Below are 57,671 nucleotides of genomic sequence, written 5' to 3'. Positions count from 1 at the left end.
TGATGCATGCCGGTCTTCATGACACCTCGACGCTATCGTGCCGCAACGCGAAACGCGAGCGCAGGCGAGCCGTGAGCGTGGGCCCGAGATAGATGCGCGCCACTTCGTCATCGAACACCAGTTCTTGCACGCTCCCCGACACCTTCACTTGCCCATCGAACATGATGTATGCGCGGTCCACGATGTCCAGTGTCTGCTCCACATTGTGGTCGCTGATGAGGACTCCAATGTGTCGCTGGCGTAACCCGGCAACGATCGATTGAATATCGTGCACGGCGATGGGATCGACTCCCGCGAACGGCTCATCGAGCATCATGAATTTGGGCTGCGTGACCAACGCGCGCGTGATCTCGAGGCGCCGTCGCTCACCGCCCGACAACGAATACGCCTTGTTGCCCCGCAAGCGTTTGATGCCCAGCTCGTCCAGCAACTCTTCGAGCCGGCGATGCCGCTCTTCGGGTGTCAGCTTGAGCGTCTCGAGTATGGCGAGAATGTTTTCTTCGACCGTGAGCTTGCGGAATACGGACGGCTCCTGAGAAAGGTATCCGATGCCCTGTCGCGCGCGCTTGAACATGGGCATTTCCGTGATGTCGACACCGTCGAGGAGGATGCGACCCTCTTGCGGCGCGATGAGGCCGACGATCATGTAGAACGTGGTGGTCTTCCCTGCTCCGTTCGGGCCTAGGAGACCAACGATCTCCCCCTGTTGCAAGCGTAAGGCCACGTCGTTCACAACCTTCCGGCGGCGATACGATTTGACGAGTCCGATGGCTTCGAGGACGCTCGTCGACGGCTGCGGCGCGACGGCGATGTGGGCCCCGGTGCGCCGGAGCGCGGCCTGCTCGTCGATGTGGCGAAGCATCGGTCCGACCTGCGATGCTTTGATCTCCGCCCGGAACGGCTCGAGGGCGCGCCAGTAGCGATCGACGATGCGGATCAACGCGTCGGGCGACGTGAGCCCGGCCGGCGGCAGCATGATGAGCCCTTCGTTCACCAGCCGCGGCAAGACGGTTTTCGCCAGATGGCTCCGAACCTCGTCGAGGCTCAGGCGGCCGGCTTCGTGATCCGCGTCACCGCCCGCCTCGCGGACCATCGCGAGATGGACGTCGCGATACTGAATGGCCACGTCGTTGAACGACGCTTCGCCGGTGTCGCGTGCCGCGGTGACCAGCGCTTTCATCGCGAGCGCCACCGAACGATCGCCGCGCGATTTTTCTTCGATGAACCGCTCGACCTCTTCGGGGAGATGCATCGAATCGCTCATCGGAACGCCCCTCCCCGTGCCGTGTCCGCCTTCGCCTTCGGCGCCCGGTTAGGCGACTTGACGGCGGCGGTGTCCGCGCCGCCCTTCTTCGTCGTGTCGCGCGGCGGCTTCGCCGGATCGAGGTAGACGCCGGTCGCCTGTCCCTTGATCGTGACCGTCTGTACTTCGCGATTCACGAACGCCACCTGGATCCGATCGCCGCGCACATAATTGATCGAGGGGCCGATCGCCGTCGTGTCCTTCGATGCGATCTGGTAGAACGATCGCGCATGTCCGAAGGAGATGAGCCGCTCGATTTGCGGTTGCGTCGACGTGTCCGCGAGCGCTTTGGCCGAGCTGTCGAAGTAGGCGTAGATGGTATCGCCCCGCAACCAATCGTGTTCGCTCGTGTGAATCTTCGTGGTGTCCGGAGCGCTCTGCGCGTACGCGTTGCGCAGCGCGTGGATTTCGCGCAGCCGTTGGTCCGGCATCCGCACGTCGAGCGAGTCGGCGACCATGTCGTAGGTTGGATTGAAGGCGTGCGCGCGACTCTTTCCCCACGCGTGCACGCGTTGGAGCCGGCCCTGCGCCATCGCAAAGTCGAGTGTGTCGCCGGTGAGCGTCGCATCCTTGCTCACGCTCTTGGCGTTGCCGCGCGAGACGACGCGATCGATGGCCTTGTTGCGACCGTACAGATCGATGAGGTCGCCGGTGAGGGTGAACGTCCGGTCGCCGCGGGCCTTGATCACCGGGTGCTTCATCAATCGCGCGAATTCGGTGGCGCTGTTCATTGCCGCCGAATCACCGGTGGCGATGACATCGGTGCGCGTGATGATGACGTGCATCGAGGCATACGTGAGCGTGTCGCCTTCCATGTCGACCGAATTGGCGACGACGGTCATCGGCTGCGAGGGCTTCCCGGTGGAATCGCGCTCGATGATCGTGATCGTCGGCCGGCCGGTGGCCACCATCCTCGCCTCGGAGCGGATGTTCGGCGCCACGCGATAGTAGTCGACGTGCGGGCCGTCCAGCGTCGTGCCGCTCGGCAGGACCGCGTGCACCTTGCCGTCGGCCACGAGGTGTTCGTCGGTCTGGTAATAGTCGGCGAGCTCGGAGTCTTCCGTTAGGCGGGGCTCCGTGTAGTGCACGTGGCCGATCAGGTGGAGCAGCTTCTGGTCGCCATAGTTCTCGGCGCTGTCGGAGATGAGCGTCATATTCTGGGCCGGACACCGCGCGATCACGCCGCCGCCCAGGAACGTGTTATACTGGCCGCTCGGCAACTTCGTGGCCGAGACGCGTGGCGGGCTCGCGGAATCGCGCGCCGCGTACACGAGCTGGCACTGGCCCGACGGCGCGGGCGCCTGCGACGATTGCTGCGCCGCGATCGGCGCCGCGCCGATGGCGGCCGCGACCGCGATCATCCAGCACGCACGCATCGGGCTCACGGCGATGTCCCGCTCGACGGCAGCGTGAACGTGCCGCCTCCCGTAATCACGCGCTTGACGTGCAGGTTGGTCATGTTCGGATCCGAGGTGAATCCGATGCCGCGCATGACGCCCGTCGGCTGCGTGAGGACGAAGGCGCTGTCGCTGCTGATGAGATTCGTCTGCTGATTGTAGTCGAGCAGCGACGTCTCGAGGCGCTTGTTGTCCGTCGTCACGACGACGACGTTCTTGCGCGCCTGCATGGTGCCGCGCGCCGAATTGTAGGTGCCTTCGAGCGATGTGAGCACCGCGTTTTGGACGCCCGTGGCGGTATAAAACGTCGTCTTCTCGTTGCGGGCTTCGATGCGCGTGCTGCCGTCGAAGAAGTACGCGGTGTCCGCCTGCAGCTTGGCGCGGAGCAATCCCTGGTCGGTGATCATGGTCGACACGCCGAACATCACCTGATCGGCGGAATCGGCGAGCGGATTCGCCGACGTCACCTTGGGCTCGGTGCCGTTGGAGCACGCGGCGGCCACGGCCACGATGCCTAACGCGACGGTCCAGCCGCGCCGCATCACGAGATGCCCGCGCGCATGAGATCGTGCAGGTGCACCATTCCCACCATGCGGTCGTCGCCGTCGAGGACGGGCATCGCCATGATGCCGAATTTCTCCATGCGGAACACGACCGCACTGCCCAGCTCGTCTGCGCGGGCAGTTTTCGGCTGTGCGTTCATGACGTGATCGACAAGCACGGCAAACACGTCTCCGTCGCGCTCCATGAGCCGTGTGAGGTCGCCGGCGGTCACGACGCCCAACACGCGCTGACTCTCATCGACCACCGCGACCGTGCCGCGCCGCTTGGCCAGCAGGACCACGGCCTCCCGCATGGACGACCCCGGTTTGAGCATCGGCAGTGCATCCGTCACCATCACATCGCAGACCCGGGTGAGCAAGCGCTTGCCCAGCGACCCGCCTGGATGCAGCCGCGCGAAATCCTCGCGGCGGAATCCCTTGCGTTCGAGCAGCGTCACGGCCAGCGCATCGCCCATCGTGAGCGCAGCCGTGGTGCTGGTGGTGGGCGCGAGATCGTGCGGGCATGCCTCCTCGCGAACCCAGGTGTCGAGGACCACGTCGGCCTGCCGGCCGAGCAGCGAGTCGTGCGCGCCGACGATGGCGATGATGCTTACGCCTAACCGGCGAAGTTGTTCCAGCAGCGGGAACAGCTCCTCGGTGGCGCCGCTCTTCGAGAGCAGGATGGCCACGTCGGACGGCCCGACGATGCCCAGATCCCCGTGCACGCTCTCGACCGGGTGCAGGAACATGGCGGGCGTACCCGTGGACGTGAGCGTCGCCGCGATCTTGCGTCCGATGAGTCCCGATTTGCCGACGCCGGCGACAATCACCCGTCCCGTGCACGCCGCCAGGAGCTCGATCGCCGCCTCGAACGGCGCGCCGAGGCCCTGCTCGATCTGCTCGAGCGCTTCTCGCTCCATGCGGAAGACCCGGCGTCCGCGGTCGACGATGTCCATCTCAGAGCGTCGTCTCGAGCGTGACTTCCCCGCGCGCCGCAAGGTAGAGTTCGAGCGCGCGCTCCCAGTCGCCGCGCGCGCGCAAGAGCACCTCGGCGAATTCGCGCACGGCGCCGCGTCCGCCGGCGCGCTCCAATTGCAGCGCGCACATCTCGCGAACGATCGGCACGGCATTGCCAACGGCAACGGGGAGCCCTACCTCGCGCAGGATCGGCAAATCGGGAATGTCGTCGCCCACGAAGGCGGTCTCCTGTGCCGTGACGCCGTGTCGCTCGAGCACGCGGCGCAACGCCGGAAGCTTGCGTGCTAACGCATCCTGCGCGACGTCATCCATGCGCAGCTCCTTGCCGCGCAGCCGCACGCTCTCGGAGACGCGCCCGGTGACGATCACCACCTTGAGCCCGACGTTGCGCAGCAGCTCGATGCCGAGTCCGTCCTGCACGTCGTAGCGCTTGAACTCCATGGCCGCGCCCGCCACATCGCCGAGGTAGATGCCGCCGTCGGTGAGGACGCCGTCCACGTCGAGACCGACGAGCTTGATGCGTCGGGCGAGGGCCGGGTCGATCACTGGCGGCACGTATCCCATACGGCGATGAGCTGGCGCACGAGCGCATCGAGCTCGGACAACGGCAGCATGTTCGGTCCGTCGCTCGGCGCATTGTCGGGATCGGGGTGCGTCTCGATGAACACGCCGTTGGCGCCGGCGGCCACCGCCGCGCGCGCGAGCGCGGGAATGTGTTCGCGGACGCCGCCGCTCGCGCCGCCTTCGCCTTTTCCCGGCTGCTGCACGCTGTGCGTGGCATCGAACACCACGGGCGCCGAGCAGGCGGCGGTGAGGCGGGCGAACGAACGCATGTCGACCACGAGATCGCCGTAGCCGAAGAACGTGCCGCGCTCGGTGATCGCGACCTCCGGCCGCCTAACGCCGGCCTTACGCACCTTCTCGGCGGCGCCGCGCATTCCTTCCGGGTGCATCCACTGCCCTTTCTTGATGTTCACGGGCTTGCCCGTCGACCCCGCGGCAAGGAGGAGGTCCGTCTGGCGACAGAGGAACGCCGGTATCTGGAGGACGTCCACCACCTCGGCGGCCGTCGCGCACTGGTCGGGCTCGTGGACGTCCGTTAGGACAGGCAGGCCCGTGCGGCTCTTCACGCGGTCGAGCGCGGTCAGGCCTTCGTCGAGTCCCGGTCCCCGGTGCGCCGCGCGATTCGAGCGATTGGCTTTGTCGAAGCTCGCCTTGAAGATGATGCCGCCCGGCACGCGCTCGGCCAGCGCCGCGAGGTGGTCGGCGACGCGAAAATTCAGTTCGTCGGACTCGACGACACAGGGACCGGCGATGAGGAACAGTCGATCGGACGGGAATCGTTGCGTCACGTCGTATCAGGTGGAAGTGGCGGCGCGCGCGCCGCGCGCGGCATCGCGAGACTCGCCGCGCAGGCGCTTCGCGTGCAGCGCCGCGCCGACGAATCCGGCGAACAGCGGGTGCGGGCGCGTTGGGCGCGACTTGAGCTCGGGATGGAACTGGCAACCCACGAACCATGGATGATCGGGGAGCTCGATGATCTCGACCAGCGAGCCGTCGGGCGAGAGCCCGCTGAACCGCACGCCGTGCTTCTCGAACAGGTCGCGATACGCGTTCGAGAACTCGTACCGGTGGCGGTGCCGCTCGCTGATGTCCGACGCATCGTACGTCTCGGCGACCAACGAGCCGGGTTTCAGCCGGCAGGGGTAGGCGCCTAACCGCATCGTGCCGCCCATGTCGGTGATGTGCTGCTGCGACTCCATGAGCGAGATCACGGGATCGGCGCACTCCGGCGCGAACTCGCTCGAGTGCGAGTCGTCGAGGTTGCACTTGTGCCGCGCGAACTCGATCACCGCGACCTGCATGCCGAGGCAGATGCCGAAGAACGGCATGCCGCGCTCGCGCACCCACCGGATGGCTTCGACCATGCCTTCGATGCCGCGCACGCCGAATCCGCCCGGCACCAACAGGCCGTGCACCGGGCCTAACAATTCGGCGGCACGTTCGGGGGCGGTAAACAGGTCGCTCGAGATCCAGCGGATGTCGACGCCGACATCGTTGGCGATGCCGCCATGAATCAGCGCTTCGTGCACGCTCTTGTAGCTGTCCACGAGATCCGTGTACTTGCCTACGACGGCGATGCGCACGCGTTCGCTGGGCGAGGTGATGCGACCCACCATCTCCCGCCACGCCGAGAGGTCGGGCGCCTTCCCGCCTAACCCGAGGCGCGTCACCACACGCTCGTCCATTCCCTGCTCGGCGAACGCCAGCGGAATTTCGTAAATGGTGGGCACGTCGCGGCTCTCGATGACCGAGCCGAAATCGACGTTACAGAACAACGCGATTTTGCGTTTGACGTCTTCCGACAGCGGACGCTCGGCACGGCAGACGAGGATGTCGGGCTGGATTCCGATTTCCATGAGCTCGCGCACCGAGTGCTGCGTCGGCTTCGTCTTCACTTCGCCGGCGGCGCTGATGAACGGCACCAGCGTAAGATGCACGAAGAGCGCGTTCTCGCGGCCGATCTCGTGGCGGAACTGGCGGATGGCTTCGAGGAATGGCAGCGATTCAATGTCGCCGACGGTGCCGCCGATCTCGACGATCACGACATCGTTGTCGGGCGCGATACGCTTCATCGCCGCCTTGATCTCATCGGTGATGTGCGGGATCACCTGCACTGTCGAGCCCAGGTATTCGCCGCGCCGTTCCTTGCTGATCACGTTCAGGTACACGCGACCTGTCGTGACGTTGTTGGATTGCGAGAGCGCGCGGTCGATGAATCGCTCGTAGTGGCCGAGATCGAGGTCCGTTTCCGCGCCGTCATCGGTGACGTACACCTCGCCGTGTTGGAACGGCGACATGGTGCCGGGGTCGACGTTGATGTACGGATCGAACTTCATCATCGTCACGCGCAGTCCGCGTTCCACGAGCAGTCGCCCGAGCGACGCGGCGGCGATGCCTTTGCCGAGCGACGAGACGACGCCGCCCGTCACGAAGATGTACTTCGTCGTGTGCTGCGGTGCATTCGATGGCATTACCGGTGCCTCGCGGTGAAGTCAGACCAGCGCGCATTCGCGCGTTCCAGATCGTCCTCGGTATCGATGCTCGGCTCGGGCGGCGTGCTGACGAGCGCGACGCCCATGGCCATGCCGGCCGCGAGCGGCCGGAGCTGCTCCAATCGCTCGATGCGTTCGAGCGGGTGCGGCGGCAGCGCGACCCACTGTGCGAGCGCTGCCGGCGTGTACGCGTATACGCCGAGATGGCGGCGGATCATTCCGCGCGCGAGGTGCTGCGTGCCGTCGCCATTGCCGCCCATGCGTTCGCGTGCGAATGGAATTGCCGCCCGGGAAAAGTACAGCGCGCGCCCGTCGTCGGCACACACCACTTTGACGACGCTGGGCTGGTCGAGGATTGCAGGGTCGTCCGGGATGGCGACCGTACCGAGCGGGAAGCCGCGCTCGCGGACCATTTCGACCGCGCCGGTGAGGGTTTCGGCGGTGACGAAGGGTTCATCGCCCTGCACGTTGAGGATGACGTCGAACCGTCGGGCGGCGAGCTCGGGGCGCGCGACGACTTCGGCGACCCGATCTGTGCCCGATGGGTGTGTCTGGGCGGTGAGCACGCAGTGGGCGCCGGCGTCACGTGCAGCAGCGGCGACGTCCTCGTGGTCGGTGGCGATGATGCAGTCGTCGGCGACGCCGAGATCGTACACGCGTTGCCAGACGCGGACGACGAGAGGAGAGCCGCCGAGGAGGCGGAGCGGCTTGCGGTGGAGCCGGGTGGCGCCGAGACGGGCTGGGATGACCGCGAGAGTGGTCACGGTCGCTCGATGGGAGCGGGTCGCAATGCAAGATTCACGCCATGCAATATACAGTGAACGCGCAAAAGAAACCAGGCTGAAAAGCACGCGTGCCGCTGGGGCGTTCGGAAGCCCTCCGTTAGGCGCGGCTAGAGGCGGAACCGTCCTTCCGCGACGCCACGCAGAATCGCCGTCGCGTGCTCGGCTGGAGACATGGCGTCGTCGGAGAGGATGTGGTGCGGGACCTGGTCGAAGTCGCGGTACAACTCGCTATAGAGCGAGTAATCGGCGATACTCCCGTCCGCGCGGGCCTTTGCCCGCGCCGCGCACACCTGCTCCGGCGGCCGCAACACCACGTAGTCGAGCGGTACCTCTCGCATCGCGGCGACCTTCCGCACCGTCTCGAGAAACCAGGGCGGAATCGAGAAATCGAGAATGACGTGCGATCCGCCTGTCGCATACGGAATGGCAGCCGCGATCATCGCCGACATGATCGTGCGAATTCGCTTCTGCGCCGGCCCCGGCGCGCCCTTCGCGTAGAACGACCAGAAGACATCGCCCTCGATCAGCACCACCTCGTCCGTTAGGAGGCGAACCAGCTCGCGCGCGACCGTGCTCTTGCCGGATCCGACGGGACCGGAGAGAATGAGGATCGGCTTCGGCATACGCCCGAAGTTAGCCACCGGCCTCCTGCTGTCCAGCAAGAATTCCGTTCTGATCGCACGGTGACGGCGACGCCCGCCAAAGTGTCCTTGCACTGAGGCTCATGGCATGTTCATCGAGACACGCGTCCTGGCGAAAAAACCTCGCGCGTTCGACCGCTGGTCGATTCCCGTCCCGCCGCGAACGGGTGACGGCGGCGACGACGCGCTGACGTTGCGGGCGCTCATCACGGGCGTGGTCCGCGGCGAGGTCGCGGCGTTCGACGAGCGCCAGCGACAGAGGCGCCTGATGCGCGTGCTATCAGCGTCCGACATCGCCGGTGGCGCGGCCGTCGGCAAGATCGATTCGGGCGGACGCCCCAGTGCTCCGGTTGCCGACCCCGATTCAGCGGTCGGCGCCGCGCTCCAGGGCTTCGAAGATGGACTCTACCTGGTCGTGCTCGACGGCGTCGAGCAGCGCGATCTCGATGCCCAGGTCTACCCGAACGACTCGAGTACCCTCGTCTTCGTCCGTCTCACCTTCCTGGCCGGCGCCTAACGCATGGACAACGAGCACATCCAGGCCGAGTTGGCCGCCAAGCGACAACCCGGTTCGTTGCTGGCCCGCCTAACCGGCATCAAGCAGCAGGCCGCGGCGCTCGTCGGTGCCGCCGTGCCACCCACGGTGCGCGCGATGCTCGAGCAGGCGCTCCAGACGTCGGAGTATTCGCGGCACGCCGTGATCGCCCGCAACCGCGCAGAGTTAGGCGCGCAGCTCGGTGCACTCGGCGACGACGGCTGGCGCCGCCTGGCTCAGACCCTTCTGCCGCGCGTGGAATCCAGCGTCGCGTGCGCGCTCGACGGCCTCGTTCGCCGTCCTTACACCGAGGGCCTAACGCGCCGGCCGTTCCGCGCGCCGCACTCGCGGGTGACGCTGGCGACCATTCGCGGCCGGTGGCTGGCAAGCGTTGCCCTGCTCCTCGGCGACTACGACGCGGACATCGTGTGGATCGCCGAGCACGCGGCGCATCTGGCGGGATGGTCGGGCGCGGTCGATCTGGGTTGGTTGCTCGCCGGCGCGATCGATTCGGGTGGCGCTACGGGCGACGCCGTGTTCGAAATCTTGGCTGCGACGGTGCGCGGCGACCATCCGACGTCGCAAATGGGTCGGCACGTCACCCAGGCTCTCCTGAGCTGCGCGCGCCCTGACGCCTGGCAGCTCGTCGAGCGGTTGCTGCTTGCGGCGCAGCGAGAGGAAGGACTGCGCCAGATCATTCTCGAGAGCGTCGACGAGTCGCACCCCGCGGCATTTCGCCGCCTCGTCACCGTCATCCGCGAACACAACCTGGCCCGATTCTCATCCGTCATTCGCGCCGCGGACACGTGGTTCGGTTTCCTCTGGGATGGCACGTCGCAGGTCAAGATCGATGGCCTGCTCGGCCGCGTGCTCGCGCTGCTCGATGATGACGCCGCCCAAGCCGCCGCGCTGAACGGCGACGACGCCGAATCTGCGTACCTTGCACTCTGGTGTGTCGCGTTCCACAACGTCGAGGCGGCCCTTCCGTTGGCGGCCAACCTCGCATCATCGGGCTCGGAATCGATGCGGTTCGTCGCGGCACATATCCTCGTGCAGTCCGCGTGGCCGAGCGCGTTCGATAGTTTGAGCCATCTGTTAGGCGACGCCGATTTGCGGGTTGCCGCGCGGGCGCTCGACGGATTTTTCGCGGACCGGTCGAAGCACGCGGACGTCGCACAGATGTTCGGTCGCCTGGAGCAGCTCATCGCGCGAATTCCCAAGCGCGGCCAGCACCTCGACGCGCTTGTCTGGCCGTGGTGGAAGCGTACGCTCGAGCGCTCACACGTTGCGGCGGCGATGGTCGTTCACGCTGCCCACATTCCGGGCGACCGCCTCCTGCCGCACGTTCGGGACCTCAACGCCGATGGTCGCGCCGCCTTTCTGCGCGGCGTTGCCGGCCTCGCCGCGCACCGCATGCGAGGCCAGCCCGAATCGAAGAGACGGCCGCTGTCGGCCGGCGAGCGCGCCCTCGCGATCGACTTGCTCGGCGATGCGTCCGAACCGGTGCGCTCGACGGCCTACCACGTGCTCGACGCGTTGCCGCTCGAGAGTGATGAGGTCGAACGCATCGTCACCCTTCTCGATCGAAAGGCGAGCGACCTGCGCGCGCGATCGCTGACCCGATTGCGCGCGCTGTCCGATGCGGCCCTGTTGAACGCGGCGGACCGCCTGCTCGCGGATACGAGCGAGACGCGACGGCAGGCCGGCTTGGAGTTGTTGCGCGATGCCATGGAGAAGAAACGCTCGCTGGCAGCGGTGCGCGCGCGCATGGAACGATACCGTGCGGTGCGGCAGACGCTCTCGAAGCAGGAAGAAGTGCACGTCGCGGCGGTTCTAACCGAGCCGACGGTCGCCAGTACAGAAAATGCACTCGGGCTGATCGATCCGCGCGCGATGCAAGCGTGGCCCGAGCCGAAACGCCGGAAGGTGAAGGTCGACAGCGCGGGCGCGCGCGCGTCGGTGGCGGCGCTCGCCGAGCTCATCGTGGCCAACGCCGAAACGGAGATTCGTCGGCCTAACGGAGAAGTCGTGTTGTTGCCGCAGTCGGTCGGTTGGTCGTTCGGGCCTCGCAAGCGGGAAGACATCGAGAATGGCGGCACGGGCGTCCCACTCGTCGACGTCTGGCGCACGTGGGCGCGGAGCCGGCCGGCGGCGCTCCGCGACGACGACGGGCTCGAATTGCTGCGCGCGCTCGTGCCGGACGATGACAGCGAGGTGTGGAAGAGCGCTCCTGTGCAGAAGCTGCGCGATGGGAACATGAAGCACATGCACAACGCGCTCATGCACGGACTGCTCGCGTGGAGCGTTGCCTGGGATCCGCCCGCCCACGGATTCGAGTTTCTCGTGAGCGGCCTCGAGTCGGCGGTCGCTGCGATCGACGCCGACGAGTATGCGGAGTTGGAGAATGATGCTGCGGCTTCGAACGTCTGGCACTATGGGGCGGCCGACCAGAAGCGGCCGGTGCAGCGAAAATTGAATCACGTGCAGCTGTGGCTGAATCGCGCGCGCTGGTGGCGGTCGCTCTTTCCGAAAACAGTGCAGCCGGAGGCTGCTGGATCCTTGTACGGCACCCTCCGTACGCTGGAGACGCGTTCGCGCGGGCACGTCCGGATGCGCATCGGTCTCGACGATTTCCTGAGCGTATATCGCGCGAATGCCCTTCGAGACCCGTGCGCCGAGTTGACTGATTTGCTCGTTGGGCGGTGGACGGATCAAATGACGTCGAATCTCCTGCGCGTCGTATCGACCAGACGTCCGCCCAATGCCCTTGCCGAGCACCCGGAGCTGGTGGACGTAGTGGATCGGTGCCGTCGTCGCATGGTCGAGGTCGAATGCGAACGCGGCGATCGGCCGACGGCCGTGTCGCGCCACGTGATGGAACTGCGGTGGACCGGCGGCCTCGAGACGCTCGCGCGCGCGCTGCCCGCGTTAGGCAAGACGCATTTCGCCCGCAACTTCGGCTGGTCGCGGATGGGCGAAGCGCGGCAGGAGTCGTTGAGCCATCTGGTGGTGCGGAGCTTTCCGCGGCCCGAGGACACGCCGGACGCCTTTGCGGCGTGGGCGAGATCGGCGAGGATCCCGCAGTCGCGGCTGGTCGAGCTCGCGGTGTATGCGCCGCAATGGGCCGCCCACGTCAATCACGTGCTCGAGTGGCCCGGCCTCGAGGACGGGGTATGGTGGATCGAAGCGCATACGAAGGACGGCCGTTCCTGGCAGCTGCGAGATCTCAAAGACGAATGGGCCGCTGGTGCGGGCGAGCACACGCCCCTCTCGGCCGACGAGTTGACGGAGGGCGCGGTGGACGTCGCGTGGTTCGAGCGGATTTACACGGCGTTGGGCGCGGACCGCTGGCGGGTGCTGTACGGGGCCGCGAAGTATGCGGCGAGCAGTGGCGGTCACTCCCGCGCCCAGCTCTTTGCCGACGCGATGTGCGGGGCGATCACGCGCGAGGCAATGCTCGGACGGATCGATGGCAAGCGCCACCAGGACTCGGTGCGTGCGCTCGGGTTGCTGCCGCTCGCGGCCGGCGCCGCGGGGAAACGCGATGTGCTCGAGCGCTACATCCGCCTCGAGAACTTCCGGCGCGAGTCGCGCAAGTTTGGATCGCAGCGGCAACAGAGCGAGAAGCGCGCGGTGACCATCGGGCTGGCAAACCTTGCGCGCACCGCGGGCTATCGCGATCCCCAACGGTTGACGTGGGCGATGGAACAACAAGCGGTCGCTGACCTGGTGCGCGGCCCGCTGATGGTGACGCGCGGCGACGTCACGCTTACGTTAGGCATCGACGGCGACGGCGTGCCGTCGCTCGCCATCCAGAAAAACGGCAAGACCCTCAAGGCGCTCCCCGCCTCGCTCAAGACGGATGACGATGCGCAGGAGCTCAGGGAGCGGCTGCAGGAGCTCAAACGCCAACGATCGCGCGTGCGCGCGGCGCTCGAGGAGGCGATGTGCCGCGGCGACGCGTTTACGCCTGCTGAGTTAGGCACGCTGCTCCAACATCCGATCCTCGCGCCGTCCATCGCGCGCCTCGTATTCGTGGGCGACGGCTCGGCCGGGTATCCGGCGGAGGGCGGTCGCGCGCTGCTGGACGGCGCCGGCGCGACCCACGTGTTGGGCAACGCGGAACAGGTGCGCATTGCGCATCCCCATGATCTGTTCGCGAGGGGAGACTGGTCGACCTGGCAGCGCGAGTGCTTCCGGGCCGAGCGCGTGCAGCCGTTCAAGCAGGTCTTTCGCGAACTGTATCCGATCATCGACAGCGAGCGCGGAGTGCAGCGGTCGCGCCGGTACGCCGGGCATCAGGTCAATCCGCGACAGGCGCTCGCGCTGCTCGGCGGCCGTGGCTGGCTCGTGTCGCCGGATGAAGGCGTGAGCCGGACCTTCCACGATGCGGGCCTAACGGCACGGCTGGGGTTCGACGAGGCGTTCTTTACTCCTGCGGATATCGAGGGATTGACGCTCGCCGAGGTCGCGTTCACGAAGAAAGCGGACGGAGCGCCCCTGCCTCTCGACCAGATCCCGCCGCGCGTGTTCAGCGAGACGATGCGGGATCTGGATCTCGTGGTGAGTGTGGCGCACAGCGGCGGTGTCGATCCCGAGGCAACGGCCTCGACCGTCGAGATGCGCGCTACGCTCATTGGCGAGACGTGCCAGTTGCTCGGGCTCGACAACGTCGAGCTGAAAGCGCATCACGCCATCGTACGTGGCCAGCTCGGCACGTATTCGGTGCACTTGGGCAGTGCCGGTGTGATGCTCATGCCGGCGACGGCGATCCCGATAGTGGCCGTGCATTCGCAGCATCGCGGCCGGCTCTTTCTTCCGTTCGCCGACGATGATCCGCGGACGGCGGAAGTCTTGTCGAAGGTGTTGCTGCTCGCTCGGGATGGCTCGATACACGACGCGAACATTCTCGATCGCATCCGCTCGGCGAGCGGCACGTTGCGCGATTGATCGCCGGCGGCATCGCCCTGTCTTGCGCCGACGGCGCGAGGCGGCGAAAATCCGAGCGTGCGCACCACATCTCTCGTTACCAGGCCGGTGCCGACGGACGAGCTGATCCTCGAACCGTGGCGCACGAACTGCCGCATCACGCGGCTGCTGGTGAGCGGTCTGCCGCGCGCCATCTGGGAGGCGCCGCTGCCCGGGTTGCCGCGTCGCACGGTCCGCATGGTAGCCGCGCACTTCCACAATTCGCGCAGCGGCTGGATCAACACGCTCGGCGTCCCGTTAGGCATTGAGCGGCCACCTCGCGTGAGCACCTTCAAGGCGACGCGGCGAGCGGTGCTCGCCGCCTTGCCGGGAAGCGCCAACGGTATCGAAGCCGTGTTGCGCGCCGGGTTGCGGGCGGGCGGCACGGTACCGCCCACGGCCAAGTACGTCTGGCGGAACCTCCCGCTGGATGTCGGCCACGTGCTGTCGTACTTCATCGCGCACGAAGCCCACCACCGGGGGCAGCTGGTGCTCGCCTGCCGTCAGTTAGGCGCGCGGCTCCCGCACGAGGTGGTCAACCGGATGTGGTGGTGGCAGCCGCCCAAAGCCGCCAGAAAGAACGCGCTCTAGTGCTGCCCGGGCACCCTGACCCCGAAGCTCACCGCGTCGCGGTGCGTGCGCGGATCGAAATCGTAGCCGACGAAGAAGAACGAGAAACCGAGCCGTGCGCCGAGGTTCTGCTCGAACCTCGGCAGGCCGCCGACCCCGGCCGACCCGAATGCGTCGCGCAGCACGATGGTCGGCGCGCCGAGGTACTTCACCCTGAGGCCGGTGATCGGGATCGTATAGACGCCCACGAGATACAGCAGATGGTCGCCGCCTAACGACAACACGTCCAGGGTGGGCAGCGTCCCTGCCCCGCCGAGATACGCGAACCGCTGCGGCGGCGCTGTATCGCCGGCGGTCAGCACGCCGTGCGCGTGGAAGGCAAAGTGCTGCGTCGCAAACGTCGGGAACGAGACATCGGCGTCGAACGTCGTTTGCGTGAAGCGCTCGCCTAACGGAGTGTCGAACGGGCGTTCGACGCCAACGTCGCCCGACAGCTTCACGTCGCCGAACTGGTACGCCGCCGCGGCGTTGCCCAACACCGACGAGATGCGCCCGTGCTCGATCACCGGGTTAGGCCGGAGCATCGCGTCCGCCGCCTCCGACCCGGTGATGCTCCACGGGCCGCCCGCCCGCCCCGACCAGTCGCGTTCGGTCGCGGCGCCGGCGTCCAAGGAGAACTGGCCGGAGCCGGCGGCCCACGTGTGCATGATCGTGCCGCGGAACCGGTCGGCGCGCCAATAGTTGCGATAGTCGTGGCCGATCGCCAGCACCGCAAGCGAGTTCTCCAGCCCCGGCTCGATCCACTCGTCGTTGCTCAGCGTGTAGCGCCCCGCGTCACCGGAGATCAGCCAGTCGGGGCCCAACGGCACATCGATGGCCGCCTCAGGGTCCCACATGCCGAGGTCGCTGCGGTACGTGATCGTGGGATCGACGCGGAGATGATCGCCTAACAGAGACAACCGCGGACCCCAAATCGCCGACAGGCCGTCCACGCGGTCGTAATTCGGCACGCGAAAGCCGAACAACATCGGCAGCGTGAAGATGCCGGCCAGCTCGGGCCCCGCGGGCGCCACGTAGTCGAGCGCGATGCCGTCGTTCGTGGTGTCGGCGTCGATGCGCACATCAGGATACGAGAGCTTGCCGCCCACCACCGTTGCGTCCCGCGAGTCGTACACGCGGCCGCCCACGGCAATCGCCCGGCCGTCGATGTGCGCACCCGGCCGCAGGAACACGTTGCCCTCGAGGGCGAGCACGTCGCCGTGCACCGTGCTCGCCACCGTCACATCGCTGCCGACGACGACCACCGAGGTCGCGAACACGCTGTCCTTGAACAGTCGCGTGTTCCACTTCTCGTAGCGCGTCACGTACGGATGCGCGAGCGCATCGGCAATCACCGGCCCCGATGGGATGGGCGCCGCGTGCCGGACGTACACCCGTTCGTGCGCCTGTTGGGCCGCGAGCGGCGAGCTCACGGCCAGCAGGAGCGCGACGAAGCGTCTCAGCATCCGGCGAGCGTCAGGAAGTTCTGCAGAAGTCGTTTCCCGTGTTGAGTGAGCACGGACTCGGGATGGAATTGCACACCCCATACCGGATGCGAGACGTGCCGCACGGCTTGGAGCTCGGTGTCGTCGTCGAGGGACGTGGCGAGCATGGTCAGGCAGGCCGGCAGCGTTTTGCGTTCCACGATGAGTGAGTGGTATCGCATCACCTCGAGCGGCGACGGGATGCCGCTGAACAGCCCCGTCCCGTCGTGTACGATCCGGGACATCTTGCCATGCATCACCCGCGCCGCGCGGACGACCGTTCCGCCGAACGCCTCGCCGATGGCCTGGTGTCCGAGACACACGCCAAGCAGCGGAATCGTCGGCCCCCATCGGGACACGACCGGCACCGAGATGCCCGCTTCGCGGGGCGTGCACGGACCGGGCGAGAGCACGATGGCCCGCGGCCGGAGCGCGCCCACCTCCTCGACGGACAGGGCATCGTTTCGCCTAACGAGCGGCTCGGCCCCCAACTCGCCCAGGTACTGGACCAGGTTGTAGGTGAACGAGTCGTAGTTGTCGATGACGAGAATCATGACGCGTCGGTTCGGATCAGCCCCGCGGATGATACTGCTTGTGCACCGAGCGCAGGTACTCGCGGTCCACGTGCGTGTAGATCTGCGTCGTCGCGATATCCGCGTGTCCCAGCATCTCCTGGACCGCGCGCAAGTCGGCGCCGTGCTCGAGCAAGTGCGTGGCGAACGTGTGGCGAAGGGTGTGCGGTGTGATGTGTTTGGTGATGCCGGCGCGCTCGACGTACTTGCGCAGAATCTTCCACGCCCCCATGCGCGTGAGCGGTTTCCCCTGCGCGTTGAGCAGCAGCATTCCCTTGCCTGCTCCGTGCTCCAAGCGCGGCCTCAGCTCGCGCACGTACACGGCCACGGCGCCGATCGCGCGCCGTCCGATGGGCACGAGCCGCTCCTTGCTGCCTTTTCCGAACACGCGCACCAGGCCGTTGTCGAGCATCAGGTCTTTCACGCCGAGTGTGACCCACTCGGACACGCGAAGGCCGGCGCCGTAGGCGAGCTCGAGCATGGCGCGATCTCGAAACGCGAGCGGGTCATCCAGCGTGGGCGCGGCCAGCAGGCGCTCCGTCTCGTGCACGGTGAGCACGTCGGGCAGCGTGAGCCATCGCTTGGGTGTCTCGAGGCGGTCGCTCGGATCCTGCGCGATCTCACCCTCGCCGACGAGGAAGCGAAAGTACGTTCGCACCGCAGAGATGTTGCGGCGAATCGACGTCGGGGCGAGGCCGAGGTCCTTCAAGTGATACACGAAGTCGCGGAGCAGCGCCGGTGTGACGCCGGCGGGACGGCTGGCGCCCTTCACGCGCATGAACGTGGCAAAGCGCGCGAGGTCGAGCGCGTAGGCCTCGTTCGTCGCCCGAGCGGCGCCTCGCTCCACGTGGAGAAAATCCTGGAAGCGCTCGAGCGCGAACGCGCGGGCGAGGTCATCGCCTAACGCAAGCGGAGCGTTGGCGTCCGGGTGCGCGGTCGCCCGGCGGGTCATTCGGTTTGGACCCGCTGTTCGAGGGTGGCGACGGCGATGCAGGCGACGCCTTCGCCGCGCCCGATCCAGCCCATGCCCTCGTTGGTCTTGCCCTTGACGCTCACGGCGCCGGGCTCGATGCCCAACGCGGCCGCCAGCGCCGCGCGCATCGCGTCGCGGTGCGGCGCCAGACGCGGCCGCTCGGCGATCACCGTGACATCCACGTGCGCCGGACGCCAGCCGTGCATCGCGGCGCGGGACACGGCCAGACGCAGCATGTCCATCGAGTCGCGGTTGCGGTTGGCGGGGTCGGCATCGGGAAACATCTCGCCGATGTCGCCCGCGCCCGCCGCGCCTAACACCGCGTCAGTGACGGCATGGGCGACGGCGTCGCCGTCGGAGTGGCCCGAGAGGGAGACGGTCGCGGGAATGGCGACGCCGCCCAGTTTGAGAGGTCCGCCCGGAACGAGGCGGTGCGAGTCGTAGCCGATGCCGCAGCGTGTGGCCATTCGGTCTCGCGCCATGCTCGAAAGTGGATGCATCGCACCGGCTCGGCGTCCGGCGCGCGGCAAGCGCTACGCCGCCACCGTCGCGGACTCTGGCGTCGCCGCCGGCGCGATGATCGAGTAGTCCTGTCGTCGGCGCGCGGCCGTGAACCCGGCGTCGCGGATGAGCCGCTCCATCTCGTCGGTCGTGGTGCGGAACGTCGTGTTCGCCGCCGACACCACGTTTTCCTCGATCATGAGCGATCCGAAGTCGTTGCAGCCGAACCGCAGCGCCACCTGTCCGACCTTCATGCCCATCGTGACCCAGCTGGCCTGCAAGTTAGGCACATTGTCGAGCGTGATGCGCGCGATGGCCGTCGTGCGCAGATAATCGGTGGCGTCGGTCTTGGGCTGGTGCGACATCTTGGGCGTGTTTTCGGGCTGCAGCGGCCAGCAGATGAACGCCGTGAACCCGTGCGTGCGCGCCTGGAGATCCCGCACGCGCTGCAGATGCTCCAACCGCTCGGCCAGCGTCTCGCCGATGCCGTACATCATCGTCACGCTGGTCTTCATGCCTTCCTCGTGCGCGATCTCCATGATCTCGAGCCAGCGATCCGCGCCCGCTTTCTTTTTCGCGACGATGTCGCGCACGCGCTGGACGAGGATCTCGCCGCCGCCGCCGGGAATGGAATTGAGCCCGGCCTTGATGAGCTCACGTATCACTTCACGTGCATCCATGCGGAACAGCTTCGCGAAAAAGTCGACTTCGCTCGGGCTGAATCCGTGGATATGAATCGGATGGTACCTCTTAATGTACTTGAGCAGCTCGAGATACCACTCGAAGGGGATGTATGGGTTATGTCCCCCCTGCATCAGAATCTGAACGGCGCCGAGCGCTTTGGCTTCATCGATTTTTGCGCCGATCTGTTCGTACGAGAGTGTGTAGCCCTCGCCGTGCTTTGGCCGGCGATAGAACGCGCAGAAGCCGCAATCGGCCACGCACACGTTCGTGTAATTGATGTTGCGATCCACGATGTAGGTGACGATGCCGTGCGGGTGCTTCTCCTGGCGCACGCGATCGGCCTCGAGCCCCAGCTCGAGCAACGGCGCGTTCGTGTAGAACTCGAGGAGATCACGCATAGTCGTCAGGCGGGAAGAAAGGCGAGCGATCCATCGGGGACTTCGCCGACCGCGGCAAGCCGTCTGAAAAAATCGGTGAGGCCGGCCAGGTGCGCGTACGACAGCCGATAGTCCAGTCCGGAAAGGTACTCGGCGCAGGTGTGCAATGCGACGCCGCTGGCGCGAGACGCCTGGGCAGCGAGCTGGTCGAGATGGCTCAGTCCCCAGTCGCGCGATTCGATGAGGCGCGCATGCACGTCGAGAGCTTCGCGCACCGGCGCCGAGCGCTGGGCAACCCACACGGCGAACACGAACGGCAGTCCCGTCCATCGCTTCCACTCGGCGCCCAGGTCATACGCGTACGGGTAGGGAGCGCCATGGTCTACCGCATTTGGGGCGGCGCCCAGACGCGCGGCGTTGAGGAGGAGAGCGGCGTCGCCGATCACGAGCCGTGCGTCATGGTGCTCATTGGCGAACTGCGCCACGTTCGTGAGCTCGGCGTCGCCCGCGGCGAACTCGGGCGAGGAATGCCACACGTTGGCGAAGAGGAGGCGTAGCAGCGCCACGCTGGTCATGGAGCTGCGCGAGAGCAGCACGCGCTTGCCGCCGAGCTCTGGCGCCGGCACGCGCGAGAACAACAGGACGCTGCGCACGGCGCCATCGGATGTGATGCCGAGGTCGGGGAGCAGGAGATAGCGGGCGGCATCGCGCGCGTAGGCGACGGCCGAGATGACGCTCACCTCGAGCTCGTTGGCCGCCATACGCCGGTTGAGCTCGCTTGGCACGCCGTCCACGAGCGTCGCTGCGACGGAGACGACGCCGCGGTCGATGGCGCCGTACACGGGATAGCAGTTGATGTACGGGATGCGGCCGATGCGCACGTTAGGCGGCCGCGGCGTCCGGCTCGAAGGTCCGGATCACGTTGTAGAGCGAGTCGCGTTCGACCGGGATGCGGCCGGCGCCACGGATCAACTTGAGCACGTCGTCGAGGGCGAGGCCCTGTGGCGTGTGGGCGCCGGCCTCGTGATAGATCTTTTCGCGGACCACCGTGCCCTCGAGATCGTTCACCCCGAAGTTCAGCGCGATCTGCGAGATGAACTGCGTGACCATGATCCAGTGCGTTTTGACGTGCGCGAAGTTGTCGAGGAACAACCGCGCGACGGCGAGGTTGCGCAGGTCATCGTGGCCGCTCGTCGCCGTGCCCGTGCGGCCTAACGTAACGCCGAGCTCGTTGTGGTCCGGGTGGTAGGCGAGCGGAATGTAGGTGAGGAATCCGCCGGTCTCATCCTGCAGGTCGCGGAGCATCTGCAGGTGCTCCATGCGGTCCTCGATCGTTTCCACGTGGCCATAGAGCATCGTCGCGTTGGACCGGATGCCGAGCGCGTGGGCGATGCGGTGCACGTTGATCCAGTCTTCGGCAGCGAGCTTGCGGTCGGCGATGGTCGCGCGGACGCCCTTCGAGAACACTTCGGCGCCGCCACCCGGCAGGGTGTCGAGGCCGGCGTCGCGCAACTCGGTGAGGACCTGCTTGATGGACATCTTCTCGATGCGCGCAATGTGCGCGATCTCGACCGCGGTGAGCGCCTTGATGTGGACCTGCGGATGGCGCTCCTTGAGTCCCTGGAACATCTCGCGGTAGTACTCGAGGCCGGCCTGCATGTCGAGGCCGCCGACGATATGGAACTCGCGCACGTACGGATTGGCGGCGGCTTCCGCGTACACCTGTTCCATGGTGTACCGGTAGGCGCCGCTCTCCTTGGGCAGCCGTGCGTACGAGCAGAAGACGCACGTCTTGCGCAGGATGCAGACGTTGGTCGGGTTGATGTGCTGATTGGCGGCGAAGTAGACGCGCTTGCCGTGGATCGCGCGGTTGGCGGCATCGGCGAGCAGGCCGACGCCTAACAGATCGGGCGACCGGAACAGCGTCGCGCCGTCGCCGGCCGACAGGCGTTCGCCGGCCGCGACCTTCGCGGCAATCGGGCGCAGGGCGGGATCGCCCATGCGATGGGGGTCTATCTCGGGAACCGGCGACAGCGCCATGCGTCAGTCTTCGAAGCGCTTCACAGCCAGCGTGACGTTGTGTCCGCCGAACCCGAAGCTGTTGGACAGCGCGGCGGAGACGTCGCGCTCGATCGCCGTGTTAGGCGTGTAATCCAGATCGCACTCGGGATCCGGCGTCCGGTAGTTGATGGTGGGCGGAATCCGCCCATCGCGCACCGTGAGGGCACTGGCGACGAATTCGACCGCGCCCGCGGCGCCGAGCATGTGGCCGGTGCAGGACTTGGTGGAGCTCACGTTGAGTCCCTGCACCGCTTCGTCGAACACGGCCTTGATGGCCCGTGTTTCGTTGAGATCGTTGGCCGGCGTGGATGTGCCGTGCGCGTTGACGTAGCGCACCTCCTCCGGCGTGAGCGACGCGTCGTGCAGCGCGCGGCGCATGGCGCGCTGCGCGCCTTCGCCGTTAGGCGATGGCGCCGTGAGATGGTACGCGTCCGCGGTCGCCCCGTAGCCGACGATCTCGGCGTGGATGCGGGCGCCGCGCTTCCTGGCATGCTCCAATTCTTCGAGCACCACCGCCGCCGACCCTTCGCCCATCACGAAACCGTCGCGCGTCGCGTCAAACGGGCGCGACGCGGTCTCCGGCTCATCGTTGCGTTCGGACAGCGCCTTCATGTTCGCGAAGCCGCTGATCGCCATCGGCGAGACGGTGGCCTCGGCGCCGCCGGCGATCATGAGGTCGGCGTCGCCGTATTGAATGGTGCGGAACGCTTCGCCGACCGCGTGCGCGCTCGATGCGCACGCCGACACCGTCGCGTAGTTCGGCCCGCGCGCGTTGAACTGCATGCTCACAATGCCCGCGGCGATGTCCGAGATGAACATCGGGATGAAGAACGCGGATACCTTGTCGGGACCGCGCTCGCGGAAGTTGTCGTGCTGCTCTTCGAACGTCTTGAGGCCGCCGATGCCGCTGGCAATGATCACGCCTAACCGATCGGGATCGTACTGCGCCCCGTTGTCCAACCCGGCGTCGTGCATCGCCTGCGCGGCAGCGGCTACCGCGTACTGCGTGAAGAGATCGGACCGCTTCACCTCCTTGCGATCCATGTACTGCAGCGGATCGAAATTCTTGACCTCGCACGCGAACCGCACCGCAAAGCGCTCGGGATCGAACTTGGTGATCGGTCCCGCGCCCGATTTTCCATCGAGGAGGGCGCGCCACGTCGTCGCCACGTCGTTGCCGACGGGCGTCACGGCCCCTAGGCCGGTGACGACGACCCTCCGCTTCGCCACTACTCCTTGACCTTGGTCTTGAGGTAGTTCATCGCATCGCCAACGGTCCGCAACTTCTCCGCATCTTCGTCGGGAATGTCGATGTTGAACTCCTTCTCGAACTCCATCACCAGCTCGACCGTATCCAGGCTGTCCGCCCCCAGATCCTCCATGAAGCTCGCGTCGTTGGTGAGCTTTTCGCGCTCGACGCCGAGCTCCTTGGCGATGATTTCCTTGACCTTCTCCTCGAGATCCGCCATGGACGTGGTCCTCAATTGGGTGTGGTTGAGGTGCAATTTACGCGTCGCCAAACGGTACGGAAAGCTACATGACCATGCCGCCGTCCACCACGAACACGTGTCCCGTGATGTACGACGCATGCTCCGATGCGAGGAACGCGACGAGTCCCGCGATGTCGGCCGGTGTGCCGAGCCGGCCCAGTGGAATCTGGGCGGACAACTGCTCACGCGCATCCGGCGTGAGCGCCTTCGTCATGTCGGTGTCGATGAATCCCGGTGCAATGGCGTTGGCCAGCACGTTGCGTGAGGCGAGCTCTTTGGCGACCGACTTCGTCAAACCGATGAGACCCGCCTTGCTCGCGGCGTAGTTGGCCTGCCCTTTGTTTCCGGTAATGCCGACCACGCTGGTGATGTTGATGATGCGCCCCCAGCGGCGCTTCATCATGCCGCGCGCCGCGGCGCGGGTGGCGGCGAACGCGCCGCGAAGGTTGGTGTCGATCACCGCATCCCAGTCTTCGTCTTTGAGCCGCACGAGCACGTTGTCGCGCGTGAGGCCGGCGTTGTTGACGAGGATGTCCAACGAGCCCAACGCGTGTTCTGCCTGCTCCACCAATCGTTGGGCATCGCCTGGCTGGCCGAGATCGGCGGCGAATCCATGGGTGCCGGTGCCGATCGCTGCCGCGGCCTGCGCGGCGCGATCCGCATCGCGTCCGGCGATCGCGACGGCTGCGCCCGCGCGCGCGAGCGACGTCGCGATCTCGAGGCCGATGCCGCGCGTGCCGCCGGTGACGAGTGCCGTCCGCCCGGTGAGGTCGATGCTGATCATGCGAGTCGCTCGAGGAGTGCGTTCACATCGGCGACCGTGCCGCACGGCAGCGTTTCCGCGCCAGGCACGATTCGCTTCACGAGGTTCGAGAGCACCGTGCCCGGTCCGAGCTCCAGGAACACGGCGCCGGGATGATCGGCCGCCAATCGTTGCACGAGCGCGGTCCAACGCACGGGAGACGTCAGCTGTTGCACGAGGAGCGCCTTGGCCGCCGCGGCGTCGCACACGGGGTCTGCGCTGACGTTGGATGAGACGGGAAAGGAAGGCGCGCGCATGGCGGCGCCATCGAGCGCACGCTCGAGTCCGGCGGCGGCAACTTCCATGAGCGGCGAATGGAATGCGCCGCTCACCTTGAGGCGAATGGCGCGCTTGGCTCCGGCGTCTTTCGCGAGCGCCATCGCGCGTTCTACGGCGTCGATCTCGCCGGAGATGACGAGCTGTTCGGGCGTGTTGTAGTTGGCTGGCACCACGACGCCGCCTTCGGCGCACACCGTGCTGCACACGCGTTCCACGTCGTGCTCGCCGAGTCCGAGGATTGCGGCCATGGCGCCGGGCCGCTCGACGCCGCTCTTGAACATGAGCTCGCCGCGTGTACGGACGATGCGCAGTGCGTTGGCGAGCGAGAGCGAAGCGGCGGCGTGATAGGCGGTGAATTCGCCCAACGAGTGTCCGGCGGCGGCACGGACGTGCGGCGCTGCGCGCTCCCGAATCAGCGCCCACGCTGCCGCGCCGTGCGCCAGCAGCGCCGGTTGGGCATTCTGCGTGGATGTGAGTTGATCGTCGGGTCCCTCGAAGCACAGCTTCGACAGCGGGATGCCCAACGAGCGGTCCGCCTCATCGAACACGGCGCGCGCCGCGGGGAAGGCGTCGGCGAGGTCCTTCCCCATGCCCGGCTTCTGAGATCCCTGGCCGGGGAAGAGCAGAATCAAGTCCATGTGCGTGCGGCGCCGGTTAGAACCGGATGACCATCGAACCCCACGTGAATCCGGCGCCGAACGCGACGAGCAGCACCGTCATCCCCTCGCGGATGCGTCCCGCGGTGATCGCTTCGTCGAGCGAAATCGGGATCGACGCCGACGACGTGTTGCCGTAGCGGCCGACGTTCACGAACACCTTGTCCATCGGGATGCCGGCGTGTTTGGCCGTCGCTTCGATGATCCGGACGTTGGCCTGGTGCGGCACCATGAGGTCGATGCTCGAGGCATCCAGGTGGGCGTTCTCGAGGGCGCGATCGGCTGCTTCGCACATCATGCGCACGGCGTGCTTGAACGTTTCGCGTCCCGACATCTTCACGAGGTGCGTCCGTTGGGCGAGCACCTCGGCCGACATGGGGACGCTGGCGCCGCCGTGCGGGCGGTAGAGCAGATCGGCGAGCCGGCCGTCGGAGCGCATGAACGTCGACAGGATGCCTTTGCCGTTGCGCGCCGGCCGCACGACGGCTGCGCCGGCCGCATCGCCGAAGAGCACGCAGGTGCTACGGTCGGTCCAGTCGAGAATGGCGCTCATCTTTTCCGAGGCGGCGACGAGCACGGTCTGGGCGCTGCCGGCGGAGATGAGCCCTTCGGCGACCGTTAGGCCGTAGAGGAACCCCGAACAGGCGGCGCCGATGTCGAAGGCCGCGGCCCGGTCGGCCGCGAGCTCCGCCTGCAGGTCGACGGCTGTCGCGGGCAGGAGGCGGTCGGGCGTTGCCGTCGAGAGGATGATGGTATCGAGCTCCGATGCGCCGACGCCTGCGCGCTCCATGGCCATGCGCGACGCGTTCGCCGCCATGCTCGCGGTGCTGTCGTTGGGCCCGGCGATGTGGCGCTCGCAGATGCCGGTGCGTTCGACGATCCACTCGTGGCTCGTCTCGAGTCCCATGGCGGCAAACTCGTGGTTGCGCAGAATGCGCTCGGGCGCGAAGTGCCCGATGGCGGCGATTTCGACGAGGGGCCGCGTCATGATTGGGGCACCGCGCTGGCGTCGAGCCGGCGGCCGATGTGCTCGACCATGCGGCGCTCCACGGCGCGCAGAGCGACCCCGATCGCATTCTTGATGGCGCGCGGCGAGGAGCTGCCGTGCGAGATGATGCTCACGCCCTTCACGCCTAACAGCGGCGCGCCGCCGTAGTCGGAGTAGTCGAAGCCCTTGAAGATCTTGGCCAGGACATCCTTCGGCACGCCGCCCTTGGTCATCATCGACATGATCATGCCCGGCACCGACTCGTAGAACTTGAGCACGACGTTGCCGACGAAGCCGTCGCAGACGACGACATCGATCGAGCCGCGGCTGCTGCCGCCGGTGAGAATGTCGCGGCCTTCGACGTTGCCGGCGAAGTTGAGGTCCGTCGCCTCGAGCAGCTTGTGCGCATCCTTGACGGCGGCATTGCCCTTTTCCGGCTCTTCGCCGATGCTCAGCAATCCCACCGCGGGATTGGCGCGATCGAGGATGTCTTCGGCGTACACGGCGCCTAACCGTGCGAACTGCACCAGTTCTTCGGCCGAGCAGTCGACGTTGGCGCCGGCGTCGAGGACGACGACGGGATTGCGCTGGGTCGGAAAGGTGGTGGCGATGGCCGGTCTCGTTAGGCCCGCGTGGAGCTTGAGCAGAAACACCGATGCCGCCATCTGCGCGCCGGTGTTGCCGGCGGAGACGAAGGCATCCGCCTTGCCCGTCGCGTGCAGCTTGAGGCCAACGGCCATCGAGCTGTTCGGCTTGGAACGAATGGCCGCGGTCGGCTTTTCGGACATCTCGATGACATCGGCCGCCTCGACGATCGTGATGCGATCGCGAAGTCCCGATGGCAGCGACGTCGCGGCGCCGAGCTGTTTGTTCAACTCCGCCGCGACGTCATCGGTGCGGCCGACGAGTTGAATCGAGTGTGCGCCGTCGAGCTCGGCCAGTGCGAGCAGGGCGCCGGCGATCGGCGCTTCGGGGGCGCGATCGCCGCCCATCGCATCCAACGCGATGCGTGCCAACGCTATGCTTCCCTGGCCTCGACCCGCTGCTCGCCGGCGTAGTAACCGCACTCGGGACAGACATGGTGCGGGCGCTTCATGCTCTGGCAGCGCGGACACGCCTGGAGCGCAATCGGAGCAGCTGCCTTGTGCGTGTTACGCGCGCGCTTTTTCCGCTTCGATGTACGTCGCTTGGGGACGGCCATGGGAGATCAACCGAAAGGGTAAGAGATGAGCTCAGGGCGAGGCCCGGCGGGCCGCGGCGAGCGCGGTCCAGCGTGAGTCAGTGTCCGGCGGACACGAGCACGGCGCTGCATTGAGATCGGCTCCGCACCGGGCGCACAGGCCGCGGCAATCGTCGCGGCAGAGGACGTACTCCGGCGCGGCGAGCATCCACTGCTCGCGAACCGCTGGGCGAAGGTCGATGTTCTGGGCATGCGGCGGAATGCGATACGTGTCTGGATCGTCGGCCACTTCATCGCCTGGTTCGACGAACAGGACGTGGACCTCTTCTGACACGGAGCTGGAGACATCCTTCAGACAGCGCCGGCAGGCTGTGACTGCCCGGGCTTCGATGCGACCGCTCCAGTAGTAGCGCCCAGTCCCGGCGCGGGACAAACGGCCGGTGGCGTGGGCTGGCGTAGCGGGTCGCACGTCACCCTCGGTCCAGATCGGGTCGTCCAGCTCCAAGTCCCCGTCGACGCGGACGGCTTGCCGCTCCACCTCGCGAATGTCGTAGCACAGCATAACCCATGAATGTACTTGGAGATGAGAGTCGGAGCAAGGCGGCTGAGTGTGGTGCGCGTCCTGTCAATTTGCGCGTAGCTGGCCCGGACTGAAGCGGTTGATAAGGATAGCGAAAGGGAAACCAAGGATAACGAAAGTGATCCTTCCGCCTGGCGGGCAGGCGCGTCGCCTAACGGATAAATTTCCTGTCTTTTTGTGGAAAACAAACAGCGGCCTTTCCATTGAGCTGCCGCGCTCCCACTCCGCGTAGAACGATCATTTTCGTTATCCTTAGTTTCCCTTTTGTTATCCTTATGAGCCTTTTTCAGTCCAAGCAAGCACCGCCGCGCCGAAGCGCGCGCCTAGATGCGATCCGCCTCGGCGAAAAAGAACGCCGCCTCCCGCTCCGCATTCTCGTCGGAGTCGGATGCGTGGATCGCGTTCCGCTCCTTGGACTCCGCGTAAAGCTTGCGCACGGTGCCGGCGGCCGCTTCGGCGGGATCGGTCGCACCGATCGCCGAGCGCAGCATGGCAACGGCGTCCGCGCGCTGGAGCACCATCGGCATGCACAGGCCTGACGTCATGAACCGCACGAGCGGCGCGAAAAACGGCCGCTCGCGATGGACCGCGTAGAACGCCTCGGCTTGCGCTTGCGTGAGGTGCAGCACGCGCGCCGCGCGAATCTTGAAGCCGGCTGCTTCCAGATGGGCAATGATCTTTCCCGTCTTCCCCGCGCCGAAGGCGTCAGGCTTGATGATCGTCAGCGTACGCGTCCCAGCCATGGCATCACGATCCTATGAGTTTGCGAACGATGTCGCCGCGCGTGAGGAAGCCGACCAGGCGGCCGTCCCGCACCACGGGCACGCGTTCGACGTCTTTGTTGGACATCACCGAAGCGACTTCGGCTAACGGTTGATCGGGCGACACGCAGAGCACCTGGCGCGTCATCACGTCGCGCACCGTGCGCCGCGTATGATCCGCGCCGCCGGCGTGTCGCACCGATTCGCCGTGCGCGCCGCGGCCGCCGCCGAAGAATGCGGCGTTGACCAGCATGTGCCGCATGAGCTCGCGCTCGCTCAGCATCCCGACCAGCATCCCATCGGCATCGACCACCGGCAGTCCGCCGACGCCCGCCCGCACCATTTCGCGCGCCGCGTCGCGCAGGACGACTTCCGGACGCGTGGTGTGCGGCCGGATGGTCATCACGTCGCGGACCGCGAGGTGCGGTGTGATTTCGATCTCGCCTAACGCAGCCAGGCCGGCGATCTCCGCGGGCGTCTGGGCGGCGAGCCACGCTTCGACGACGTCGGCTCGCGACAACAACCGCGAGAACGCGCCGAGCACTTGGAGATAGCGCGCGGCTTGGCGCGGCGGAGCGACGATGAGCACGATCAGCCGCGCCTGCTGCGACTCGGCGTCCTGCGCGTCGCGCGGAATCGGCGACGCAGCGACGCCGACGGCGACGACGAGCTCGAGCACGGCATCGGTACGGTAGTGCGTCAGGAACGCGCGATCCCCGAGCATCACGATGTCTTCGCCGCGCCCTTCCTCGACGCGACTGCGCAGCTTTGCCGGATCGTCGACCACGCCGGCGCCGGTGATGCGCTCGACGAGCACCAACGCCGCCGCCTCGAGCGTTGTTGCATCGAGAGGCGTCACCACACGCTCGACGCGGACGAGATCCGAAAGCTTCACAGCCGTTCTTTGAGCAGCGGAACGAAGTCCACGGGCCGTTGGGCCACGCCCATCCCCGCGGACTTGAATGCCTCCACCTTCTCCGCTGCCGTTCCTGCCGAACCGGAAATGATTGCGCCGGCGTGTCCCATGCGACGTCCCGGCGGTGCGGTCTGTCCGGCGATGAATCCGACCACCGGTTTGGACATGTGCGCACGCACGAACTCCGCCGCCTGCTGCTCATCGGTGCCGCCGATCTCACCCATCATCGCGACGGCTCTCGTGTCGGGATCCGCCTCGAACGCCTGGAGGCAGTCGATGAAGCTCGTCCCGTTGATCGGATCGCCGCCGATACCGACGCACGTGCTCTGCCCGATCCCCGCGCGCGTGAGTTGGTACACGACTTCGTAGGTGAGCGTGCCCGACCGGCTCACGACGCCGACGTGTCCCGGCGTGCAGATGCGACCGGGTATGATTCCGACCTTGCTCATGCCGGGCGTGATGAGTCCGGGACAGTTAGGCCCGATCAGTCGCGCCTTGCGATCCTGCACGTAGGGATACACCCGCGTCATGTCCAACACCGGCACGCCCTCGGTGATGCAGACGATGAGCGAGATGCCGGAATCGGCGGCTTCCATCATGGCGTCGGCGGCGAACGGCGGCGGCACGTAGATCACCGACGTATTCGCGCCCGTGGCGGCGACCGCATCGGCCACGGTGTCGAACACCGGCACGCTGTTCTCGAACGTTTGGCCGCCCTTGCCCGGCGTGACGCCGGCCACGACGCAGGTGCCGTACTCGAGCATCTGCTTTGCGTGGAATGAACCGTCGCGGCCGGTGATGCCCTGCACCACCAGCTTCGTGTTTCGATCGATGAAAATGCTCACGCCGCCTTCCCTCCCGTCGCCAACCGTACGGCTTTCTGCACGGCTTCGTCCATGTCGGTCATCGCGCTGAATCCGTGCTCCTGCAGGATCTGTACGGCGATTTCCTCGTTGGTGCCTGTTAGGCGAATCACCATCGGTACGTTGAGCGGCGCATCGCGCGTCGCGGCGACGATACCGTTCGCCACGTCGTCCGTGCGTGTGATGCCGCCGAAGATGTTGAACAGGATCGCTTTCACGTTCGGATCGCGCGTGATGATCTTGAGCGCGTTGATTACTTTCTCGGGGTTGGACGACCCGCCGATGTCGAGGAAGTTCGCGGGCTCGCCGCCGTAGTATTTGACGAGATCCATCGTCGCCATGGCGAGTCCGGCGCCGTTCACGACGCAGCCCACGTTGCCATCCAACTTGATGAACGTGAGGTTCGCGCGCCGCGCCGCGAGCTCGCTGGGATTCTCGGCGGTTTCGTCGCGCAGCGCCGCGATGTCGGGACGCCGATCGAGCTCGTTGTCGTCGATCACCATCTTCGCATCGAGCGCGAGCAAGTCGCCGCCGGTGGTCACGGCTAACGGATTGATCTCGGCCAGCGATCCCCCGCTTCCGGTGAACGCCTGCCAGAGCTGGCGCAGAATCTTCGATGCGTCGCGCGCCAGCCTCGCATTCTTGTAGAGGAAGAAACCGAGCCGCGTCGCTTCGAACGGCAGCAGTCCATAGCGAGGATCCACGGCGAGCCGCATGATCTTGTCGGGCATCGTGGCGGCAACTTCTTCGATCTCGATGCCGCCGGCGGGGCTCACCATGAACACCGCGCGCTTCGATCCGCGATCCACGATCACGCCGGCGTAGGCTTCGCTCGCGATGTCGGCGGCCGGCGTGACCAGCACCTTGGGCACGGTGAGTCCCTTGATCTGCATGCCGATGATCTGCTGCGCCGCGGCGCGTGCATCGGCGGGCGTTTTCGCGAGCTTGACGCCCCCTGCCTTGCCTCGGCCACCGGCGTGCACTTGCGCTTTCACGACGACGCCGGTGCCGTATGCGCGCGCAATACGCTCGGCCTCATCGGGTGTCGTTGCCACATCGCCGGGCGGAACGGGAATTCCGTAGCGGCGGAAAATGTCTTTGGCCTGGTATTCGTGAATGTTCACGGACTCTCCAATGTGATCGTCGTTCCTGCCTCGCCGCGTACCGCTTCGCGTCCGCGACTGAGCTCCGTAATGATAGCGCGCCCTCCGGTTCGTCGCACGAAATCCATCGCGGCGCGCACCTTGGGCGCCATGCTGCCTTCGCCGAACGCGCCGGCGCGATCGAGTGCGTCGGCTTCGGCGATCGACAGCGTTCGCAGCGCGCGCTGCGCGGGCGTGCCGAAGTCCGCATACACGGCGTCGACGTCCGTTAGGATGAGCAGCAAGCTGGCGCCGAGATCGCGCGCAAGCACGGCGGCGGCGAGATCCTTGTCGATCACCGCATCCACGCCTTCCCATCCGAGCACGCGGTCCGGATAAATGGGTGCGCCGCCGCCGCCGCACGCGACGACGATCGTGCCGGACTCGACCAGTCGGGCGATGACACCGATCTCGTGAATCGCGAGCGGCCGTGGACTGCCCACGACGCGCCGCCAGTGCCCGCGCGCATCCTGCTTGACAGCGACGCCGGCATGGGCGAGGCGGCGTGCGCGTTCCTCGTCGAGTGCGTGGCCGATGAACTTGGTGGGCGCGGTGAGCGCCGGATCGTCGGGCGCGACCTGCACCTGGGTGATGACGGTTGCCACGGCGCGGTCGGCGCCGGCGCGGCGGAGCGCGTTCTCCAGCGACTGCTGGATCATGTAGCCGATCCAGCCCGCCGTCGCGGCGACGAGGACGCCTAACGGAAGCGGGTCGATCTCCGCCCGCGCCGCTTCGTTGCGCATCAGCTCGTCGCCCACCTGCGGGCCGTTGCCGTGCACGACGCACAGCTTCCAACCGTCGAGCGCCAGATCGACGATGGCGCCGAGGCTCTCCCGCGTGTGGCGGAACTGGTCGTGGATGGTCGAGCGCTCGCCCGCCGGTGCGAGCGCGTTGCCGCCTAACGCGATGACCGCGACGCCGGGTGTAACGGCCTGTTCCGGCGTCACGGCGCGGGCTTGAGGAGGAGTTGGCCCAACGCGTCGTAGGCGCGGCCGAACGCGACCCAGTCCCCGCGCTGCAGCGCCGCGTGCATCCGGTCGTACAGCTCGTGGACGCGCGCGCGGAAATCGCCGGGCGCGATCGGCACGGTGTCCGCCGCCGCTACCGCCGCCACGCCTAACGCCTCGCCCAGGGTATGCCCCGTGGTCACCAGCGTATCGCGCGACACCGCCACGCGGGCGACCGTCGGCGGCACGTCCGCCTTCCACACGTAGGCCGGCTGCACCAGCGCCAGGCCATGCGCCAGCGGCACCACACGCACCTCGCCGAACCGGATGCGCGCATCGCGCGGAACGGTCGCCGTGCTGTCGAGCGCTCGCCGCATCTCATCGAGGACCGAATTCCAGCGCGGCCCGCGCGGGTCGAGCGGAATCCAGTACACCGATGAATTGCGTCCACCGGTGCCGAGCACCGCGCCCGCGAGCCGGTCCGTGGAATCGAGCACCGCCTGGCTGCAGCCGAGGCGGCCGCGGCCCGTGGCGAAGAGCAGCGCGCTGCCGTCCCGCAGCACGGAATCCGCGCCGCCGTTCCACGGCAGATGCCCCATCCAGCTCGAGTCGCCGCTCAAGCCGAATCGCGCCAGCAGATCGGCCTGGATGCGCACGCCATCCACGGGGGGCGGCAGCGCCGCGAGCAGCGCGGCCGACATGCGGTCGGGCGACGTGAACAGCGACGGAAATTCCCGCATCCAGGTCTGCGCGATCGGCCCAACGGCGACGTCGGCGAGGAGCGACACACGGCCGGTGTGCGCGTTCACGATCGCCGTGGCCGCGTGCCTAACGAGACCGTACTCATCGTCGCCCACTGTGACCCGCTTGCTGAGCGGATAATCCGCGCTGGCGTCGTACAGCGCCACGGTCCAGTAGAGCGAGTCGTCGGCCACAACGGGGAGCACCGATGTGCCCTGCACGAAAAACGGCGCCACCGCGTCGATCCGGTCCTGCACGCCCCGGCGGGTGAGCACCCGCACGCCCGGGCGATCGAGCGAGAGCAGCCGCAGATTCTGCTGACTCCATGCCTGCACGATGCGATCGACGCCGTTGTCCAACCGCGGTGCCGCGATGTTGCCCGTGCTGTCGAGCACGAGCGCGTAGCCGGGCACCGAGTCGTATACGAGCACCGGCGGCAGCGGTCGCGAGGCGCTCGACGCTCCGGGCGCGCCGAGCACCGGGTCGCCGTTGTCGTCGGCGAGACTCGCACGCACGCGCGTCGCGCTCCACGAAACTTCCCTGGGCGCTGCGGGCGAGCCCGCAGCATCGAGCAGCTCACCCTCCTGGCTCGGCCCGGTCACCACGACGGCCGTGAGTCCGAGCGGCGTGGCGGACCACCCCACGCCGTGGGCGATGCCCTCGACATCGTGGCCGCGCTCCAGCGACTGCTCGAGCGGCAGCGGGTCCCACACGGGTACCGTGCCGGCGACGTCGTCGGCCGACGGAAACACGAGCGAGTCCGATCGCTCGATGCGATCGAGCGCGTATGCGCGGCGCGTGTAGTCGACGCGCACCTGCCGATATGGTCGTTCGCGCAGCTCCGCATCGGCGACGGGCGCGAAATGGCGCGCGATGACGGGTGCGATCTCGCGCGCGCCGAACGCGACCACGAGCAGTACGCCTAACGTGGACACCGCGACGCGCAGTTGCCCGGTCCATCCGAAAAACAACACGACGAACGCGGCGGCGACCGTCGCGATAGACATCCACAGGCTCACCGGAATCCCCGCGCGATGATCCGTGAAGGTGAAGAGCCCGTCGGGGCCGGAGCCGGAGAACAGCACGCGATACGCCTCCAGCCGGTAGCGCCACGCCATCAGCAGCAGCAGAAGACAACACAGCACGACCAAGTGGCGCCGCACGTAGTGCGACACGTACAACGATCCGCGCTCCCAGCGCAGACTCGGCGTCAAGGCGTAGAGGAAGATCACGACCGCGGTCACGACCATCACGGCGATCAGCGCCCAGAGATAGACCGCCGACTCGAACGGCAGCCAGTAGACGTAAAAGCCGAGATCGGCCTCGAAGTAGGGATCGCTTTCGTTGAACGGAATGCCGTGGTGCGCGAGCACCCACGACATCCACGTACTCGATGGCAGCGTGAGCAGCGCGCCTAACAAGATGGCGAGAATCGCCGCGGCCGCCACGAGGTACGTGCCCGGAATCTCTTCGCCGATCTCGATGTTGGCCACGCGTCGCGGGAGCACCAGCGAGACCACGCTGTGGCGCACGCCGTAGAGGTTGGCGAACACGAAGGCCGCTGCCAAGACGCCCGACGTCAGGCGCAGCCCCAGATTGGTCAGCGTCCGCGTCCGCCACACGGCCGCGGCGCCGAGCGCCGCATACCATTGATAGTCGGCGATGACGCCGGTGATCACGCGTCCCAGGATGAGGAACGACGCGACCGCCGCTACGGCGAGCACGGCCCACCGTCGCGGAGTCACGTTAGGCGGGGACGCCCTGCCCGCGCAGAAAGTCGTCGAGCTCGGCGCGGATGGCGCTCACCCGCTCCGGCGTCCGGGCCTCGACGCGCATCACGAGCACCGGCTGCGTGTTCGACGCGCGGATGAGACCCCAGCCGTCGCCGAAGAGCACGCGCGCGCCGTCGACATCGATCACCTCGTGCGTCCGCCGAAAATGACGCACCGCCGCATCGACGATCGCGAACTTGCGCTCCTCCGGCACATCCACGCGGAGCTCCGGCGTCGAGACGTAGCGCGGGACGTCCGCCAACAACTCGGTGATGCTGCGTCCCGAGTCGGCGATGATGCGCAGCAGCCGCGCCGCGCCGTAGAGCGCATCGTCGTGGCCGTAGAAGCCTTCGGTAAAGAACATGTGCCCCGACATCTCGCCGGCCAACGGCGCCCGCAGCTCCTTCATCTTGTCCTTGATCAACGAGTGACCCGTCTTCCACATCACCGGCGTTCCGCCGGCGCGCGTGATCTCATCGCTGAGCGCCTGCGAGCACTTCACGTCGAAGATGATGGACTGTCCCGTCCCCGTCCGCGCGAGCACATCGCGCGCATACACGATGAGGATGTAGTCGCCCCACACGATGTCGCCGCATCCATCCACCACCCCGATGCGATCCGCGTCGCCATCGAACGCGATGCCGATGTCGGCTGACGTCCGCGTCACCGCGCCGATGAGATCCTGCACGTTCGCGACCACCGTCGGATCCGGATGATGATTCGGGAAGCGGCCGTCGCTCTCGCAGAAGAGCCCGGTCCACTTGACGCCCAACTTGTCGAGCAACTGCGGCGCGACTAACGAGCCGACGCCGTTGCCGCAGTCGACCACCACGCGCAGCGGGCGCGAGATCTTGCCGACGCGCGTGGCGATGTCGTGCACGTACCTGTCGATGACCGGAACCGACTGCACCTCGCCCTTCCCCGCCGGGAAGCGTCCGCCGACAATGAGACGGTACAGCTCCTGGATTTCTTCGCCGTGGAGCGAGGTCTTGCCGACGCACAACTTGAATCCGTTGTACTCCGGCGGATTGTGCGACCCCGTGATCTGGATGCCGCCGGCGACGGGAAGATTGTAGAGGCTCCAGTAGAGCAGCGGCGTTGGCACCACGCCGATGTCCAGGACATCGAGCCCCGATTCGGTCAGCGCGCGGACCAGCGATTCGCGCAGCATGCCGCCGCTCGGACGATTGTCGCGTCCAACGGCGATGGGTCCGCGAATCTGATGCTGGGTCAGATAGGCGGCGTACGCCCGGCCTAACGCATGCGCCGTCTGTCCGGTGAGGTCGTCGCCGACCACGCCGCGCACGTCGTACTGCCGGAAGATCTGCTGGCTGAATCCCACTGTGCCTCCTCCCTCGTGCCCAACCATGCTGCCGCCCGCCCTCGAAACGACGCGAGGCCGCGTGGCGGCCTCGCTTGGATCACCGGCCCGCTACCGCTGTCGGCGGTGACGCGGACGGCGCGCTTGCCGTGATCGTCGGTACGCTGTTGCGGGCAAGACCCGTGAACCCTCCGGGAAATATGCCGAAAAACAGCAATATGATTGCCGATGCGTACACGACGAGGAACGTCGGCGTGCGCACCGGCCGCAGCGCGGGAGCATCTGCCGATCGCGGCCGCATGAACATCACCATCACGACTGCCAGGTAATAGCCCGCCGACAGCACGCTCGCGAGCACGACCACGACGGCCAGTCCCGTTTCGGGATGTGTCGCGTCGAGCGCCGCCTGGAGCACGTACCATTTGGCAAAGAATCCCATCCCGCCCGCGATCGGGAAGCCGAGGAGCGCCAGCATGAACACCGCCATCGCTGCCGCTAACCAGGGGCGCACGGTCCAGAGTCCCGCAAAGTCGCTCAACTGCTGATGGCGCTCGCCCGGCTCGCCCACGGCAATGACGACACCGAAGGCGCCCATGGTTGCCAGCGTATACGCGAGGACGTAAAACAGAAACGCGGCCGAGCCGAGCTGATTGTTGGCAACCACCGCGACCAGCAGATAGCCCGCGTGGGCAATGCTCGAGTACGCGAGCATCCGCTTGATGTTCTTCTGCACGAGCGCGACCAGGTTGCCGACCACCATCGTGAGCACGGCGAGCCACCAGAGTGCCAGGTGCCACGAGCCGAGCGCCCCGGGGAACGCTTCGCGCCACACGCGGAACAGTGCGGCGAAGGCAGCGGCCTTCACTGCCGCCGCCATGTACGCGGTGATCGGCGTCGGTGCGCCCTCGTAGACGTCGGGCGTCCACATGTGGAACGGGACGGCGGCCACCTTGAACGCGAACCCGACGAGGAGGAGCGCGATGCCGGCGAGCAGCATCGGCTGGCTGCCAATCGTGGCGCCGGTGACCTTGGCGCCGATCGTCGCCAGATCGGTGCTTCCGGTGGCCCCGTAGATGAGCGCGATACCGTACAGCAGGAACCCGGTGGAGAACGCGCCTAACAGAAAATACTTGAGCGACGCCTCGGCGGCTTTGGCGCTGCGGCGGTTGACGCCGGCCAGGATGTACACGGCGATCGACATGAGCTCGATGCCGAGAAACACCATGATCAGGTCGCGCGCCGACGTGAGCAGCATCATGCCCGCCGACGCCAGCAGCACCAGCACGTACGTCTCCGCCGAGACCAGCTGCTCGACGCGAGCGTAGTCGAGGCCTAACGCGATGGTGATGATGGTCGCGATCAGGATCACGAGGTCGCTGGCCCAACGGAAGCTGTCCACCGCGATGATGCCGGGCGTGGCCTTGGCGCCGGAGAGCCACATCCAGATGATGATCGCGCTCGTGATGAGGCTGAGCACGATCGCGAGCACGCCGACCGTGCGAGCGCGCGCATCCGATTCCTTGCCCCACGCCGCGATGAGCAGGAGCAGCATCGCGCCGGCGGCCAACACCAGCTCCGGCAGCAGTGCGAGGCTCAGCTGACCCGGAATCGAGAGATCGAAGGACATCATCGCGAGCCTCCGGTCTCAGGCGCGCTCGCGAGCCGCGCTCCGGGGCTCGACGTCACGACCTGGACGAAGTTCTGCGCCGAGCGCTCCATGCGCCGAAGCACGGGCGCCGGATAGATGCCGATCCAGAGAATTGCGACGGTGACCACGGCGACGATCACCAATTCGCGCGGATTCAGATCCCGCAGCAGCGCGTTCTCCGGCTTGTCCAGCTTGTTGAACAGGATGCGCTGTATCGCCCACAACAGGTAGCACGCGGCGAAGATGACGCCGGTCGTGGCGAACAATGTGAACCACGGATGCGTCTTGAACGAGCCGACGAGCACCAGGAATTCGCCCACGAATCCGTTCGTGCCGGGGAGTCCGATGCTGCTCAGCGACACGAGCGTCAGTACGACGGCGAACATCGGCACCACGCGCGCGATGCCTCCGTACGCGTCGATGAGACGCGTGTGCTTCCGCTCGTAGATCATGCCGATGAGGAGGAACAGGGCGCCGGTCGAGATGCCGTGGTTGATCATCACCATGAGCGCGCCCTGCACGCTCTGCAGCGTCAGCGCATAGATGCCTAACATCACGAAGCCGAGGTGGCTCACCGATGAATAGGCGACGAGGCGCTTGAAGTCGGGCTGGACCATCGCCACAAGCGCGCCGTAAATGATGCCGATGACCGCGAGCGTGAGGATCGTGTCGCGCACCCACGGCGTGAGCGCCGCCCCCGGGAACAGCGGGAGCGCGAAGCGCAGGAACCCGTACGTCCCCATCTTGAGCATGATGCCGGCGAGGATCACCGATCCGGCCGTGGGCGCCTCGGTATGTGCGTCCGGCAGCCACGTGTGGAACGGGAACATCGGCACCTTCACCGCGAACGCGAGGAAGAACGCGCCGAAGAGCCAGAGCGCCGCGCGCGATGTGAACGCCGCGTGCTGCATGATGGTGTCGTAGCTGAAGCTGTTGCTCAGTGTGACGGTGTCGACCGAGTGCAGCCACAGATACAGGATCGCGACGAGCATGAGCAGCGATCCGAGGAACGTATAAATGAAGAACTTGACGCTGGCATAAATGCGCCGCTCGCCGCCCCAGATCCCGATGATGAAGTACATCGGAATCAGCATGACCTCCCACATCACGTAGAAGAACAGGAGGTCGAGCGCGAGGAACACGCCGATCATGCCGGTGGTCAGGATGAGCAGCAGCGCGTAGTAGCTGCGCACCTTCTCGCGCACGCTGGTCCATCCGCCCAACACGGACAGCGGCATGAGGAACGTGGTGAGCAGCACCATGAAGAGGGAGATGCCGTCGACCCCGACGTCGAAGTTGGCGCCCCAGCCCGGGATCCACCAATGCGTGACGCGGAACTGCCACGCAATGGTGCCCGGGTCGAATGCCCACCACATGCCTAACGAGACGATGAACTCGAGGAGGAACGTGATCAGCGCGATCCACCGCGCCGAGGGCGCCGCGGCGAGCGAACTGTCGTCGCGCGAGAAGGCCGACTGCAGCACGATGATCAGCGCGCCGGCCAGCGGAATCAGCAGCAGCGCCGGCAGAACCCACGCGCCGTAGTGAATGGAGGCGAGGAATTCGCGCATGGATCAGCGGAGAGTGAAGGCGCCCAGCACCGCGAGCACCCCAATGACGATCGCCCAGGCGTACGCACCCACCTGGCCCGTTTGCAACCACGAGCCGATGCGCGCGAGCCCGCGCATGAACCACGCGCTGCCGTTCACCAGGACTCCATCGATGAGCCCGGCATCGATGCCCTTCCACAAGAACGAGCGCGATACCGCGACCACCGGCGTGACCACCGCGCGATCGTAGAACTCGTCCACGTAGTATTTGTTCTCGAGCACCCGCTCGAATCCCGTCGCGGACTTTGCCTCGCGCTTGGGTACGAGCGCCGCCGGCTTGAGCTTCACGAAGGCGGTGACGATGCCGGCGATGGCGACCACGACGGCCAGTCCGACGAGCGCCAACTCGTTGGGCGTTTCGGCCGCGACCCCGTGCGTGACATGGAGCGTCGCGTCGCCGACCACCGGCGCGAGCCACTGATCGAGCGCGCCGGTCCAACCCGCGGGCAGGTGCAGGAACGCCGGCAGATTGATGATGCCGCCTAACACGCTCAACACACCGAGCACGACCACCGGGAACGTAAGGATCGGCGGCGCCTCGTGCAGGTGCGCCTGGTTCTCGGCGCCGCTCCGGTTCGGTCCGTGGAAGGTGTAGAGCATCATGCGCGTCATGTACAGCGCGGTCAGGAACGCACCGGCGAGCCCCAGCACGTACACCGCGTACAACACGGCGCTGCCCGGAATGCCTAACCAATGGACATCGGCGAGCGTGCTGTCGCCCGCCCGCGCGATCACCGAGCCGAGGATCTCATCCTTGGAGAAAAATCCGGCGAAGATGGGAATGCCGGAGATCGCCAGCGTCGCGATCCACATCATGACGAACGTCACCGGCATGTACGCGCGCAGCCCGCCCATGTTGCGCATGTCCTGCGCGTCTTCGGTGCTGTGCGTGTGGTGATACGCCGCATGCATCCCGAAGATCACCGAACCGGCGCCGAGGAACAGCAGCGCCTTGAAGAACGAGTGCGTGATGACGTGAAACAGACCGGCCACGTAGGCGCCCACCCCGACGCCGATGAACATGTAGCCGATCTGCGAGACCGTCGAATACGCCAGGACCTTCTTGATGTCCCACTGCTTGAGGCCGATCGTCGCCGCGAACAGCGCCGTCACCGCGCCGATCACCGCTACCGTTAGGCAAGCAACGGGCGACAGCGAGAACAGGAACGAGCTCCGCGCCACGAGATACACGCCCGCGGTCACCATCGTCGCCGCATGAATGAGCGCCGACACCGGCGTCGGGCCCGCCATCGCATCGGGGAGCCAGACGTACAACGGGATCTGCGCGCTCTTGCCCGTGCAGCCGAGCAACAGGAACAGACAGATGGTCGTGAGCAACGGTCCGCCCGCCGGCAGCGAACCGACGCCCGCTGCCACGCCGGAGAAATCCAGCGTGCCCACGTTCGACCAGATCAGGAACATCGCGATCAGGAATCCGAAGTCGCCGATGCGATTCACGATGAAGGCCTTCTTGCCCGCATCGGCGTTCGCCTTGTCGTTGAACCAGAATCCGATCAGCAGGTACGACACGAGGCCCACGCCTTCCCACCCGACGAACATCACCGGATAGCTCGCGCCCAACACGAGCACCAGCATGAACGCGACGAACAGGTTCAGGAACGCGAAGTAGCGCGCGTAGCCCCGATCGTCGCCCATGTAGCCGACGCTGAAGATGTGAATCAGCGCGCTCACACCGGTGACGAACAGCACCATCATCACCGACAATTGATCCACCTGGAATGCCCAATGAATCGGCAGGTCGGTGCCCACCGGCATCCAGGCGAAGTACGTCTTGACGAACGGCGTGGCCATGTGCGACGGCAGCGCGAAGAAAATCGCGACCGCCAGTGCAAAGGCGAGAATCAGCACGAGTGGTCCGACGATCGTCACGATGGCGTGCAGCGGGGCGCGCGTGGGCGCCTCGTGCTCATCGTGCGCGTCGTGTGCCTCGTGGCCGGCGTGCGCAACGCCGCGCTCGCCGTGCGCGGCCGACGGATCCGCCGGTCCCGCGTGGAACGACGTGAACAACGAGATGGCGCCGTTGATCACGAAACCGATCAACGGCAATATCGGCAGCAGCCACACCAGCTCGGCGATGGAGCCGGCAAGCGGATGCACTCCGCCCGGTTGGGCCAAGGGCACGGGCACCTGGAGCATCACCCTTTGAGCAGATTGATGTTCTTGAGGTCCACCGTTTCGTGGTGGCGGAAGATCGCGATGATGATGGCCAAGCCAACGGCTGCTTCAGCGGCGGCGACGCTCATGACGAAGATCACGAACACCTGACCGCCCGCTCCATACAGCCGCGAAAATCCAATGAACGACAGATTCACGGCGTTGAGCATGAGCTCGACGCACATGAAAATGATGATCGCGTTGCGCCGCGTGAGCACGCCCACGACGCCGATCACGAACAGAATCGCCGAGAAGAACAGGGCTTCGGGAACCATGACTAACTCCGGCGCTTGGCGAGGACGACGGCGCCGACGATCGCGACCAGGAGCAGCACACTCGTGATCTCGAACGGCAGGAGGTAGGCGCGGAAGAGCGGCTCGGTGATGGGCGTCGTCACACTCGTCTCACGCGGCAGCCACGGCAGCTCCGCCGGCAGCTTCTGTCGCGCCAACACCAGAATTTCGGCGAGCATTGCGAGTCCCGCCAGGAGCGCGATGATCCGCGCGCCCTTGCTCTTGATGTCGGCCACGCTCGGCGGCAAGCCGAGGTTGAGCAGCATCACGACGAAGAGGAACACCACCATGATGGCGCCGGCATACACCAGCACCTGGATCGCCCCGACGAATTGCGCATCCATCATGATGTACAGCGCCGCGAGGCAGAACATCGTGTTGACCAGCCACAGCGCGGCGGCGACCGCATTGCGGCGCGTCACGAAGATCGCCGCCGAGACGATGGCAATCAGGCCGAACAGGTAGAACAGGAACTCGTAGACGAACCCGTTAGGCATCACTCGCCTCGCGGGTCGGCGGGGTCCCACATCTCGCATACCGGATGCGTCTGCGCCATCAGACGCTCGAGGTCGTACACGAAGCCGGCGCGGCTGTATTCCGAATTCTCGTAGTGGCGCCCGACGTGGATGGCTTCCTCCGGGCAGACTTCCTGGCAGTAGCCGCAGAAGATGCAACGGAACTCGTCGATCTCGTACACCAGCGGATAGCGGTTCCCTTCTTCATCTTCGCCCGGCACCAGCTTGATGCAATTGGCCGGACAGATCTGCGGACAGAGGCCGCACGCCACGCACTTTGCTTTCCCGTTCTCGTCGGTGAGCATCCGATGCGTTCCGCGCCAGCGAGGCGATAGATCCCATTTCTGTTCGGGATACTGCCACGTGACTTTGTGCGGATTCGCGAGATGCTTGAACGTGATCGCCATGCCTTTGAGCATCGCGCGCACGTAGCTCGTCTGCCGGATCGGGCGCTCGAGCACTTTCACTTGAATGGCCATGGTCAGTCTCCCTGGACCGGCGCCGGACGGCGCGTCGCCATCGCGCGGAGCTCGGCGAGCTCGGACGGCCCGACGCGCGCCGAAGCCGGGCTCACGAGGCGGCCGCGGTCCAACACCATGAACACGAGCACGGCCAGGATGATGTTGAGCACGCCGAGGATCGCCCAATACGCGGGCACGAAACCGCCTAACCTGGCCGAGGGCGCGATGCCAGCCGCATCGAGCGCGAGGATCGCGCCCGCCATGACCACGAGATAGCAGAGCGCGATCGGCAGCATCACCTTCCAGCCGACGCTCATGAGCTGGTCGTAGCGGAACCGCGGCAGCGTCCAGCGAATCCACATATAGAGGAACAGGAAGAAGCCGGTTTTGATCATGAAGCACACGAGCGTGATCACCGTCTTCCACCAATGCCACGGTGCCGTGTTCACGGTGGTCCAGAATGGCACGGCCCATCCGCCGAAGAACAGCGTCGTGAGCAGCGCGCTGGCCGTGGTCATGTTCGAGTACTCGGCGATGAAGAACATCGAGAACTTCATCGAGCTGTACTCGGTGTGATAACCGGCGATGAGCTCCGACTCCGCTTCCGGCAAGTCGAACGGCAGCCGGTTGGTCTCGGCGAACGCAGCGACGAGGAACAGGAAAAAGCCAATGAGCAACGGGAAGAAATACCACCCCGTGGCCACCTGGCTCGCGACGATGGAGCTGAGCGAGACGTTGCCCGACAACAGGAGCACGGCCACGACGGCGAGGCCCATCGACACCTCGTAGCTCACCATCTGGGCGCTCGACCGGAGCCCGCCTAACAGCGCGTACTTGTTGTTGGAGCTCCATCCGGCGAGCACGATGCCGTACACGCCGAGCGATGCGATCGCGAGGATGTACAGAAACCCGACGGGCAGGTCGGCGATCGACATGTCCACCAGTCCCCACGGCGTCGGCAGCGGGGCGGCGAACGGAATCACCGCGAAGGTGATCAGCGCGGGGATGAACGACATCACCGGCGCGAGAATGAACAACGGGCCGTACGCCGCCGACGGATAGGTCTCTTCCTTCATGATGTTCTTGAGCCCATCGGCGAGCGGCTGCGCCAGGCCGCGCGGCCCGACCCGGTTAGGCCCGTGCCGGTCCTGGATCCACGCCGAGATTTTCCGCTCGGCCAGCGTCAGATAGGCGATGGTCACCATGAGGACGGTGAACACCACCAGAATCTTGATGATCGAGAACCAGAGCCACGGCGCGCCGTGCACCGGCGCCTGCGGATCGTACGCGTGCTGGAAGAGCATCAACGCGGCGTACGTGTTCATCGCGCCGCGCCTCCCGCCGCCACCGCCTGACCGGCGAGCGCCTGGCCTTTGAAGCCGAGCGATTCGTATGACATACCCGCGAACTCCGGCTGCTGGGCCGCGAGCGCCGCGAACGCTTCGCTGGCGATGTAGTAGCCTGCGCGCTCCCCAAGGAAGACGAGGAGATCGCCGCCGGACCACCACACGGGACGCGACATGCCCGGCGCCGCGCGTGCTTGCCGATACTGCTGCACGCGGCCGCGCAGATTCGTGAAGGTGCCGTCTTCTTCCGCCACGTTGGTGGAAGGCAGCGCAACGATCGCGTTCGAGACGAGCTCCGGCATCGTCGTGCCGATCACGATCACGGCGCTCGCTTTCGCCAGGGCTGGCGCATCGGCGGCGGCCACCTCGTGGTCGGCCACGATGAGTACGTCGCCCTCCTGCATGCGGGCGAGCGGCGTGTCGCTTTTCGCGAAGCCGAACAGCTCTGCCGCCCGCACGTTGGCGGCGCGCTCGGCGCGCCGGGCGAGGTCGGGCACGCCGGGCAGCGGTGCCTCGGGCTCGCGCCTAACGCGGAACCCGCCCGCGCCGCCGCCGTGCTTCATGATTCGCGACAACACCCACAGCGATTCATTGGAGAGCATCGGGCTGGCCAGCACGAACGCGCGCTTGCCGTTCAGGTGCAGCGCCGCGGCGCGCAGCGCTTCGTCCCAGTCGGTGGCCGCCAGCCGGTCTCCCCGCCTAACGAGCGGCGCCTCGAGCCGGTCGGTCCGGTTCATCCAGCGGTAGTCGAGGCGCCCCTCGTCGCAGAGATAATAGTGGTTGACGTCCAGGTTGGATCGCGGACGCATCCGCACCACCATGTTGTCCCGCGTCTCGAGGATCGTGTTGCAGCCCTGCGTACAGTTCGGACAGACCGACGGCGTGCGATCCAGCTCCCACGCCCGCGACTTGTTGAGGAAGTCCTTGGAGAGGAGCGCCCCGACGGGACACAGATCGATGACGTTCGCGGCCCACGGGTGCGTCAGGTCCCTGCCCTCGAACTTTCCGATCACCGCGCGGTCGCCCCGTTCGCTCACGTTGAGCGCGGTATCCTGCGCCACCTCGTCCATGAACCGCACGCAACGCGTACATAAAATACAGCGGTTCGTCACATACTGGACGTCTCCCCCAAAGTCTTCTGCCGGATTGAACCGTTTGGGGTCCTGCAAGCGTCCCGCGGCGCGTCCCTCGCGGTACGTGTAGTCCTGCAGCTCGCATTCACCCGACTTGTCGCAGATGGGACAGTCGAGCGGATGGTTGATCAGCAGGAACTCGAGCACCGCCTCGCGCGCCTTGAGCGCGCGGTCGGCGTACACGTGCACCACCTGGCCCTCGGCAACCGCCGTTTGGCACGCCGGCGCCAGCTTCGGCATTTTCTCGACCTCGACCTGGCACATGCGGCAGTTGCCGACGATGCTGAGTCCCGGATGGTAGCAGTAGTGCGGGATGAGCACGCCAACGGTTTTGGCCGCCTCGAGTATGGACGTGCCTGCTGGAACGCTGACCTGGCGTCCTTCGATCGTGAGTGAGACCTGTTGTGCGTCTGCCATCAGGCTGCCGCCGTGGCGCCCATCGGGCACCGTTTGCCGGTGATGTGTGCTTCGAATTCGCTCCGGAACTTGTGGATGCCGGACACGATCGGTGCGGCGCACGAGTCGCTGAGCACGCAGATCGTTTTGGCCGTCATCTGCTCGGACAGATCCAGGAGCGTGTCGAGATCTTCCATAGTACCGTGGCCGCGCTCGATGCGCTCGAGGATGCGCGTGCACCAAGCGGTGCCTTCGCGGCATTGCGTGCACTGCGCGCAGCTCTCGTGCGCGTAGAACCGCGCGAACCGTGCGATGTGCTTCACCATGCACTGCGCATCATCGAACACGATGACGCCGCCGGAGCCGAGCATCGAGCCCTGGGCGACGAACCCCTCGTAGTCCATGAGCGTGGCTTCTGCCTCTTCCATCGTTTGAATGGGCACCGATGACCCGCCCGGCACAATGGCCTTGAATCGCCGGCCGGGCGTGGGGCCGCCGCACATGTCGTACAGGAAATCCTTGAATGGAAATCCCATCTCGACCTCGTAATTGCCCGGCTTGGCGATGTTGCCGCACACCGAGAACAGCTTGGTGCCCGTGCTCTTTGGATTCGAGTGGGACATCCCTTTGTACCAGGCCGCGCCGCGGTTCATGATGTGCGGCACTGCCGCGAGCGTCTCGACGTTGTTGATCGTGGTGGGCATTCCGAAGACGCCGGCCACGGCCGGAAACGGCGGCTTGATGCGCGGGTTGCCGCGCTTGCCCTCGAGCGAATTCATGAGCGCCGTTTCTTCGCCGCAGATGTACGCACCGGCGCCCTTGTGGACGTGCACGTCGATGCGCTTGCCGGTGCCCATGGCGTTAGGCCCGACGATGCCGGCCGCGTACGCCTCGTTCACCGCCGCGTTCATCACGGTGAGCGGTTCGGTGAACTCGCCGCGGATGTAGATGTAGCACGTCTCGGCGCCCATGGCGTACGAACCGATGGCGGCGCCCTCGATGAGCGCGTGCGGCGTCCAACGCATGATCTCGCGGTCCTTGAACGTGCCCGGCTCGGATTCGTCGGCGTTCACGCAGAGGTAGTGCGGTTTGCCGTCGCCGGGTTTCATGAAGGACCACTTCATGCCCGTGGGAAAGCCGGCGCCGCCGCGGCCGCGGAGCCCCGATTCTTTGACCACGGTCACGATGTCGGCGGGCGACATGCCTAACGCCTGTTCCAGCGCGGCGTAGCCGCCGCGCTGTTTCCACCCCGCGACCGTCCGCGCCGCCGGATCGCCGAAGTATTGCGAGAGGACCGGCGTCTCCTTGGCGTGCGGAGCGTGTGGAAAGCCCATTACTGGTACTGGCTGAGGATCTGCGGGACGCGCTCGGGCGTCACCGACTCGATGAATTCTTCGTTGACCATCACCGGCGTCGCGAATCCGCAGGCGCCGAGGCATTCGACTTCGATGACGGTGTAGCGGCTGTCGGCGGAGGTTGCGCCTAACTCGCCGCACCGCGTGTGCTTGAGCAGCGCGTCCACGACCTTCTCGGCGCCGCACGCTCCGCACGGCGACGTGGTGCACACCTGGATGAAGTATTTCCCCACCGGGTGCTGGTGGTACATCGTGTAGAACGTGACCACGCCTTTGACGTACGCCGGCGTGAGATCGAGGAGCTCCGCGACTTCGGCCATGGCGTCGTCCGACACCCATCCCCGTTCGTGCTGTACGATCCAGAGCACGGGCAGGAGCGCCGCCATCTTGGTCGGATAGCGCGTGAGCAAGGCATCGAGCTCGGTCTTCGCATCGCCGACGAACACGGGGGTGTAGGGACCGCGCTCGTGCTCGGCGTGCGACGTGTCGCTCTCGGCGCGCGTGCCGCCGACTTCGTGCACCTTCACCGATCGATTTCTCCCATGACGATATCGATGCTCGCGTTGATGGCGATGACATCGGAGAGCATGTGACCCTCGACCATCTTGCCGATGGCCGACAGGTTGAGGAACGACGGCGGACGGATGCGCCAGCGGACGGGCTTGGCGGTGCCGTCGGACACCATGTAGTAGCCCTTCTCGCCCTTGGGGCTTTCCACGGCCACGTACGATTCGCCTAACGGAGGACGCGGCCCTTCCATCACCTGCTTGAAGTGGTGGATCATCGACTCCATGTCGCTCATCGCCTTGCTCTTGGGCGGCAGCACGACGCGATGGTCGTCGCTGTTGACCGGGCCCTCGGGGAGGCGCGCCGCCGCCTGGGCGAGGATGCGCGTCGATTGGCGCAGCTCTTCCATCCGCACGAGGTACCGGTCGTACACGTCGCCGTGCGTTCCGACCGGCACTTCGAAGTCGTACGTCTCGTAGTCGAGGTACGGAAAGTCGCGGCGCACATCGAACGCCACGCCCGAGGCGCGGAGCATCGGGCCCGACAGGCCGTAGTTCACCGCCTCGTCGGCCGACATCACGCCTAACCCAACCGTCCGCCCGACCCAGATGCCGTTGGTCGTGAGCACCCGGTCGATCTCGTCGACCGTTTTCGGGAACGTCTTGATGAAGTGCTGGAGCTGATCCATCCACCCGGCCGGGATGTCGGCCGCCATGCCGCCGACGCGGGTGGCGCTCGTCGTCAGCCGCGCGCCCACCCAGCGCTCCAGCAGCTCGTAGACCCGCTCGCGCTGCTCGAACGCCCACAGGAACGGCGTGAACGCGCCGATGTCGATGCACGTCGTGCCCAACCACACGAGGTGCGAGATGATCCGCGACAACTCCATCGCGATCACGCGCAGCACCGTGCAGCGCGGCGTGATCTCGATGCCAAACAGCCGCTCCGCGCCTAACGCGAAGGCCACGTTGTTGCCGATCGAGTTCAGGTAGTCCTCGCGGTCGGTCCACGGGATCACCTGGTTGTACTGCCGGTATTCGCCGATCTTCTCGAAACCGCAGTGCAGGTAGCCGATGTGCGGAATGCACCGCACGACGGTCTCGCCGTCCAGCTCGAGCACGAGCCGCAGCACGCCGTGCGTGGCCGGATGCTGCGGACCGATGTTGATCAGCATGTGCTCGCCCTCGAGCTCGAGGGCGTCCTCGAGCGCCGGCGGCGGCTCGAGCGTCGTGACGGTTCCACCCTCGTTCACGGTGAGCGGCGCCCGGCGCGGACGTCCCTGCTCATCGAGGCCCGACGTGCCGATCGCGACGTCGACGGTGCGCTTGGTGCTCACGCTACTCTCCCGTCCGCTCGCCGCTCTTGAGCCGCGCGCGCATGGCTTCGGGCAGGTCCTCGAACGCCTGCGCCACGGTCAGCTCTTCCATCGAGTAGCGCGCCTCCGGATTGGCGGCGAGCGCCTGTCGCAGCTGCTCGGCACGGCTGAACCGGCCGCGCAGCGGGAAATCCTTGCGCAGCGGAAAGCCCTCGTGGTACTGCTCCCACATCAGGATGCGCCGCAGATCGGGATGCCCAACGAAGCGAATGCCGAACATGTCGTAGCACTCGCGCTCGAGCCAATCGGCGCCCTTGTACACGCTCCAGACACTCGCCACTTCGAGCGGGGTCTTGCCGTCGCGCGGCAGCTCGACCTTCACGCGCAGGAACCGGCGATATGGCAGCGACCGGAGATGCCACACCACTTCGATCGGCTGCTCCGGATCGCGGTATTCGACAGCGGTGACATCCGACAAATAGTCGTAGCGCTGCGATGGATCGTCGTGCAACCATTGCACGATGTCGAACAGCCGCGTGCGGTCGACATAGACGGTCGTTTCGCCCCAGATCACCTCGACGCGCGTGACGCCGCCCTGAAACCTGGCGCGCAACGCGTCGGCGCTGGGGTTCGCCGCGCCGCCACGGTTAGGCACGTGTTTGGGCGTCGCCGGCGCCGGGGCGTCGGGCGCGGCGCTGCCGGGAAGCACAACCGACCAGGAGGCGCTCACAGTCCGGACCGGGTTTGATGCACCGAGTTTCCAAACGGCTCCGACAACTCGTCGATGGCCGCCGGCGGGATGTAGAGACCGCTCTTCGGATCGGGATCCATCTCGTTGCGCAGCGCCGTATCCGACATGCGCTCGCGCTTCACCTTGTCCTGCAGCATCAGAATGCCGTACAACAAGCCTTCGGGCCGCGGCGGACAGCCGGGTACATAGACGTCGACGGGAATGATCGTGTCGATCCCCTGCACCACGGCATAGTTGTCGAACATGCCGCCCGACGACGCGCACGCGCCCATCGAGATGCACCACTTGGGCTGCGGCATCTGCTGCCAGATGCGACGGAGCACCGGCGCGAGCTTGAACGGCACGCGACCGGCGCAGATGAGCACGTCGGCCTGACGCGGCGAAAAACTCATGCGCTCCATGCCGAATCGCGCCAGGTCGAAGCGGCTCGCCGCCGTGGCCATGAACTCGATGGCGCAGCAAGCGGTGCCGAACGGCATTGGCCAGAGCGAGCCCGCGCGTCCCCAGTTCACGAGGAAGTCGAGTCGCGTTGCCACCCAGCTCTCACCGGACCCAGATGCGGTGTCGGTTCGCGCAAGGCTGTCTGTGTGACGGGCGGTCAATCCCATTGGAGCGCTCCTTTTTTCCAGACGTAGACGAGGCCGACGGCCAGGATCACGATGAACACGATCATTTCACCGAATCCGAAGAACGACACTTGGCCCATCGGGCAGACGCCGTTGGCGAGAGGAACACCGCAGGAGAGTTGGCGGAACGACGCTCCCCATGGGATCAGGAAGACCGTCTCGATGTCGAAGACGATGAACAACATCGCGACCATGTAAAACTTCACCGAAAACCGTTCGCGGGCGTCACCCAGCGGCGGCATTCCGGACTCGTAGGGCGTCTGTTTTTCTGGTGTTGGACGCGGCCGAATCGTGAGGTGGGAGACGACGAGCATCATCACCGCGTTTGCCGCGACGAAGCCGACCAGCAAAAGAATCGGAAAGTAGTCTCGTCCCATCCGGCTCCCAGCTCGTGAAATTTTTCACGTTGTCCAACACCGGAAACTTATCGCGACGTCTCGTCGAGTGTCAACGTAGCGAACTCATAGGAGCACACATACATTGCCCGCCGCTTCCCGCCGAGTCGTCATCACCCTCCGCCCACCCGCCGACATGTCGCTCAAAAGTGATCGCTGGATTCGCCGCATGGCGCTCGAACACCACATGATCGAGCCGTTCGCGGACCGTCAGGTGCGCCAAGGCGTGATCTCGTACGGGGTCAGCTCGTACGGCTACGACATGCGCGTCGCGCGGGAATTCCGGATTTTCACGAACGTGCTCAACTCGATCGTCGACCCGAAGAACTTCGACCCCAAATCGTTCGTCGAGTTCGAGGGCGATGTCTGCATCGTCCCGCCCAACAGCTTCGCGCTCGCGCGCTCGGTGGAATATTTCCGCATCCCGCGCAACGTCCTAACGCTGACCCTCGGCAAGTCGACGTACGCGCGCTGCGGCATCATCACGAACGTCACGCCGTTCGAGCCGGAGTGGGAGGGCTTCGTGACGCTCGAGATCTCGAATACCACGCCGCTGCCCGCGCGCATCTATGCCAACGAAGGCATCGCGCAGGTGGTGTTTTTCGAGGGCGACGAGCCGCCCGAGACGTCCTATAAAGACAAGGCCGGCAAGTACCAAGGCCAGCAAGGCGTCACGTTGCCAAAGATTTGAAGGCGGATTGAACGGATAAAACGGATAGAGCTTTTGGACGCGGATTGAAGTTGCGTGGGACATAGTGCGGCGGTGGTTCAGCCACCCGCCTGCTCGTGTTTTTCTTCGTGTGACGTCCAGAGCGCGCGCAGGTAGTCGCCGTTCATACGGGCGATCACGTCGAGGCTGATCGCTTTGGGGCAGGCTTCGTGACATTCGCCGTGCCACGTGCAGCCGCCGAAGCCCTCTTCGTCCATCTGCGCGATCATCCGCAGCACGCGCTGGCGACGCTCGGCTTGTCCCTGCGGGAGCACGCCGAGGTGCGCGATCTTGGCGCCGGTGAAGAGGGATGCCGATCCGTTAGGACACGCGGCCACGCACGCGCCGCAGCCGATGCACGCCGCGGAATCCATTGCGTCGTCGGCGTCGGATTTGGGCACCAGGATGTTGTTCGCATCGCGGGCGCCGCCGGTGGGCGCGGTGATAAACCCGCCCGACGCGATCACGCGGTCGAACGCGCTGCGGTCGACGACGAGGTCTTTGATCACCGGGAACGCGCGCGCGCGCCACGGCTCGATGTAGATCGTATCGCCGTCCTGGAAGTGGCGCATGAAGAGCTGGCATGTAGCGGTCGCCCGCATGGGCCCGTGCGCCACACCGTTGATCATCATGCCGCACATCCCGCAGATACCCTCGCGGCAGTCGTTGTCGAACGCCACGGGCTCGTCGCCGCGCTCGATGAGCGATTCGTTGACCGCGTCGAGCATCTCGAGGAACGACATGTCCGCGCTGATGTCTGTGGCCTGATATGTCGCGAACGCGCCGATCGCGCTGGCGCTCGCCTGCCGCCACACGTGCAACGTGAACTTCACGCTCTCACTCCGGTGAGCCGTCGGGTCGTGCGCATGCTACTTGTAACTCCGCTGCGACAGGTGGACGTTCTCGAATTCGAGCGGCTCTTCGAGCCGTTCGGGCGGCTGATCGTCGCCGCGGTATTGCCAGACGGCGACGTGCGCGAAGTGCGCGTCGTCGCGCAGGGCTTCGCCGTCGGGCGTCTGGAACTCTTCGCGGAAGTGCGCGCCGCACGATTCACGGCGCTCGAGCGCGTCCCGGCAGATCAGTTCGCCTAACTCGAGAAAGTCCGCCACGCGGCCCGCTTTTTCGAGCGCCTGGTTGAGCTCGGCGGCGCTGCCGGGCACATCCACGGTGCGCCAGAAATCGGCGCGGATCTCGGGGATTTTTTCGAGGGCGTACGCGAGGCCCTTGGCGTTGCGCGCCATGCCGCAATAGTCCCACATGACCTTGCCTAACTCTCGGTGGAACGAGTCCACGGTGCGCGTGCCGTCGATGGCCAGCAGGCGCGCCGTGCGCTCCGACACGCCGCGCTCCGCATCGCGGAACGCCGGGTGCGATTCGTCCACCCGCTCGAGCTTGGCCGACCCGATGTAGTCGCCCACCGTGTACGGGATCACGAAGTAGCCGTCGGCCAACCCCTGCATCAGCGCGCTCGCGCCTAACCGGTTGGCGCCGTGGTCCGAAAAATTCGCCTCGCCGGCCACGTGCAGCCCCGGAATCGTGCTCATGAGATTGTAGTCGACCCACAACCCGCCCATCGTGTAATGCACGGCGGGATAGATGCGCATCGGCACCGTGTACGGATTCTCGGCGGTGATGCGCTCGTACATCTCGAACAGATTGCCGTACCGCTCGCGAATGGTCTCGACGCCTAACCGCTTGATGGCGTCGGCGAAGTCGAGGTACACGCCGCGGCCGCCCGGCCCCACGCCGCGCCCCTCGTCGCAGACTTCCTTTGCGGCGCGCGACGCGATGTCGCGCGGCGACAGATTGCCGAAGCTCGGATACTTGCGCTCCAGGTAATAGTCGCGGTCCGCGTCGGGAATCTGGTTGGGCGGACGCGTGTCGCGCTGCTGCTTCGGCACCCACACGCGGCCGTCGTTGCGCAGCGACTCGCTCATGAGCGTGAGCTTCGACTGGTGTTCGCCGCTCTGCGGGATGCACGTCGGATGGATCTGCGTGTAGCACGGATTGGCGAATCCCGCGCCGCGCTTGTATGCCCGCCAGATCGCCGTGCAGTTGGAGCCTTTGGCGTTGGTCGAGAGATAGAAGACGTTGCCGTAGCCGCCGGTCGCCAGCACGACGACGTCGCCGGCGTGCGAGGTCACCGCGCCCGACACCAGGTCGCGCACGACGATGCCGCGCGCGCGGCCGTCGATCACCACCAGGTCCAGCATCTCGGTGCGCGGATACATGCGCAGCCGGCCCAGGCCGACCTGGCGCTCGAGCGCCTGATACGCGCCTAACAAAAGCTGCTGGCCCGTCTGCCCGCGCGCATAGAACGTCCGCGACACCTGCGCGCCGCCGAACGAGCGGTTGGCGAGCAGGCCGCCGTACTCGCGCGCGAACGGCACGCCCTGCGCCACGCACTGGTCGATGATGTTGAGACTCACCTGCGCCAAGCGGTACACGTTCGCCTCGCGCGAGCGGAAGTCGCCGCCTTTGACCGTGTCGTAGAACAGGCGGTAGACCGAGTCGCCGTCGTTCTGATAGTTCTTCGCGGCGTTGATGCCGCCTTGCGCCGCGATGCTGTGTGCGCGGCGCGGGGAATCCTGGAAGCAGAAGCACTTCACCTGGTAGCCGAGCTCGGCGAGCGAGGCGGCGGCCGATGCGCCGGCGAGCCCCGATCCCACGACGAGCACGGTGTGCTTTCGCTTGTTCGCCGGGTTGACGAGCTTCATCTCGAACTTGTGCCGGTCCCACTTCTCGCCGATCGGCCCGTCGGGAATGCGCGCATCGAGTGGGGCGCTCATCGCACCCACCCGAAGAAGACGGCGAGCGGCACGATGGAGAATCCCGCCCAGAGCACGACGGCCAGCAGCGTGGCGATGGGGCGCCGCATGGGCTCGGCCTTCGGCCGGTTGAGGCCCAACGTGCGGATCGAGCCCCAGGCGCCGTGAAAGATGTGCAGGCCTAACGCAATCATCGCGAGCACGTAGATGAGCGTCACCCACCACAGCTGGAAGCCGCCGACGACGTTCGCGTACACGTCGCCGGGCACGTACGGCACTGGCTGGATGGTGCCCGTGGTGAGGTGCAGCAGATGGAAGACGACAAAGAGCGCGATGGCCACGCCGCCCCAGCGCATGGTGCGCGATGCGACGGTCGACGCCTGAGCGTCGCGGCGGCGATAGCCGACCGGCCGCGCCGCGCGATCCATGCGTGTGAGCTGCGCCGCGGCCACGATGTGCAGCACGACCGAAATGAGCAGCACGATCCGGACGAGCCACAGCAGCTCGTTGATCGTGTGGTGGAGGAAGTGCGAATACGCGTTGAGGCGGGCGGCGCTCTCGAACACCTGCAGGTTGCCGATCATGTGCAGCAGCACGAAGGCCACCATGATGAGCCCCGTGACCGACATGACGACCTTCTTCCCCACCGTGGACTGCCAGAACAGGCGGACCCGGCCGGCCGGCCTCTCGCCTAACGACGCCTGCGCGCGCGAGCCGGCCATCTAGAGTCCGACGACTTTCATCGGCTCCCGCACGGCGTCCGCGCTCTTGGCGAGCGCCGTCCGCTCGTCGCCGGTGAGCTCCACCTGCAGAATCTGCTCGATCCCGCCCTTGCCTAACTTGCACGGCACGCCGAGGAACAAGCCCGACATCCCGTACTCGCCTTCCAGCCACGCGGCGCACGGCAGCACGCGCTTCTGGTCGAGCACGATCGCCTCGCACATCTGCACCGCCGCCGACGACGGCGCGTAGTAGGCCGAGCCGGTCTTGAGGTACTTCACGATTTCCGCGCCGCCCGTGCGCGTGCGGTCGACGATGGCGTCGAGCTTCGCACGGTCGAGCAGCTGCGTGACCGGAATGCCGCTCACGGTGGTGTACGAGATGAGCGGCACCATCGTGTCGCCGTGTCCGCCCAACACCATGGCCTGGATGTCGCGCACCGACACGTCCAAGGCCTCGGCGAGGAAGGACCGGTAGCGCGCCGTGTCGAGCACCCCCGCCATGCCGATCACCCGGTGGCGCGGGAAGCCGGTGACCTTGAGCGCGACGTAGGCCATCACGTCGAGCGGATTGGACACCATGATGATGATTGCGTTAGGCGACGTGCGCTTGATCTGCTCCGCCACCTGCTTCACGATGCCCGCGTTGGTGGTGAGCAGATCGTCGCGCGACATGCCCGGCTTCCGCGCGATCCCCGCCGTCACGACCACGATTGCCGAGCCGGCGCTCGCCCCGTAGTCGTTGGTGCCGATCACGCGCGAATCGAATCCCTCGATGGGCGCCGATTCCCACTGATCCAGCCCTTTGCCCTGTGGGACGCCGTCGACGACGTCGACCATCACCACCTGCCGCGCGAGCGCCTTCTCCGCCAACCGCTGGGCCGTGGTCGCGCCCACGTTCCCCGCCCCGACAACCGTGATCTTCTCGACCATGTCGCTCTTGATGTGCGTGTGGTACGTGCAATGAATGGGAATACAAAACAACCGCCGAAAACTATTCGGCGGTCGCGGTGTTTGGTAGTTTCGTCATCGCGTCGAACGCGGCGCCGTCCGGCTATCCGCCCACTTGCGACAACGCGCGCAGTCCACCCACCTGCATCTGCAACAGGTGATGCTCGCGCGGCTTCTCGGCGAGCGCCTGGACGTAGAGCGGCTCGAGATTTTGTCCCGCCCGCAGCGGGTCGCGAAGATTGACTTCGTGATCGCCGTAGAGGCAGGTGCGCAGCCGCCCGTCCGCCGTCAGCCGCACACGATTGCATGACCCGCAGTACGTGTGCGTCATTGGCGTGATCACGCCAACCGATCCCGGCGCGCCGGCAAACCGATAATACTTGGCCGGTCCGTTGCCACGCTCCGGTCCGCTGTCGGCGCTGAGCGAGCCCACCGATGACAGTCGCGACAAGATCTCGTCGCTCGGCACCACGTGGTCCCACGTCAGCGCACGCATGTCACCCACCGGCATGAGCTCGATGAACCGCACATGCCACGCGTGCTCGAGCGTGAGCTGCGCAAACGCCTCAAGCTCATCGTCGTTGATGCCGCGCATCACGACCATGTTGATCTTGACCGGCATGAGGCCCGCGCGCTCCGCCGCCGCCGCCGACGCGCGCGGATCGAAGGCAAGGTTCCGCCGCGCAATCGACGCGATGCGATCGGCGCGCAAACTGTCCGCGCTCATGTTCACGCGATCGAGCCCGGCGTCCGCGAGCGCGCCCGCCATCTCGGGCAGGCGCACGCCGTTGGTCGAGAGCGCGATGTCCTCGATGCCCGGCACCGCGCGCAACATGCGCACGAGCGACACGAGGTCCGGACGAATCGTCGGTTCGCCGCCGGTAATCCGCAGACGCCGCAAGCCCAACGGGGCGAGCTGTGCGACGATCGCGGTGATCTCCTCGTACGTGAGGATCTCCCGCTTGGGCAGCCAGTCGAGACCCTCGGCCGGCATGCAATAAACGCAACGGAAATTGCAGCGGTCCGTGACCGAGATGCGCAGGTACTCGATGCGCCTGCCGAATTGATCAGAGAGCGCGATCATGACTCCGGCCCAACGACGGCGACCGCGGTCGGGTCGACCCACTCGCGTGTGCCATCCGTGTATTCCTCACGCTTCCAGATCGGAAGCCGACGTTTGATCTGCTCGATGATGTAGCGCGACGCTTCGTACGCCGACGCGCGCCGCGCATGCGCGACCGCGATCACGACGCTCGCTTCGCCGACGAAGAGATGCCCAACGCGATGCTCGACGACGATGTCCACAGTGGCAAAGCGCTCCGATGCTTCGGTGCAGATGCTCGCCAGCTCGCGCGCCGCCATCGGTCCGTAACAGGCGTATTCGATGCCGGTCACGGGACGGCCGTTGTTCTGGTCGCGCACCGTCCCGATGAAAATCACGGACGCACCATTGCTGTCCCGCTCGACTTCGGAGAGCAGCGTTTCGACATCGATCACGTCGTCGACGATCGCGGTGCGCATCTCAGCCTCCTGCCACCGGCGGAATGATCGCAATCTCGTCGCCCGACGTGAGCACGACATCGGCGCGCGCATATTCCTGATTCACAGCGACCAACGGAGACGGAGGCAGAATGCCACCACCCGGCATCGCCCGCACATGCTCGACGACGTCTCTCACGGTTGCGCCGCTCGGCAGCGTGATCTCGATGCTCTCTCGGTGCAAGACATCCGCATACGAAGCAAAGAGGAGCGCGGTCACGGTCATACCCGTAACGTACAGGCGGACTACAGGCGGACAAGAAGTAAAGGCGGACAAAGCCGGACAAAGGCTAAAGGCGGACAAGACGGACAAGGCCGGTCAAATCCGGATAAAACAAAAAAAATTGGGGCTCTTCGGGATTTCGTGTGGGTGATCTCGAGGTGGGAAGGCGTACTGAGCTCTGAGGCGCGGGGGCAGTGACCGCGTGGCGAGTCTCCACCCGAAAAGCCACAGGGAGAGATCTACGACAAACGCTCAAAAGGAAAACAAAAAGGATTGCAAATGATGGAGAAGATCGCTGCCACGCGAGGGAAGGTGCGTTGTTCGCGCGCGTGACC

The 57,671-nt window shown here is 66.2% G+C and carries 57 protein-coding genes (1 of these 57 running past the window's edge); 4 read left to right on the top strand and 53 right to left on the bottom strand.

Annotated features, from left to right (window positions below; translation table 11 throughout):
- The 10 genes from rpoN to VFW04_02915 all read right to left on the bottom strand — a co-directional run.
- Positions 1-20, bottom strand: the 5' portion of a protein-coding gene (gene rpoN / locus VFW04_02960; GenBank protein ID HEX5178268.1) for an RNA polymerase factor sigma-54. Its footprint begins 1,438 nt before the window's first position; 20 of the gene's 1,458 nt are visible here — the first part of the coding sequence; the start codon lies at positions 18-20; its stop codon lies off the left edge, out of view.
- Positions 17-1,264, bottom strand: coding sequence for an LPS export ABC transporter ATP-binding protein (lptB, locus tag VFW04_02955; protein HEX5178267.1), 1,248 nt, complete (start codon positions 1,262-1,264; stop codon positions 17-19). The genes rpoN and lptB overlap by 4 nt, the downstream gene beginning before the upstream one ends.
- Positions 1,261-2,688, bottom strand: a complete 1,428-nt coding sequence (locus VFW04_02950; protein HEX5178266.1) for a hypothetical protein — start codon at positions 2,686-2,688, stop codon at positions 1,261-1,263. Before VFW04_02950 ends, lptB begins: the two co-directional genes overlap by 4 nt.
- Positions 2,685-3,242, bottom strand: a complete 558-nt coding sequence (gene lptC / locus VFW04_02945) for an LPS export ABC transporter periplasmic protein LptC (GenBank protein ID HEX5178265.1) — start codon at positions 3,240-3,242, stop codon at positions 2,685-2,687. The genes VFW04_02950 and lptC overlap by 4 nt, the downstream gene beginning before the upstream one ends.
- The gene (locus VFW04_02940; GenBank protein HEX5178264.1) at positions 3,242-4,198 is read right to left on the bottom strand and encodes a KpsF/GutQ family sugar-phosphate isomerase; all 957 of its coding nucleotides are present in this window, start codon (positions 4,196-4,198) and stop codon (positions 3,242-3,244) included. The genes lptC and VFW04_02940 overlap by 1 nt, the downstream gene beginning before the upstream one ends.
- Position 4,199: 1 nt before the next feature.
- Positions 4,200-4,766 carry an HAD hydrolase family protein gene (locus VFW04_02935; protein HEX5178263.1) on the bottom strand — a complete coding sequence of 189 codons (567 nt, stop codon included), beginning with the start codon at positions 4,764-4,766 and terminating at the stop codon, positions 4,200-4,202.
- Complete coding sequence (kdsA, locus tag VFW04_02930; GenBank protein ID HEX5178262.1) at positions 4,763-5,572, bottom strand: 3-deoxy-8-phosphooctulonate synthase; 810 nt, start codon at positions 5,570-5,572, stop codon at positions 4,763-4,765. The genes VFW04_02935 and kdsA overlap by 4 nt, the downstream gene beginning before the upstream one ends.
- A 6-nt stretch (positions 5,573-5,578) precedes the next feature.
- Positions 5,579-7,255: a CTP synthase gene (locus tag VFW04_02925; protein HEX5178261.1), complete on the bottom strand. Its 1,677-nt coding sequence runs from the start codon at positions 7,253-7,255 to the stop codon at positions 5,579-5,581.
- Positions 7,255-8,040, bottom strand: a complete 786-nt coding sequence (gene kdsB, locus VFW04_02920; protein HEX5178260.1) for a 3-deoxy-manno-octulosonate cytidylyltransferase — start codon at positions 8,038-8,040, stop codon at positions 7,255-7,257. Before kdsB ends, VFW04_02925 begins: the two co-directional genes overlap by 1 nt.
- A gap of 128 nt (positions 8,041-8,168) precedes the next feature.
- Entirely contained in the window at positions 8,169-8,702 is a 534-nt protein-coding gene (locus tag VFW04_02915) for an AAA family ATPase (GenBank protein HEX5178259.1), read from the bottom strand.
- A gap of 88 nt (positions 8,703-8,790) precedes the next feature.
- Between VFW04_02915 and VFW04_02910 the strand changes: the two genes are divergently transcribed.
- From VFW04_02910 to VFW04_02900, 3 genes are read left to right on the top strand one after another with little or no spacing between them, the layout of a single operon-like run.
- Entirely contained in the window at positions 8,791-9,219 is a 429-nt protein-coding gene (locus VFW04_02910) for a hypothetical protein (protein ID HEX5178258.1), read from the top strand.
- Positions 9,220-9,222: 3 nt separating this feature from the next.
- Positions 9,223-14,187: a DUF5724 domain-containing protein gene (locus tag VFW04_02905; protein HEX5178257.1), complete on the top strand. Its 4,965-nt coding sequence runs from the start codon at positions 9,223-9,225 to the stop codon at positions 14,185-14,187.
- Positions 14,188-14,244: 57 nt separating this feature from the next.
- The gene (locus VFW04_02900; GenBank protein ID HEX5178256.1) at positions 14,245-14,796 is read left to right on the top strand and encodes a DinB family protein; all 552 of its coding nucleotides are present in this window, start codon (positions 14,245-14,247) and stop codon (positions 14,794-14,796) included.
- On the opposite strand, the gene VFW04_02895 is transcribed toward VFW04_02900, so the two are convergent.
- The 36 genes from VFW04_02895 to ndhC form a co-directional block, all read right to left on the bottom strand.
- Positions 14,793-16,280: a hypothetical protein gene (locus VFW04_02895; protein HEX5178255.1), complete on the bottom strand. Its 1,488-nt coding sequence runs from the start codon at positions 16,278-16,280 to the stop codon at positions 14,793-14,795. The two genes, VFW04_02900 and VFW04_02895, sit on opposite strands and share 4 nt — an antisense overlap.
- Positions 16,274-16,852: an aminodeoxychorismate/anthranilate synthase component II gene (locus tag VFW04_02890; protein ID HEX5178254.1), complete on the bottom strand. Its 579-nt coding sequence runs from the start codon at positions 16,850-16,852 to the stop codon at positions 16,274-16,276. The genes VFW04_02895 and VFW04_02890 overlap by 7 nt, the downstream gene beginning before the upstream one ends.
- 16 nt (positions 16,853-16,868) lie before the next feature.
- Positions 16,869-17,822, bottom strand: coding sequence for a site-specific tyrosine recombinase XerD (gene xerD / locus VFW04_02885; protein ID HEX5178253.1), 954 nt, complete (start codon positions 17,820-17,822; stop codon positions 16,869-16,871).
- Positions 17,819-18,310 carry a 2-C-methyl-D-erythritol 2,4-cyclodiphosphate synthase gene (gene ispF, locus VFW04_02880; protein HEX5178252.1) on the bottom strand — a complete coding sequence of 164 codons (492 nt, stop codon included), beginning with the start codon at positions 18,308-18,310 and terminating at the stop codon, positions 17,819-17,821. The genes xerD and ispF overlap by 4 nt, the downstream gene beginning before the upstream one ends.
- Before the next feature lie 66 nt (positions 18,311-18,376).
- Positions 18,377-19,426: a cyclic dehypoxanthinyl futalosine synthase gene (gene mqnC / locus VFW04_02875; protein HEX5178251.1), complete on the bottom strand. Its 1,050-nt coding sequence runs from the start codon at positions 19,424-19,426 to the stop codon at positions 18,377-18,379.
- 5 nt (positions 19,427-19,431) lie between these two features.
- Positions 19,432-20,286 (bottom strand): menaquinone biosynthesis protein, encoded by an 855-nt coding sequence (locus VFW04_02870; GenBank protein HEX5178250.1) that lies wholly within the window; start codon positions 20,284-20,286, stop codon positions 19,432-19,434.
- Between the two features lies 1 nt (position 20,287).
- On the bottom strand, positions 20,288-21,445 hold the full coding sequence (gene mqnE / locus VFW04_02865) for an aminofutalosine synthase MqnE (protein ID HEX5178249.1): 1,158 nt from the start codon (positions 21,443-21,445) through the stop codon (positions 20,288-20,290).
- A gap of 3 nt (positions 21,446-21,448) precedes the next feature.
- Positions 21,449-22,696 carry a beta-ketoacyl-ACP synthase II gene (gene fabF / locus VFW04_02860; protein HEX5178248.1) on the bottom strand — a complete coding sequence of 416 codons (1,248 nt, stop codon included), beginning with the start codon at positions 22,694-22,696 and terminating at the stop codon, positions 21,449-21,451.
- A complete protein-coding gene (locus tag VFW04_02855; GenBank protein HEX5178247.1) occupies positions 22,696-22,935 on the bottom strand; it encodes an acyl carrier protein in 240 nt (79 codons plus the stop codon). The genes fabF and VFW04_02855 overlap by 1 nt, the downstream gene beginning before the upstream one ends.
- Positions 22,936-22,999: 64 nt before the next feature.
- Positions 23,000-23,740 carry a 3-oxoacyl-[acyl-carrier-protein] reductase gene (gene fabG / locus VFW04_02850; GenBank protein HEX5178246.1) on the bottom strand — a complete coding sequence of 247 codons (741 nt, stop codon included), beginning with the start codon at positions 23,738-23,740 and terminating at the stop codon, positions 23,000-23,002.
- Positions 23,737-24,675 carry an ACP S-malonyltransferase gene (fabD, locus tag VFW04_02845; protein HEX5178245.1) on the bottom strand — a complete coding sequence of 313 codons (939 nt, stop codon included), beginning with the start codon at positions 24,673-24,675 and terminating at the stop codon, positions 23,737-23,739. The genes fabG and fabD overlap by 4 nt, the downstream gene beginning before the upstream one ends.
- A 16-nt stretch (positions 24,676-24,691) precedes the next feature.
- On the bottom strand, positions 24,692-25,681 hold the full coding sequence (locus VFW04_02840) for a beta-ketoacyl-ACP synthase III (protein ID HEX5178244.1): 990 nt from the start codon (positions 25,679-25,681) through the stop codon (positions 24,692-24,694).
- Complete coding sequence (plsX, locus tag VFW04_02835) at positions 25,678-26,697, bottom strand: phosphate acyltransferase PlsX (protein HEX5178243.1); 1,020 nt, start codon at positions 26,695-26,697, stop codon at positions 25,678-25,680. The genes VFW04_02840 and plsX overlap by 4 nt, the downstream gene beginning before the upstream one ends.
- Positions 26,698-26,699: 2 nt before the next feature.
- Positions 26,700-26,882, bottom strand: a complete 183-nt coding sequence (gene rpmF, locus VFW04_02830; protein HEX5178242.1) for a 50S ribosomal protein L32 — start codon at positions 26,880-26,882, stop codon at positions 26,700-26,702.
- 31 nt (positions 26,883-26,913) lie between these two features.
- Complete coding sequence (locus tag VFW04_02825) at positions 26,914-27,423, bottom strand: DUF177 domain-containing protein (protein ID HEX5178241.1); 510 nt, start codon at positions 27,421-27,423, stop codon at positions 26,914-26,916.
- 341 nt (positions 27,424-27,764) lie between these two features.
- Positions 27,765-28,184, bottom strand: coding sequence for a nucleoside-diphosphate kinase (gene ndk / locus VFW04_02820; GenBank protein HEX5178240.1), 420 nt, complete (start codon positions 28,182-28,184; stop codon positions 27,765-27,767).
- Between the two features lie 4 nt (positions 28,185-28,188).
- Entirely contained in the window at positions 28,189-29,097 is a 909-nt protein-coding gene (locus VFW04_02815; protein HEX5178239.1) for a CBS domain-containing protein, read from the bottom strand.
- Entirely contained in the window at positions 29,094-29,963 is an 870-nt protein-coding gene (gene sucD / locus VFW04_02810) for a succinate--CoA ligase subunit alpha (GenBank protein ID HEX5178238.1), read from the bottom strand. The genes VFW04_02815 and sucD overlap by 4 nt, the downstream gene beginning before the upstream one ends.
- The gene (sucC, locus tag VFW04_02805; GenBank protein HEX5178237.1) at positions 29,960-31,105 is read right to left on the bottom strand and encodes an ADP-forming succinate--CoA ligase subunit beta; all 1,146 of its coding nucleotides are present in this window, start codon (positions 31,103-31,105) and stop codon (positions 29,960-29,962) included. Before sucC ends, sucD begins: the two co-directional genes overlap by 4 nt.
- The gene (locus tag VFW04_02800) at positions 31,102-32,070 is read right to left on the bottom strand and encodes a carbamate kinase (GenBank protein ID HEX5178236.1); all 969 of its coding nucleotides are present in this window, start codon (positions 32,068-32,070) and stop codon (positions 31,102-31,104) included. The genes sucC and VFW04_02800 overlap by 4 nt, the downstream gene beginning before the upstream one ends.
- Positions 32,067-34,556: a UPF0182 family protein gene (locus tag VFW04_02795; GenBank protein ID HEX5178235.1), complete on the bottom strand. Its 2,490-nt coding sequence runs from the start codon at positions 34,554-34,556 to the stop codon at positions 32,067-32,069. The genes VFW04_02800 and VFW04_02795 overlap by 4 nt, the downstream gene beginning before the upstream one ends.
- A 1-nt stretch (position 34,557) precedes the next feature.
- Entirely contained in the window at positions 34,558-35,925 is a 1,368-nt protein-coding gene (locus VFW04_02790) for a phosphomannomutase/phosphoglucomutase (protein ID HEX5178234.1), read from the bottom strand.
- Between the two features lie 79 nt (positions 35,926-36,004).
- Positions 36,005-37,534 carry an NADH-quinone oxidoreductase subunit N gene (locus VFW04_02785; GenBank protein ID HEX5178233.1) on the bottom strand — a complete coding sequence of 510 codons (1,530 nt, stop codon included), beginning with the start codon at positions 37,532-37,534 and terminating at the stop codon, positions 36,005-36,007.
- Positions 37,531-39,123: an NADH-quinone oxidoreductase subunit M gene (locus VFW04_02780; protein ID HEX5178232.1), complete on the bottom strand. Its 1,593-nt coding sequence runs from the start codon at positions 39,121-39,123 to the stop codon at positions 37,531-37,533. Before VFW04_02780 ends, VFW04_02785 begins: the two co-directional genes overlap by 4 nt.
- 3 nt (positions 39,124-39,126) lie before the next feature.
- Entirely contained in the window at positions 39,127-41,310 is a 2,184-nt protein-coding gene (gene nuoL / locus VFW04_02775) for an NADH-quinone oxidoreductase subunit L (protein ID HEX5178231.1), read from the bottom strand.
- Positions 41,311-41,318: 8 nt separating this feature from the next.
- Positions 41,319-41,612: an NADH-quinone oxidoreductase subunit NuoK gene (nuoK, locus tag VFW04_02770; protein HEX5178230.1), complete on the bottom strand. Its 294-nt coding sequence runs from the start codon at positions 41,610-41,612 to the stop codon at positions 41,319-41,321.
- A gap of 2 nt (positions 41,613-41,614) precedes the next feature.
- Complete coding sequence (locus VFW04_02765) at positions 41,615-42,127, bottom strand: NADH-quinone oxidoreductase subunit J (GenBank protein HEX5178229.1); 513 nt, start codon at positions 42,125-42,127, stop codon at positions 41,615-41,617.
- Positions 42,127-42,624, bottom strand: a complete 498-nt coding sequence (locus VFW04_02760; protein HEX5178228.1) for an NADH-quinone oxidoreductase subunit I — start codon at positions 42,622-42,624, stop codon at positions 42,127-42,129. The genes VFW04_02765 and VFW04_02760 overlap by 1 nt, the downstream gene beginning before the upstream one ends.
- A gap of 2 nt (positions 42,625-42,626) precedes the next feature.
- Positions 42,627-43,931 carry an NADH-quinone oxidoreductase subunit NuoH gene (gene nuoH, locus VFW04_02755; protein ID HEX5178227.1) on the bottom strand — a complete coding sequence of 435 codons (1,305 nt, stop codon included), beginning with the start codon at positions 43,929-43,931 and terminating at the stop codon, positions 42,627-42,629.
- The gene (locus tag VFW04_02750; protein ID HEX5178226.1) at positions 43,928-45,502 is read right to left on the bottom strand and encodes a 2Fe-2S iron-sulfur cluster-binding protein; all 1,575 of its coding nucleotides are present in this window, start codon (positions 45,500-45,502) and stop codon (positions 43,928-43,930) included. The genes nuoH and VFW04_02750 overlap by 4 nt, the downstream gene beginning before the upstream one ends.
- Entirely contained in the window at positions 45,502-46,815 is a 1,314-nt protein-coding gene (gene nuoF / locus VFW04_02745; GenBank protein HEX5178225.1) for an NADH-quinone oxidoreductase subunit NuoF, read from the bottom strand. Before nuoF ends, VFW04_02750 begins: the two co-directional genes overlap by 1 nt.
- Positions 46,815-47,363 carry an NAD(P)H-dependent oxidoreductase subunit E gene (locus VFW04_02740; GenBank protein ID HEX5178224.1) on the bottom strand — a complete coding sequence of 183 codons (549 nt, stop codon included), beginning with the start codon at positions 47,361-47,363 and terminating at the stop codon, positions 46,815-46,817. Before VFW04_02740 ends, nuoF begins: the two co-directional genes overlap by 1 nt.
- Positions 47,360-48,676, bottom strand: coding sequence for an NADH dehydrogenase (quinone) subunit D (gene nuoD / locus VFW04_02735; protein HEX5178223.1), 1,317 nt, complete (start codon positions 48,674-48,676; stop codon positions 47,360-47,362). The genes VFW04_02740 and nuoD overlap by 4 nt, the downstream gene beginning before the upstream one ends.
- 1 nt (position 48,677) lies before the next feature.
- On the bottom strand, positions 48,678-49,385 hold the full coding sequence (locus VFW04_02730; protein HEX5178222.1) for an NADH-quinone oxidoreductase subunit C: 708 nt from the start codon (positions 49,383-49,385) through the stop codon (positions 48,678-48,680).
- The gene (nuoB, locus tag VFW04_02725; protein ID HEX5178221.1) at positions 49,382-50,014 is read right to left on the bottom strand and encodes an NADH-quinone oxidoreductase subunit NuoB; all 633 of its coding nucleotides are present in this window, start codon (positions 50,012-50,014) and stop codon (positions 49,382-49,384) included. Before nuoB ends, VFW04_02730 begins: the two co-directional genes overlap by 4 nt.
- A complete protein-coding gene (gene ndhC, locus VFW04_02720) occupies positions 50,005-50,409 on the bottom strand; it encodes an NADH-quinone oxidoreductase subunit A (GenBank protein ID HEX5178220.1) in 405 nt (134 codons plus the stop codon). The genes nuoB and ndhC overlap by 10 nt, the downstream gene beginning before the upstream one ends.
- Positions 50,410-50,563: 154 nt before the next feature.
- On the opposite strand from ndhC, the gene dcd reads away from it, so the two are divergent.
- Positions 50,564-51,118 (top strand): dCTP deaminase, encoded by a 555-nt coding sequence (gene dcd / locus VFW04_02715; GenBank protein HEX5178219.1) that lies wholly within the window; start codon positions 50,564-50,566, stop codon positions 51,116-51,118.
- 77 nt (positions 51,119-51,195) lie between these two features.
- Here the strand turns inward: dcd and VFW04_02710 are convergent, their stop codons facing one another.
- The 7 genes from VFW04_02710 to VFW04_02680 form a co-directional block, all read right to left on the bottom strand.
- Positions 51,196-51,969, bottom strand: a complete 774-nt coding sequence (locus VFW04_02710; GenBank protein HEX5178218.1) for a succinate dehydrogenase/fumarate reductase iron-sulfur subunit — start codon at positions 51,967-51,969, stop codon at positions 51,196-51,198.
- Between the two features lie 36 nt (positions 51,970-52,005).
- Positions 52,006-53,925, bottom strand: a complete 1,920-nt coding sequence (locus VFW04_02705; GenBank protein ID HEX5178217.1) for a fumarate reductase/succinate dehydrogenase flavoprotein subunit — start codon at positions 53,923-53,925, stop codon at positions 52,006-52,008.
- Entirely contained in the window at positions 53,922-54,626 is a 705-nt protein-coding gene (locus tag VFW04_02700) for a succinate dehydrogenase cytochrome b subunit (GenBank protein ID HEX5178216.1), read from the bottom strand. The genes VFW04_02705 and VFW04_02700 overlap by 4 nt, the downstream gene beginning before the upstream one ends.
- Positions 54,627-55,556: a malate dehydrogenase gene (gene mdh, locus VFW04_02695; GenBank protein HEX5178215.1), complete on the bottom strand. Its 930-nt coding sequence runs from the start codon at positions 55,554-55,556 to the stop codon at positions 54,627-54,629.
- A gap of 121 nt (positions 55,557-55,677) precedes the next feature.
- Positions 55,678-56,658, bottom strand: coding sequence for a GTP 3',8-cyclase MoaA (gene moaA / locus VFW04_02690; protein HEX5178214.1), 981 nt, complete (start codon positions 56,656-56,658; stop codon positions 55,678-55,680).
- A complete protein-coding gene (locus VFW04_02685; protein HEX5178213.1) occupies positions 56,655-57,095 on the bottom strand; it encodes a molybdenum cofactor biosynthesis protein MoaE in 441 nt (146 codons plus the stop codon). Before VFW04_02685 ends, moaA begins: the two co-directional genes overlap by 4 nt.
- A gap of 1 nt (position 57,096) precedes the next feature.
- A complete protein-coding gene (locus tag VFW04_02680; GenBank protein HEX5178212.1) occupies positions 57,097-57,333 on the bottom strand; it encodes a MoaD/ThiS family protein in 237 nt (78 codons plus the stop codon).
- Between the last annotated feature and the right edge of the window lie 338 nt (positions 57,334-57,671).

The organism is Gemmatimonadaceae bacterium (assembly GCA_036273715.1).
In the GTDB taxonomy this organism is placed as follows: Bacteria; Gemmatimonadota; Gemmatimonadetes; order Gemmatimonadales; family Gemmatimonadaceae; genus JADGGM01.
The sequence above is the reverse complement of the archived record's forward strand: the minus strand, read 5'-3'. Positions and strand labels throughout refer to the sequence as shown.

Coding starts and splice junctions, on each gene's coding strand:
- VFW04_02890 (HEX5178254.1), bottom strand. CDS start 16,852: ATGATTCTCGTCATCGACAACTACGACTCGTTCACCTACAACCTGGTC.
- xerD (HEX5178253.1), bottom strand. CDS start 17,822: ATGACCCGCCGGGCGACCGCGCACCCGGACGCCAACGCTCCGCTTGCG.
- VFW04_02765 (HEX5178229.1), bottom strand. CDS start 42,127: ATGCCTAACGGGTTCGTCTACGAGTTCCTGTTCTACCTGTTCGGCCTG.
- VFW04_02760 (HEX5178228.1), bottom strand. CDS start 42,624: ATGGCCATTCAAGTGAAAGTGCTCGAGCGCCCGATCCGGCAGACGAGC.
- ndk (HEX5178240.1), bottom strand. CDS start 28,184: ATGGCTGGGACGCGTACGCTGACGATCATCAAGCCTGACGCCTTCGGC.
- moaA (HEX5178214.1), bottom strand. CDS start 56,658: ATGATCGCGCTCTCTGATCAATTCGGCAGGCGCATCGAGTACCTGCGC.
- nuoF (HEX5178225.1), bottom strand. CDS start 46,815: ATGGGCTTTCCACACGCTCCGCACGCCAAGGAGACGCCGGTCCTCTCG.
- dcd (HEX5178219.1), top strand. CDS start 50,564: ATGTCGCTCAAAAGTGATCGCTGGATTCGCCGCATGGCGCTCGAACAC.
- rpmF (HEX5178242.1), bottom strand. CDS start 26,882: ATGGCCGTCCCCAAGCGACGTACATCGAAGCGGAAAAAGCGCGCGCGT.
- fabD (HEX5178245.1), bottom strand. CDS start 24,675: ATGGACTTGATTCTGCTCTTCCCCGGCCAGGGATCTCAGAAGCCGGGC.
- ndhC (HEX5178220.1), bottom strand. CDS start 50,409: ATGGGACGAGACTACTTTCCGATTCTTTTGCTGGTCGGCTTCGTCGCG.
- lptC (HEX5178265.1), bottom strand. CDS start 3,242: ATGCGGCGCGGCTGGACCGTCGCGTTAGGCATCGTGGCCGTGGCCGCC.
- VFW04_02825 (HEX5178241.1), bottom strand. CDS start 27,423: ATGCTGTGCTACGACATTCGCGAGGTGGAGCGGCAAGCCGTCCGCGTC.
- lptB (HEX5178267.1), bottom strand. CDS start 1,264: ATGAGCGATTCGATGCATCTCCCCGAAGAGGTCGAGCGGTTCATCGAA.
- VFW04_02855 (HEX5178247.1), bottom strand. CDS start 22,935: ATGGCGGATCTCGAGGAGAAGGTCAAGGAAATCATCGCCAAGGAGCTC.
- VFW04_02700 (HEX5178216.1), bottom strand. CDS start 54,626: ATGGCCGGCTCGCGCGCGCAGGCGTCGTTAGGCGAGAGGCCGGCCGGC.
- VFW04_02750 (HEX5178226.1), bottom strand. CDS start 45,502: ATGGCAGACGCACAACAGGTCTCACTCACGATCGAAGGACGCCAGGTC.
- VFW04_02925 (HEX5178261.1), bottom strand. CDS start 7,255: ATGCCATCGAATGCACCGCAGCACACGACGAAGTACATCTTCGTGACG.
- ispF (HEX5178252.1), bottom strand. CDS start 18,310: ATGGCCACACGCTGCGGCATCGGCTACGACTCGCACCGCCTCGTTCCG.
- VFW04_02780 (HEX5178232.1), bottom strand. CDS start 39,123: ATGCGCGAATTCCTCGCCTCCATTCACTACGGCGCGTGGGTTCTGCCG.
- mdh (HEX5178215.1), bottom strand. CDS start 55,556: ATGGTCGAGAAGATCACGGTTGTCGGGGCGGGGAACGTGGGCGCGACC.
- mqnC (HEX5178251.1), bottom strand. CDS start 19,426: ATGCGTGATCTCCTCGAGTTCTACACGAACGCGCCGTTGCTCGAGCTG.
- VFW04_02705 (HEX5178217.1), bottom strand. CDS start 53,925: ATGAGCGCCCCACTCGATGCGCGCATTCCCGACGGGCCGATCGGCGAG.
- VFW04_02895 (HEX5178255.1), bottom strand. CDS start 16,280: ATGCTGAGACGCTTCGTCGCGCTCCTGCTGGCCGTGAGCTCGCCGCTC.
- VFW04_02910 (HEX5178258.1), top strand. CDS start 8,791: ATGTTCATCGAGACACGCGTCCTGGCGAAAAAACCTCGCGCGTTCGAC.
- mqnE (HEX5178249.1), bottom strand. CDS start 21,445: ATGGCGCTGTCGCCGGTTCCCGAGATAGACCCCCATCGCATGGGCGAT.
- nuoH (HEX5178227.1), bottom strand. CDS start 43,931: ATGAACACGTACGCCGCGTTGATGCTCTTCCAGCACGCGTACGATCCG.
- nuoK (HEX5178230.1), bottom strand. CDS start 41,612: ATGGTTCCCGAAGCCCTGTTCTTCTCGGCGATTCTGTTCGTGATCGGC.
- VFW04_02685 (HEX5178213.1), bottom strand. CDS start 57,095: ATGCGCACCGCGATCGTCGACGACGTGATCGATGTCGAAACGCTGCTC.
- fabG (HEX5178246.1), bottom strand. CDS start 23,740: ATGATCAGCATCGACCTCACCGGGCGGACGGCACTCGTCACCGGCGGC.
- VFW04_02940 (HEX5178264.1), bottom strand. CDS start 4,198: ATGGACATCGTCGACCGCGGACGCCGGGTCTTCCGCATGGAGCGAGAA.
- VFW04_02785 (HEX5178233.1), bottom strand. CDS start 37,534: ATGATGTCCTTCGATCTCTCGATTCCGGGTCAGCTGAGCCTCGCACTG.
- VFW04_02840 (HEX5178244.1), bottom strand. CDS start 25,681: ATGACGCGGCCCCTCGTCGAAATCGCCGCCATCGGGCACTTCGCGCCC.
- nuoB (HEX5178221.1), bottom strand. CDS start 50,014: ATGGGATTGACCGCCCGTCACACAGACAGCCTTGCGCGAACCGACACC.
- VFW04_02905 (HEX5178257.1), top strand. CDS start 9,223: ATGGACAACGAGCACATCCAGGCCGAGTTGGCCGCCAAGCGACAACCC.